Source organism: Streptomyces sp. NPDC059906 (assembly GCF_042730645.1).
Lineage (GTDB): Bacteria > Actinomycetota > Actinomycetes > Streptomycetales > Streptomycetaceae > Streptomyces > Streptomyces rubrogriseus.
This window is the reverse complement of record NZ_JBHWKU010000012.1, coordinates 1-57,671: the sequence shown is the minus strand read 5'-3', so window position 1 is coordinate 57,671 and position 57,671 is coordinate 1. Positions and strand designations below refer to the sequence as shown.

Sequence of the window (57,671 nt, the reverse complement as noted above, 5' to 3'; positions counted from 1 at the left end):
GGTCGCCACGTACACCCGGCCGTACACCCGCGGGTCGCCGGTGATGGCGGCGCCGGTCCAGCCCCACTGGTGGGTGTCGTCGTTGACGCGGATCCAGGTCGCGCCCTCGTCGGTGGAGCGGAAGATGCCGCGCACCCCGCCGATCTTCGCGCTGGTGAAGAGGGTCTGGTACGACGCGCCCGGGGCCGCCTTGCCGAAGCCGACGGTGTCCGCCGCGTCGACGCCCGGCAGCTTGGCGAAGCTCGCGCCGCCGTCCGTCGAGTGCCAAAGGCCGTACGGACCGTCCGTCGCCCCGCCGGCCAGCCAGACGTCGCCCTCCCCGCCCGGCAGCGCCTTGAAGCGGACGCTGTCACCGGCGGGCAGCCCGGTCGCCGCCGAGGCGGTGAAGGTCGCGCCGCCGTCCGTACTGACGTAGAACGTCCCGGACTTGAAGCCGTAGAAGGTCGTGGGGTTCACCCGGTCCGACTCGACGACCGCGCCCGCCGGGATGCCCGTCGACGCCTGCCAGGACGTGCCGAAGCCCGTCGTGTACTGCACATCCGTGCCCTCCGGGCTCCACACGAAGCGGCTGCCGTCCGCGCCCGCCGCGACCGTGCCGCCGCCGCTCACCCCGGACGGGTCGGTGCCGCCGAACCAGTTGGCGCCGTTGTCCGTGGAGAACGCGATGTGCGGACCGGAGTCGAGATTGCCCGCCCGGACCACGACGTCCGGCTTCGTCTCCGCGAAGTCCAGGCTCGTCGTGGAGGTGAAGTTCGGCGAGGTGTACATCATCGACGGGACCTCGGTCAGGCTGGTGTGCCGGAAGCCGCCGACGTCACCCAGCGCGCTGAGCAGCGGGGCGCCGGACGGGGGAGCGGCCAGGTCGTTGACGGCCGTCTCCTCCAGGCCGCGCACCATGGGCTCCACGGCGAACGTGCCGCTCTCGTCGTCCCAGTTCGTCAGGTTCTCGGTGCCGTAGATCGTGGCGCCCGTGCCGTACATCATCCGGTCCGAGTCGAACGGGTCGATCTCCAGCGCCTCCGTCATCCAGCCCAGCTTCGGGGTCTGCTCGGGCGGCGTCGGGTTCGCGCCCCAGGTGAGCCACGGAGACGAGGAGACGTCCATCGTGTAGCGGTTCTCGCGGTCCGGGTACGAGGTGTAGCTCCATGCCTGGGACCACGTCGCGCCGCTGTCCGTCGAGCGGAAGATCTGCGTGTCCGGCCACCACGAGCTGTACGCGGTCGCCATCACCGTCCCCGGGTGCTGCCGGTCGACGGTCAAGCCGCTGAAGCCGTAGTACGTGTCCGCCTCCGCGGCCGGGCTGATGTCCGTCCAGGTCCCGGTCGTCGTCGCGTACCGGTACAGCCGGCCCTTGCCGCCGTCGTACGGGCCGCCCGTGTCGCTGTAGGCGAGGTACAGGTAGCCGTTCTCCGCGTCCAGCACGCCCTTGTGGGCCAGGTAACCCGTGGGCTGGCCGGCGAGCCGCTCCCAGGTCGCGCCCGCGTCGGTGGAGCGGTAGACCGCGTTCTCCTTGTCGGCGACCCCGACGTAGACGGTCCGCGTGGCTGTACCCGCACCGCCCGTCGACTCGTCGAAGGTGACCCAGGTGATGCCCTGGTTGTCGGAGGCGTAGCCGGACGTGTCGCCCGGGTCCTGGGCGTAGTTGCCCGGGTTCGGGAAGGCCGTCACCTCGGACCAGGTGACGCCCGCGTCGGTGGACCGCCACAGTCCGTGGCCGCTGGGGGCGCCCAGGTACAGCACGTCGTTGTCGTGCGGATCCACGGCCAGGCGCTCGCCCATGCCGCGGCCGGGCATGTTGCCGCCCAGCTTGAACGGCAGGTCCGTCTTCTCCCAGGTCGCGCCCCGGTCGCCGGAGCGCAGCACCGCGCCGTTCGTCGGGTCCCAGTCGTTGGTGTACGTGCCGACCGCCGCGTAGACCCGGTCGGGGTCGACGGCGTCGGAGGCGACGCTGACCACGCTCGTGTGGCCCCAGTCGTCCCAGCCGACGTGGTCCAGGAGCGGCGTCCAGGTGTGGGACGACTCCTGCCAGCGGTAGGCGCCGCCGATGTCGGTGCGGGCGTAGGCCAGGTCCTTCTCGGTCCGGTTGAAGACGATGCCGGGGACGAAGCCGCCGCCGTCGATGCGGGCGTTCTTCCAGGTGTAGCCGTCGGCGGCGCCGGCCGCCCGCGGTACCGGCTCGGCGGCCGTCGCCGTGGGCGGACTGCCGGCGAGCAGGCCGGCCGCGAGGGCCAGCAGCACGGTGAGGATCCGGGTTCTTCGCACGGTGGGGAACCGTCCTTCCGTCAGGAACAGAACACATGCGAGGACCGGGCGGCCTCAGGCGTGGGCAGGGGCCGCCCGGTCGGTTGGTCCCGTCGTCCGGTGACGAGACCGATTACGCGGAGCCGTCAAGCGCTACCGGGAAAGAGACGGTGCCCACAGCGCCCCTGCAAGGGGCGCGGGGAACTGCGCGACCAGCCACACTCAGCCCGCAGCCAAAAACCGCTCAACCCGCGGAGCGCTCCGCGGGGGCTATTCCAGTAGCTCCGCGTACGAACCCATGGCGAGGGCTATGTCCGCCTGGGCCCAGAACCGGTGGTACGTGAACGTGGGCGCGGAGCCGCCCTGGAGATAGCTCTCGATCTTCGACCACGCCGGGTCGTCCTGGTAGAAGGAGCGGATCGAGGCGAAGGTCGACGACGCGTCGACCGTGTCGCCGTTCGGCATGGTGCCGCTCCAGCCGCTCGGGACGTAGATCCCGTCGTCGAACCGGTTGTAGTCGGCGCGGGTCTCCGGGACGGCGATGCCGAGCGCGTCCTGGTTGTTCTCCCACATGCCATCCAGCAGCGCCTTGGCGGTCGAGGCCGCCTCGGTGTCGCCCGAGCGGTCGGCGTAGTACGTCAGGGTCTTGGCGTACGCCGCCGCCACACCGACGTCGTTGGTGTAGTCCGCCACCTCGACGTGCAGGCCGCCGTTGTCACCCGGGGACGAGGCGTTCCAGGTGTCGGGCTGACCGGACCACTGGAGCGTTGAGGGGATCAGGAAGGTGCCGTCCGGGTTGACGGTCGTCTCCGACAGCGCCCAGTCGACCCACTTGTCCAGGACCGCCTTGGCGTCGGCGTCACCGCTCTGCTGGTAGTACTCGGCGACCCGCTCCATGGACCACGCCTGGAAGCCGAACCACTGGTTGGACGGCGGGTCGTGGTACACCGGCTTCTCGTCGTAGTACATGCCGTAGAAGGTCGGCGTACCGGCCGGCGGCGTCGCGTAGCGGCCCGCCCAGCTGTTGGTGGCGCCGCCCGCGATGGCACCCTCGTCGGACTGCAGCCAGCGGTAGAACTCCACCTGCCGGTCCAGGGACTTGGCCCAGTCGGACTGGCCCGTCGCCGACTTCGGCTTCAGGTCGGCGTCCGTGCTCAGCGCGTACGCGGCCAGCGGGTTCTGGTAGCCGCCGTGGGTGTGGCTGGAGCCGATGCGCCAGGCCCAGCCCGCCGAGGTGTCCACCGCGCCGCCCCAGGCGTAGTACCAGGACAGCAGGTAGTGCGAGGAGTCCTTGCCGGTACCGGCCGGGCAGGCCGTCGGCCCGACGCAGTCGCCGACCTTCTTGAAGTACTTGTCGAACATGGCGTAGCGCAGGTAGTCGCCCATCTTCGCGGCCTTGTCCAGAGTCGCGGAGATCTCGTCGCCCTTGCCCTGCTCCCCGGCCCAGATGTCCGCCCAGTACGCGGCCTGCACGGCGCGCGCGTCGGCGTCCGGGGCGTTGGTGAACTTCCACTGCTTGGCGTAGGAGGCGTCACCGGTGAACAGGTCCAGGTAGCCGTTCTTGCCGCCGTACTTGAAGGCGTCGCAGGTCGGCTGCGGCACCGTCTCCCACACCGACTCCTGCGCGCCGCGCTGGAAGGTGTTGATGTAGGAGGGCCCGGTGTCCGAGGGGCCGGCCTCGCAGTTGCCGGGCGAGTTGCCGTAGCCGTAGGTGTTGTCGACGTCCTGGAGCCAGTGCATGCCGTAGACGTCGTCCGTGCCGTACGCCGACTTCAGCTCACCGGCGATCGGGTCGGAGCCCACCGACACGGTGCCGTCCAGCGGCGCCGGGTACTCGTTCGGCGTGTCCAGCTCGGGCGCGTAGGTGGCCGGCTTGGCGGCGTTGTAGGAGGAGTTGGTCGGCTGGTCGGCGTGGGTGGGGATCATGTACGTCTCCATGATCTCCCAGGCGTTGTTGAACCGGGTCCAGTCGCCGGTCACCTTGCCGTACATGGCCTGGAGCCACAGCAGGTAGCTGTACGCCTCCGACGTGGTCTCGTGGCCGTGGTCGGGCGCCTCGACGATGAGGGTCTCCACCGAGTGGTAGGGGATGCCCTCGGGCGAGAAGTAGCCGTTCGCCGGGTCGGTGATCTTGCCGTACAGCTCCAGGAAGCGGGCGTCGTAGTCCTTCGCCGCCGCCAGCTGGGTCACGGTGACCGCGGCCTTGCCGTGGCCCGGGGCCGTCGACTCGAAGACCGCCGAGCCGCTGCCGGAGGCGTCCGCCGAGACGGTCACCCGCTGGGCGGTGTCCCAGTTGGACGGGGTGAAGGTGAGGCTCGCGCCGCCGGTCAGCGTCAGGCCCGTGTTGCCGCTCGCGCGGGAGGTCGCGACGGTCACGTTCGCCGTCGGCTGCTCCGAGAGCTTGACCTCGTACGTCCCCGACTCGCCCTGTTGGACGCCGAGTTGGCCCGGCGACGCGACCACGGTCGGCCCGGCGGCCACCGTGACGCCGACCGGGGTCGAGTCCGCGGAGGCACCCATGCTGTCGTAGGCCTTCGCCACCAGAGAATGACTGCCCACGGTCAAGCCGGAGGCGGAGTGCGTGTAGGGCGAGCTGGTGTCGGTGCCCAGCAGGGTGGCGTCGTCGTAGAACTCCACCTTGCTGATCGTGGCGCCGTCGGCGGCGGCCGCCGTGGCCGCCAGTGGCACCGCCTCGCCCCGCGAGTACACGGCGCCCGCCTCCGGGCTGGTCAGCACGGTGATCGGCGGCTGGTGCGCGCCGGTGCAGGAGGTGCCGTTGACCGCGAAGTCGGTGGGCGCGGCGTTGCTGCCGCTGTACGTGAACTGCCCGCCGGTGGAGACGGCGGCCCCGGCGGCGATCCGCGCGTTGTACGAGGCGCTCTTCACGGTGACGTTCCGGCCGGACTGGGACCAGGTGCCGTTCCAGCCGTTCGTGAGCTTCTGGTTGCCCGCGTAGGAGTAGGTCAGCGTCCAGCCGTCGATGGCGTCGGTGCCGTGGTTGGTCAGCGTCAGCTCCGCGGTGAAGCCGGCGCCCCAGTCGTTGGTCTTGTAGTCCACGCTGCACTGAAGTGCGGCCGCCTGGGCCGGAGTTGAACCTGTGCCCAGCATCGTGAGGGGGAGTGCGAGGGCCGCCAGCGCGGCGGTCCACCAGCGCCGCGCGGTGCGGCGTCTGAGTCTGTGTCCTGAGTGCATGGTGCTGGTTCCTCCTTGCGGCTCGGGGAGGGGTGGGGGAGGAGCAACAAGCCTTGAACCAGTGGGAGCGCTCCCATAGTGAGGAGGGTGCCTGGTGCGGTCAAGATGTGTGAACAGTCGAAAAGATTCGACAGGTTCGACGGGGAGAAAGTCGGTAACTCCTCTGTTCTTTGCCGTCACTTGGCGCTACCTTCGCTGCACCAGTGGGAGCGGTTCCACCAGTCGACGCGTCCGTCACGGCGCGCCCGAACTGCAAGGAGTCGCTCATGCGCCACCCCCCGTTCCACCCCCCGCGTTCAGGACTTTTAGCCGTTGCCGCAGCCGTGGCCGCTACGTGTCCGACGCCTCGCCGGCCCGTGTGCCGGATCGCTCACCCCTCGGGCCGTTCCACCGTGCCCGCGGGCCGTTCCTGACCTCCGATCACGACGGCACCCCCATGCCGATCGGCAGCGGGCCGCACCGGCACGGGCGCGGCCCGGGACGACAGCAGCACCCCCACGAAAGAAGGAACCCGCACTCATGACCCGTACCAGAACCGCGATGCTCGCCGCCCTCACCCTGGTCGCCGGCGCCTCGGGCACGGCACTGGCCGCCCACTCGGCGAGCGCCGGGGCCGCGGCCGCCGCCTGCACCGTCGACTACCAGGTGCAGAACGACTGGGGAAGCGGATTCACCGCTGCCGTGACCGTCACCAACAACGGTGCCGCCACGTCCAACTGGTCGCTGGGATGGACCTACGCAGGCAGCCAGAAGGTCACCAACAGCTGGAACGCGAAGGTCACTCAGAGCGGTGCCGCCGTCACCGCGGCCAACGAGTCCTACAACGGCACCCTGTCCACGGGCGGTTCGGCGAGCTTCGGCTTCCAGGGCACCTACAGCGGCAGCAACGCGATCCCGGCCACCTTCACCCTCAACGGCGTGACCTGCAACGTCGACGGCGGAACCGACCCCACGGACCCGCCCACCGATCCGACCGACCCGCCGACCGACCCCACCGGCCCGGGCGACCGGGTGGACAACCCCTACGACGGCGCCCAGGTCTACGTGAACCCCGAGTGGTCCGCCAACGCCGCCGCCGAACCCGGCGGTGACCGCATCGCCGACGAGCCGACCGGGGTGTGGCTCGACCGGATCGCCGCCATCGAGGGCGCGAACGGCGGCATGGGGCTGCGCGACCACCTGGACGCGGCGCTGGAGCAGAAGGGCTCCGGCGAGATGGTCGTCCAGCTGGTCATCTACAACCTGCCGGGGCGCGACTGTGCCGCCCTCGCCTCCAACGGCGAGCTGGGCCCGACCGAGATCGACCGGTACAAGACCGAGTACATCGACCCGATCGCCGAGATCCTCGCCGACTCGAAGTACGCAGACCTCCGGATCGTCACGACGGTCGAGATCGACTCGCTGCCCAACCTGATCACCAATGTCTCCGGGCGGCCGACCGTCACGGAGAACTGCGACATCATGAAGGCCAACGGCAACTACCAGAAGGGCGTCGGCTACGCCCTGAACAAGCTCGGCGACGCCGGCAACGTCTACAACTACGTCGACGCCGGCCACCACGGCTGGCTCGGCTGGGACAGCAACTTCGGCCCCTCCGCCGAGATGTTCAAGACCGCCGCCACCACCGAGGGCGCGACCCTCGACGACGTGCACGGCTTCATCGTCAACACCGCCAACTACAGCGCCCTGAAGGAGGAGAACTTCAAGATCACGGACTCGGTGAACGGGACCTCCGTGCGCCAGTCCGACTGGGTCGACTGGAACCAGTACACCGACGAGCTGTCCTACGCCCAGGCCATGCGCGACAAGCTGGTCTCGCTCGGCTTCGACCAGAACCTCGGCATGCTGATCGACACCTCCCGCAACGGCTGGGGCGGCGCCGACCGGCCCACCGGACCGGGCGCGACGACCGACGTGAACACCTACGTGAACGGCGGGCGCTACGACCGCCGCATCCACCTCGGCAACTGGTGCAACCAGTCCGGAGCGGGCCTCGGCGAGCGCCCGCAGGCCAGCCCCGCCGCCGGGATCGACGCGTACGTGTGGATGAAGCCCCCGGGCGAGTCCGACGGCTCCAGCAAGCTGATCGACAACCCGGACGGCAAGGGCTTCGACCGGATGTGCGACCCCACCTACACGGGCAACGAGCGCAACGGCAACAACATGTCGGGCGCCCTGCCCGACGCCCCGATCTCGGGGGCCTGGTTCTCCGCGCAGTTCCAGGAGCTGATGAAGAACGCCTACCCGCCCCTGTCGTGAGCGGGTTCCCGCGCGCGCGACGCGGGTGAACCGCCGGGGTCCGGTCCTTGCGGGCCGGGCCCCGGCGGCCGCCACTTTTTTGCGGGAGCGGCAACACCGGTTGCCCCCGGCCGGTGAGTCGTCGCACGCTGGCGGCACCGCGAACGGGAGGCTACCGGCATGGCGCACGACCACCACCACGACACACACGACCCCGCCCACCAGCAGGGACACGGACAGGGACACGGACACGGACACGGGCACGCGCACGACCACGCCGACATCGACTGGTCCGAGATGGCCCCGCACCTGGAGGCGCAGGCCGAGCTGTACACGCCGCTGTACCGGCAGGCCCTGTCCTGGCTGGCCGGCGAGGTCACGGAGCCCGGTCTGATCGTCGACGTCGGCAGCGGACCCGGCGTCGTCTCGTCCCTGTTCGCCGACACCTTCCCCGGCGCCCGCGTGGTCGCCGCGGACGGCGCCGGACCGCTCCTGGACCGGGCCCGCGCCCGCGCCGAGCGGCTCGGGTTCGGCGACCGCTTCGGCACCCTCGCCGGGGACCTGCCCGGCGCACTGGCCGAGCTGGACTACCCCGCCGACCTGATGTGGGCCAGCCAGAGCCTGCACCACCTCCCCGACCAGCGTGCCGCCCTCGCCGCGCTCGGCGGGCACCTCGCGCCCGGCGGCACCCTGGCGATCCTGGAGGGCGGACTGCCCGCCCGGTTCCTGCCCCGCGACATCGGGACCGGACGCCCCGGGCTCCAGGCCAGGATCCGCGCAGTGGAGGAGGACGCGTTCGCCGAGATGCGCGCGGACCTGCCGGACTCCGTGGACGAGGCCGAGGACTGGCCCGCGATGCTGACGGCCGCCGGACTGAAGCACACCGGCACCCGCAGCTTCCTGCTCGACCTGCCCGCGCCCCTCTCCGACGAGGCTCGCGACTACGTCACCACGTCACTGTCCCGGCTGCGCGAGCGGATCGGCGAGCGCCTGGACGCCGGGGACCGCGCCACCCTGGACCGGCTGCTCGACCCCGCCGACGAGGCGGGCGTGCACCGCCGCCAGGACCTGTTCGTACTGGTGGCGCACACCGTCTACACGGCGGTACGGCCGGTCTGAGGCCGCCGCCGGGGCTCGCGCTTGACTTCGAGAGCGCTCCAAGTGATGGACTCCCCGCTGTCCGTGAGAGAAGCAGGAACAGACACAGGGGGACTCATGACCGACACACCGGTCACGCTCATCACCGGCGGCGGCAGCGGCATCGGAGCCGCCGTCGCCCGGCGGCTGCTGGACGCGGGGCAGCGGGTGGCCGTCACCGGGCGCGGGGAGGCGAGGCTGCGGGCGTTCAGCGCGGAACTCGGTGACCCCGAGGGCCTGCTGACGATTCGGGGCAGTGCCGCCGAGCATGCACAGGTGGCCGCCGCGGTCGAGACCACGCTCAAGGAGTTCGGCCGTCTCGACACGGTCGTCGCCAACGCCGGTTTCGCCACCCACGACTCGGTCGCCGAGGGCGACCCCGCGGGCTGGACCGAGATGGTGCTGACCAACGTCCTGGGCCCGGCCCTGCTGATCAGGGCCTCCATCGACGCGCTCAAGGAGAGCCGCGGACGGATCGTGCTGGTGGGCAGCGTCGCCGGTTTCGTGAACACGCCGGGCAACATCTACGGCGCCACCAAGTGGGCCGTGACCGGTCTCGCCGAGAACACCCGGCGCGAGGTGACGCAGTGGGGCGTGGGCGTGACCCTGATCGCGCCCGGCCGGGTGGAGACGCCGTTCTGGGACGGCGCCGACGGCCTGCCGCCCGGCGAGCTGCTCACCGCCGGCCAGATCGCCGACTCGGTCGTCTGGGCCATGACCCAGCCCGCCGGGGTCGACGTCAACACCGTGGTCGTACGGCCGCTGGGGCAGCCCAACTGACACGGCGAGAGGGGCCCGGCCGCGCACGCGGCCCGGGCCCCTCTCCCCGTGTGTGCCACTCAGGAGTTGACGTCCGCCGGGTCCGAGCCCAGCCGGCGGTCCTCGTTGAGCGCGCTGATCGCCGCGAGGTCCTCGGTGTCCAGGCTGAAGCCGAACACGTCGAGGTTCTCCTTGATCCGGGACGGCGTCACGGACTTCGGAATCACCACGTTGCCCAGCTGGAGGTGCCAGCGCAGCACGACCTGGGCCGGGGTGCGCCCGTGCTTCTGGGCGATCGCGACGATCGCCGGGATGTCCAGGATGCCCTTGCCGGAGCCGAGCGGGGACCAGGCCTCGGTGGCGATGCCCTGCTCCGCGTGCACCTCGCGGGCGGCGTGCTGCTGCAGGTGCGGGTGCAGCTCGATCTGGTTGACGGCCGGGATCACCGACGTCTCGGCGGTCAGCCGCTCCAGGTGCTCCGGCAGGAAGTTGGACACGCCGATGGCGCGGACCCGGCCGTCGGCCAAGAGCTTCTCGAACGCCTTGTAGCTGTCGACGTACTTCTCCCTGGCCGGCATGGGCCAGTGGATCAGGTAGAGGTCGAGGTACTCCAGGCCGAGCTTCGCCATCGAGGTGTCGAAGGCGCGGAGGGTGGAGTCGTACCCCTGGTCGCTGTTCCAGAGCTTGGTGGTGACGAAGAGGTCCTCGCGGGCCAGACCGGAGGCGGCGATCGCCCGGCCGGTGCCCTCTTCATTGCCGTAGATCGCCGCTGTGTCGATGCTGCGGTACCCGGCCTCCAGGGCCAGGGCGACCGCGGTCTGCGCCTCGTCGTCCGGCACCTGCCAGACGCCGAAGCCCAGCTGGGGCATCTCGACGCCGTTGTTCAGGATGATCGGGGGGACCTTGCTGCTCACGAGCTCTTGATCCTTCGGTTGTGGTCAGGTGGTACTCATATCGTCAACGATCACGAGCCCGGACGCATTCCTGACCGTGGAACTCACGCTGTGTAAAGGGCCGCGACCTCGGTGCCGTAGGCGTTCTCGATGGCCTTGCGCTTCAGCTTCAGCGAGGGGGTGAGCAGCCCGTGCTCCTCGGTGAACGGCTGGGCGAGGATGCGAAAGGTGCGGATCGACTCGGCCTGGGACACCAGCGTGTTGGCCGCGACGACCGCGCGCCGCACCTCCGTCTCCAGGTCGGCGTCGTGCACCAGGTCGGCCGGCGCCATCTGCGGCTTGTTGCGCATCGTCAGCCAGTGCTCGACCGCCTCCTGGTCCAGCGTGATGAGGGCGGCGACGTAGGGCCGGTCGTTGCCGACGACGATGCACTGGTTGACCAGCGGATGGTCGCGCACCCGCTCCTCCAGCAGGCCCGGGGAGACGCTCTTGCCACCGGAGGTCACCAGGATCTCCTTCTTGCGGCCCGTGATGGTGAGGTAGCCGTCCTCGTCCAGCGAGCCCAGGTCGCCGGTGGCCAGCCAGCCGTCGTGCAGGGTCTCGTCGGTGGCCTTGGGGTTGTTCAGGTACCCCTCGAAGACGTTGTCGCCGTTGAGCCAGATCTCGCCGTCGTCCGCGATGTGCACGGTCATGCCCGGTATCGGCTGCCCGACGGTGCCGTAGCGGGTGCGCTCGGGCGGGTTGGCGGTGGCGGCGGCCGTGGACTCGGTCAGGCCGTAGCCCTCGTAGATCTGCACGCCCGCGCCCGCGAAGAACAGTCCCAGCCGCCGGTCCATCGCCGAGCCGCCCGACATGGCGTTGCGGATGCGCCCGCCCATCGCGGCCCGCACCTTGGCGTAGACGAGCTTGTCGAAGAGCTGGTGCTGCATCCGCAGCCCCGCCGAGGGTCCCGGTCCGGTGCCCCAGGCCTTCGCCTCCACCGCCTCCGCGTACTTCACGGCCACGTCCACGGCCTTCTCGAAGGGACCGGCCTTCCCCTCCTTCTCCGCCTTGCGCCGCGCCGCGTTGAACACCTTCTCGAAGATGTACGGCACCGCCAGGATGAAGGTCGGCCGGAAGGCGGCCAGGTCGGGCAGCAGCGCCGCGGCGTTGAGCTGCGGCTGGTGGCCGAAGCGGACCCGGCCGCGGATCGCCGCGACCTCCACCATCCGCCCGAAGACGTGCGCGAGCGGCAGGAAGAGCAGCGTCGCCGCCTCGTCGCCCCGCTTGGAGTGGAACACCGGCTCCCAGCGCGCGATGACGGTGTCCGCCTCGTACATGAAGTTGCCGTGGGTCAGGACGCAGCCCTTGGGGCGGCCGGTGGTGCCCGAGGTGTAGATGACGGTGGCGACCGACTCCGGTGTGACCGCCTTGCGGTGCCGGTGGACCACCTCGTCGTCGAGGTGCGCGCCCGCGTCGTACAGCTCCTGCACGACTCCGGAGTCCAGCTGCCACAGGCCGCGCAGGTGCGGCAGCCGGTCGATGACGGTGGCGATCGTCATGGCGTGGTCCTCGTGCTCCACGACCGCGGCCGTCACCTCGGCGTCGTAGAGCATCCACATGCACTGCTCGGCCGAGGAGGTCGGGTAGACCGGCACCACCTGGGCGCCGATCGTCCACAGGGCGAAGTCGAACAGGGTCCACTCGTAGCGGGTGCGGGACATGATGGCGACCCGGTCGCCGAAGCGGATGCCCTGGGCCAGCAGCCCCTTGGCGAGGGCCAGCACCTCGTCGCGGAAGGCACCGGCGGTGACGTCCCGCCACTGCCCGGCCTCGTCCTTGCGGCCGAGCGCGATGTGCCGCGGATCCTCCCGGGCATGCTCGAAGACGACGTCGGCCAGACCGCCCACCGGTGGTGCCAACGTCAACGGAGCACTGGTGAACTCGCGCAAACCCCGCTCCCCGCTTTTCGATCCCCGCTTTTCGATGACGCCCCCGCACAGCGCGGTGAAAGCTACCCCACCCGGCGCGGGGACGGGAGGGGCGCCAAAATCGAACAGGGCTCATGTTCGCGCTGGTCAGCGAGAGGAAATGCGCTCACATGGGGAAGGGTCGGACAGTTTCCTGACGGTTGAGCAAGGTTCGGTGCCGTAATCTCCACCGAATCTGTACGACCCGCTTACCGCCGGTACGGGGGTGCCGGAACGGCTTCCTCCTCTTTCAGTGCGGGCGGCGCGGAATCCGCCACACCGGCATTCCGGTCCCCGCGTTCGGCCCTGACCAGGACGAGCACCAGCACCCCGGCGACGGCCGCGACCGCGCCCGCGGCCACCGCGGCCGCGTTCAGTCCGGAGGCGAACGAGGCCCGCAGCGCGTGCTCGCCGAACACACCCCGCAGGGCGCCCGCCGCACCGCCCGCCAGACCGTGCGCCGCGTCGTGCGGAAGCGTGTCCTCCATGCGCGAGGTCAGCACCGTGCCGAACACGGCGATGCCGAGCGCGTACCCGAGCTGGCGGAAGGTGTTGACCGCGCCCCCGGCCATGCCGGACCGCTCCGCCGGGACCGCGGCCAGCGCCGCGCCCGCGATGCCCGGCGACACCAGGCCCGTTCCCACACCCACCAGGAGCAGCCCCGGCACCAGGGCGGACGCGCTGGAGCCCGCGTCCAGGAACGCCATGCAGAACTGCCCCGCCGCGATCAGCAGCAGCCCGCCCCCGATGGTCAGCCGCGCCGGCACCCCGTGCAGCAGCCGCCCGCCCGCCGCGGCCACCACGAACGACGCCAGCGACAGCCACACGAACACCAGACCGCCGCGCACCGGGCTCATCCCCAGCATCGTCTGCAGCCATATGGAGGTGTACGCCATCACACCGAACGCCGCCGCGTTGAAGGCCAGCCCGCCCAGCATCACGCCCGAGAACGCGGGCCGCAGGAACAGCCGCGGGTCGAGCAGCGGATCGGCGACCCGGCGCTCCACGGCGACGAACGCGCCCAGTGCCAGCACCGCGAGCACGAAGGAGACGAGGGTGCCGCCCTCCGTCCACCCGTGCGCCCCGGCCCGCACCGCCCCGTACGTCACCGCCCCGGCGAACGCCGCGAACGCGGCCGTGCCCGCCCAGTCCACGCGGCGCCCGGCCGCCCCGCGCGACTCCGGCACCACGCGCAGCGTCAGCCAGACCGCCGCCACGCTCACCGGCAGGTTCACCCAGAAGATCCAGCGCCAGCCCGGACCGTCGGTGAGCAGCCCGCCCAGCACCGGACCCACGGCCGCCGCCGCCCCGCTGACCGCGCCCCAGACCCCGAGCGCCATCGACCGCCGGCGCCCCTGGTAGACCGAGCCGAGCAGCGGCAGCGTGGTGGCGAACATCGCCGCCGCGCCCAGCCCCTGCAGCCCGCGCGCGGCGACCAGCATGCCCGGCCCGGTGGCCAGCCCGCACAGCAGCGACGCCACCGCGAACAGCACCACGCCCGCCACGTGCACCCGGCGCCGTCCCAGGACGTCGGCCGCCGCCCCCAGTCCCAGCAGCAGCGCGGCCAGCGCCAGCGCGTAGCCGTCCATCACCCATTGCAGATCGCTCAGCGAGGCGTGCAGCCCCCGGGCCATGTCCGGCAGCGCGACGACCGCGATCGTCACGTCCAGCAACAGCATGAACGTCCCCAGGCACACCGCCGTGAGCGGTCCCCATGTACGCATGTTCCGTCTTCTCTCCCGTGTCGTACGTCTTTGCGTGCCTCCGTACGATGGTTCGCGCTCGGCCGATCGCATCGGTTTACGGCCAGCATGTGACGGAAGCCGACAGGAAAGGCCGCCATGCGGATGGAATCCGACTCCTTCGACGAACTCGACCTGGGGCTGCTCGACGCGCTGGAGGTGAACGGCCGCGCCTCCTTCAGCCGCATCGGGGCGGTACTCGGCGTCTCCGCCCAGACCGTCGCCCGCCGCTACCGCAGGCTGTGCGCCGAGGGCGGGCTGCGAGTGGTCGCCGTCCGGGACGCCGAGCGGCTCGGCCAGGACCACTGGACGCTACGGCTGCGCTGCGTGCCCGACAGTTCCGCGGCCATCGCGGACGCCCTCGCGAAGCGGCCGGACACCAACTGGATCGGAGTGGCCAGCGGTGGCACGGAGGTCATCCTCGGAACCCGGCCGCGCAGCCCCGGTGCCCGCGACGACCTGCTCCTCGGCAAGTTGCCGCGCACACCGCGCGTGCTGGAGATCCACGCTCACCAGATGCTGCACCGCTTCTACGGCGGGCCGAGCGGCTGGCTGCGCAAGTTCGGCGTGCTCAGCGACGAGCAGGTGGCGGCACTGCGGATCGAGCCGGGTCCCACCCGGCAGGGACCGGCCCGCATCGACCCCGAGGACGAGTCGTTGCTCGCCGTCCTGGAACGGGACGGCCGGGCCACCTACCCGGAACTCCAACGAGCCACCGGTCGCTCCGAGTCCGGCGTCAAGCGCCGTCTCGCCGCGCTGCTCGCCTCCGGTGCCGTCTACATCGACGTCGAGTACGACCCCGACATCCTCGGCTACCGCACCGACGCCGCCCTGTGGATCACCACCAGCCCCGCCGCCCTGCACCGGGTCGGTGAGGCCCTCGCCGCCCACGACGAGATCGCGCACGTCGCCGCGACGGCCGGGCCGTCCAACATCATCGCCACCGCGGTCGTCCGCAGTACCGCCGACCTCTACACCTACCTCAGCGGACCGCTCGGGCACCTGGAGGGCGTCCAGCACCTGGAGGCGTCCCCGCTCCTGCGTCGCGTCAAGCGGCTGACCTATCCGAGGCCCGTGCGCTGAGGCCGGTGCAGCCGGTCGCCGCCCGCCAGGATCGCCGCCGCCAGCGCGTCGGCCGCGCCCTGCGCCGAGGGGCGGCGGCCGCCGTGCACCAGCACGAAGTCGACGCCGCCCAGCTCGGGCAGCCCGGCCCGGTCCGGCACCCGTACCAGACCGGGCGGGACGAGGCCGCGCGAGTGCGCCATCACGCCCAGGCCCGCTCGGGCGGCGGCGATCAGGCCGTTGAGGCTGCCGCTGGTGCACGCGATGTGCCACGCGCGGCCCTCCCGCTGCAGGGCGTCCAGGGCGAGCGCGCGGGTGATGCCGGGCGGCGGGTAGACGATGAGCGGCACCGGGCGGTCCGGTTCGAGGCGCAGCCGCTCCGCGCCGATCCAGACCAGCCGGTCGCTCCACACCGGCTCGCCGCGCGGGTCCTCGGGCCGCCGCTTGGCGAGCACCAGGTCCAGCTTCCCGGCCGCCAGCTGCTCGTGCAGCGTGCCCGACAGCTCCACCGTCAGCTCCAGGTCGACCTCGGGGTGGTCGTGCCGGAAGGCCTCCAGGATCTCCGGCAGCCGGGTCAGCACGAAGTCCTCGGACGCCCCGAACCGCAGCCGCCCGCGCAGCCGGGTGCCCGTGAAGAAGGCCGTCGCCTGCTCGTGCACCTCCAGGATCCGGCGCGCGAACCCGAGCATCGCCTCCCCGTCCTCGGTCAGCTCCACGGAGTGCGTGTCCCGGCTGAACAGCTGCCGCCCGGTGGCGTCCTCCAGCCGCCGCACGTGCTGGCTCACCGTCGACTGACGCAGCCCGAGCCGCCGGGCGGCCTGCGTGAAACTCAGCGTCTGGGCCACCGACAGGAACGTACGCAGGTGGGAGGGGTCGTACATGCCGCCAGCCTAGCGGTGGTCATCGGTGATTGTGATGACAGTCAGAGCGGTATGCCGGATTCCCGATCGCCGGACGGGGGAGCACGATGGAGCGGGGACCCGTGACCCCGTGGAATGAGCAGTACGGGCCGTACGGGCCGTACGAGCAAGCAGCGAGCAAGTGGAGCACCGTGAAACGCCTGCGTTGGCCGCGTTGGATGCCGATCGACCCGTACATCCTGCTGCTGCTCGGCACGGTGGGCCTCGCCGCGCTGCTGCCGGCCCGCGGCACGGGCGCGGACGTCGCCTCCGGCGCCTCCACCGGCGCGATCGCGTTCCTCTTCTTCCTCTACGGCGCCCGGCTCTCCACCCGTGAGGCGATGGACGGCGTACGGCACTGGCGGCTCCACGTCACCGTGCTGGCCTGCACCTTCGTCGTCTTCCCGCTGCTCGGCCTCGCCTCGCGCGGTCTGGTCCCGGTGTTCCTGACCGATCCCCTCTACCAGGGCCTGCTCTTCCTCACCCTGGTCCCGTCGACCATCCAGTCGTCAATCGCCTTCACCTCCATCGCCCGCGGCAACGTGCCCGCCGCCATCTGCGCCGGGTCCTTCTCCTCGCTGGTCGGCATCGTCGTCACACCGCTGCTGGCCGCCGCCCTGCTGGGCGGCAGCGGGGGCGGGTTCTCCGCCGACTCGGTGGTGAAGATCGTGCTGCAACTGCTGGTGCCGTTCGTGGCCGGGCAACTGCTGCGCCGGTGGATCGGCGGCTTCGTCGCCCGGCACAAGAAGGTGCTCGGGCTCGTCGACCGAGGCTCCATCCTCCTGGTCGTCTACACCGCGTTCAGTGAGGGCATGGTCGAGGGCATCTGGCACCAGGTGAGTCCGGCGCGGCTGGCCGGGCTGCTGGCCGTCCAGGCGGTGCTCCTGGCCGTGATGCTGGCCCTGACCTGGTACGGGGCGAAGGGCCTCGGCTTCGGGCGGGAGGACCGGATCGCGATCCAGTTCGCCGGGTCCAAGAAGTCCCTCGCCGCCGGACTGCCCATGGCGAGCGTCCTGTTCGGCGCCCAGGCCTCGCTGGCGGTGCTGCCGCTGATGCTCTTCCACCAGATGCAGCTGATGGTGTGCGCGGTGATCGCCAAACGCCGGTCGCGCGACCCGGAGGCGGTCGCGTCCGAGGAGCCGGCCGCCCCGGCGCGGACCGCGGCCGGCACCGGCAGCCGCTCCGGCTGAGGCCCCCGCGTTCCGGCGTTCCCGCGCGGTGACCGTCAGCCGCCCCTGGCCGCGCTCCCGCCCGTGTCCGCGGCCGCCGCGTCCACCCGGTCCAGGGGAAGGTGCAGGACGGTGCTCCCGGTGGCGGCGGGCGGGTCACCGGCGGCGATCTCCGAGTCCGTCAGGGCCCTGTTCCACACCTGTACGTCGTCGACGGCGCCGGTGAAGCGGGCCCGGCCGTCCATCCGTTCGCCGATGTGCACCCCGAAGGGGGAGTTCCGGCTGACCGAGCCCGGCACGTCCGCCGCGTCGGCCGCCGCCGAACCGTCGACGAACAGCGTGAGCCGTCCCCCGCCGCGGCGCAGCGTCAGACGGTGCCACCGCCCGTCGTCGTACGCGCGGTCCGTGCGCACCCACGCCGAGCGCGGGGCCGTCGCGCCGTCGCGCGCGGTGATCAGCCCCTGCACCCGCCCGGCGTCCGGTTCGGCGCGCAGCCACACCTGGGGCTGGGTGGTGCCGATGCCGCCCATCCACAGCAGCGGCTGCTCCCCGTCGGCCGCCGAGTACCGGAACCACAGCGACGCCGTGAAGTCCCCCTCCCCGAGCGCCAGCCGCCCGTCGTAGGGCAGCCGTACGGCGTCGTCCGCGCCGTCGAACGCGAGCGCGCCGCCCACCGCGCCGTCCGCGGCCGGCGCGGCGCCGCCGAGCACGGCCGCGGGGGCCGCTCCGGCGGCGAGGTCGGGGGTGGTGGGGTCGGGGCCCCGGGGTGGAGCGAGCCGGTCCGCGGCGAGGCGGGCGAAGCGGATCTCGTCGCGGGCGTCGGTCTTCCCGCCCTCGTACAGCAGGCCCACGGTGTCGTCGTCGACCCTCACCAGGTCCGAGTAGCCGGACCAGTCCCGGGTGACGACCGTGCCGCGGTCCGCGCTGTCCCAGGTCGCGCCGCCGTCCCGGGAGGAGCGGACCGTCATCGTCCGGCGGCGGTCGGGGTCGGCGGGCGCCGACAGCAGGATGCGGTCGCCGAGACGCAGCACCGCACCCTGCACCTGCGGGGCGTACAGGTCGGGCAGGGCCCGGAAGGGCGCCGCGAAACTGTCGCCGCCGTCCCGGCTGAGTGCCTGGGTGCGGTGGCCGAGGTCGGTGCCGTTCTCCTCCCGGCCGCTGACCAGGAGGGCGCCGTCGGCGCGTTCGGTGAGGGTCAGTTCGGAGGGCTTCTGCCGGAAGGTGCCGTCGGCGGCGACGGGCCAGGTGTCGGTGGCGCCGGTCCTCCAGTGCTCGCCGCCGTCGTCGCTGACCACGAGGGCCGCGTGGTTGGCGCTGACCCGGGTGCCGTCCCAGGTCTCGGCGTTGACGCCGACGACGAGCCGGCCGGGGTGGGCGCCGCCGGTGAGCTGGACGCCGTGCACGGGGCCGGTGGCGTACCAGGAGTTCCAGTCGGGCGGCAGGATCTCGGGGCTCAGGTCGCGGGGCGCGGACCAGGTGCGGCCGTCGTCGTCGCTGTGCTGGAGGTGCGGCGTGCGGGCGCAGGGCACCGCGCAGTTGGCGCCGTCCGTGCGGCCCGCGTTGTACGTCTCAAGGAGCAGGACGCGGCCGGTCGCGCGGTCGACGACCGGGGCCGGGTTGCCGTGGGTGTCGCCGTCGCCGTCGTTGACGACCCGCAGCGGGCCCCAAGTAAGTCCGCCGTCGGTGGAGCGTTTGAGGACGATGTCGATGTCACCGGCGTCCGCGCAGTCGAGGACGCGGCCCTCGGCGAAGGCGAGCAGCGTGCCCTCGGTCGTGCGCACGATCGCCGGGATGCGGAAGCAGGCGTATCCGCCGGGGTCGCGGGCCGCGTCGAAGAGCACCTGCTCCTCGAAACCGGGGGCTCGGTCGCCGGATTGGGCGTGCGCGGGGAGCGGGGACAGGGCCAGCGTGCACGACGCGGCGAGCGCGAGCCAGCAGGGACGGCGGGTTCGAGGGGGCATGGCGCGGTCTGCCCTTCGGGCGGCTGGTGGAGGGGACCCATTCGTCCGGACATCAGTACAAGAGACGTCCGGTGTCCGCGGGGACCGCGCCGTCCCCCGCGTGTCGGACACCGGCGTGGTCGAGGCGGGGCCCCCGGGGCGCAGGGGGCGCTCCCCGCCCGGCAGGAGCCCCGCCGCCGTGCCGCGGGGAGGGGGGTCAGCCCTGGGCGACCGCGGCCCGCAGGGCGACCCGGTCCTCACCCGCGTACACGTTCATGGAGCTGCCGCGCAGGAAGCCCACCAGTGTCAGACCGGTCTCGGCGGCCAGGTCCACGGCCAGCGAGGACGGCGCGGAGACCGCGGCCAGTACCGGGATGCCCGCCATCACGGCCTTCTGCGCCAGCTCGAAGGAGGCCCGGCCCGACACCAGCAGCACGGAACGGGACAGCGGCAGGTCCCCGTTCTGCAGGGCACGCCCGACCAGCTTGTCGACCGCGTTGTGCCGGCCCACGTCCTCCCGTACGTCCACCGGCTCGCCGTCCTCGGTGAACAGCGCCGCCGCGTGCAGCCCGCCCGTGCGGTCGAAGACCCGCTGGGAGGCGCGCAGCCGGTCGGGGAGGTCCGCGAGGAGTTCCGGGGTGACGCGGACCGGGGGTGTGTCGGCGATGGGCCAGCGGGCCGTCGTACGCACCGCGTCCAGGCTCGCCTTGCCGCACAGGCCGCAGGAGGAGGTGGTGTAGACGTTCCGCTCCAGCGTGATGTCGGGGACCCGCACACCGGGGGCGGTCTTCACGTCGACCACGTTGTAGGTGTTGGTGCCGTCGGCCGTCGCGCCCGCGCAGTACACGATGTTCTGCAGGTCGCCCTGCTCGGCCAGCACCCCCTCGCTCACCAGGAAGCCCGCCGCCAGCGCGAAGTCGTCGCCGGGGGTGCGCATCGTGATGGCGAGGGGCTTGCCGTTGAGCCGGATCTCCAGCGGTTCCTCGGCGACGAGCGTGTCCGGGCGGGTGGAGACCGCTCCGTCCCTGATGCGGATGACCTTGCGTCGTTCCGTGACTCGTCCCATGTTCGTGCCCCTTGCGCCGGTCGGTGTGCCGGTCAGTCCCGGTTCTGTACGTGCTGGTAGCCGAAGCGGCCCTTGATGCACAGGTTGCCGTGGGTCACCGGATTGTCGTGCGGAGAGGTGACCTTCACGATCTCATTGTCCTGTACGTGGAGCGTGAGGTTGCAGCCCACGCCGCAGTACGCGCACACCGTCGTCGTCCCGGTCTGCCGCTCCTCGTCCCAGGTGCCCGCCGCCCGCATGTCGAACTCGGACTTGAAGGACAGGGCGCCCGTGGGGCACACCTCGATGCAGTTGCCGCAGTACACGCACGCGGAATCGGTCAGCGGGCCGTCGTGCTCGACCGAGATCCGGGCGTCGAAGCCGCGGCCGGAGACGGAGATGGCGAAGCTGTTCTGCCACTGGTCGCCGCAGGCGTCCACGCACTTGTAGCAGAGGATGCACTTGCCGTAGTCGCGCACGTAGAGGTCGTTGTCGACACGTGGTTCCTCGTCGACGCGGGCCGTGTCCGGGCCGAAGCGGTCGGGCTTCGCCTCGTACTCCTTGATCCACTGGGCGACCGAGGGGGTCGTGGACAGGTCGACCGAGGAGGCGAGGAGTTCGAGGACGACCTTGCGGCTGTGCCGGGCCCGCTCGGTGTCCGTGCGCACCACCATGCCCGGTTCCGCCATGCGCGAGCAGGCCGGCGCGAGGGTCCTGGCGCCCTCCACGTCCACCACGCAGACCCGGCAGGCGTTCTTCGGCGTGAGCGTGTCGCCCTCGCACAGGGTCGGGACGTCCTTCCCGGCGGCCCGGCAGGCGTCGAGGATCGTGGACCCTTCGGGGACCCGGGCCTCCTGCCCGTCGAGGGTGAACTCCACCAGGCGGCGCGGCACTCCGAGCGGTATCGCGGTCATTCGTACGCCCCGAGACGGTCGATGGCGGATTCCACGGCGTTCCACGCGGTCTGCCCCAGACCGCAGATCGAGGCGTCCCGCATCGCGCGGCCGACCTCGCGGAGCAGGGCGATGTCGTCGGCCGCCGCGGCGCCCGTGCGGTCGGCGATCCGGTGCAGCGCCTCCTCCTGGCGCACGGTCCCGACCCGGCACGGCACGCACTGCCCGCACGACTCGTCGCGGAAGAACTCGGCGATCCGCAGCAGGAGGCGGGGCAGCGGGACGGTGTCGTCGAAGGCCATGACGACGCCGGAGCCCAGGGTGGTGCCCGCCTCGCGGGTGCCTTCGAAGGTGAGCGGGATGTCCAGTTCGTCGGGGCGGACGAAACCGCCCGCGGCGCCGCCGAGCAGGACCGCGCGGAGGTTGTCGCGGACCCCGGCGAGGGTGAGCAGCTCACCGAGCGTGGCGCCGAAGGGGAGTTCGTAGACGCCGGGGCGGGCCACCGTGCCGGACACGCAGAACAGCTTGGGGCCGGTGGACGTCGGAGTGCCGATCGCGGCGTACGCCTCGGCGCCCATCGTCAGGATGGGGAGGACGTTGACCAGGGTCTCGACGTTGTTCTCCACCGTGGGTTTGCCGAACAGGCCCTTCTCGACCGGGAACGGCGGCTTGGAGCGTGGCTCGCCGCGGTGGCCCTCGATGGAGTTGAACAGGGCCGTCTCCTCGCCGCAGATGTACGCGCCCGCGCCGCGCCGGATCTCGATGTCGAAGGCGTAGCCCTGGCCGAGGACGTCGTCGCCGAGCAGGCCGCGGGTGCGGGCCTGCTCGACGGCGTGGGTGAGGCGGGTCAGGGCGCGGGGGTACTCGCCGCGGAGGTAGAGGTAGCCCCGGTGGGCGCCGGTCGCGTAGGCCGCGATCGTCATGGCCTCGACCAGGGCGTACGGGTCGCCCTCCATCAGGACGCGGTCCTTGAAGGTGCCCGGTTCGGATTCGTCGGCGTTGCAGACGAGGTAGTGCGGGTGGTCGGGCTGGGCGGCCGTCGCCTGCCACTTGCGGCCGGTGGGGAAGGCGGCGCCGCCGCGGCCGACCAGGCCGGCGTCGGTGACCTCGCGGATGACGGCGGCGGGGCCGAGGGCGAAGGCGCGGCGGAGGGCGGTGTAGCCGCCGTGGGCGCGGTAGTCGTCGAGGGAGGTGGGGTCTGTGGTGCCGATGCGGTGGAGGAGGGTGAGGGTGGGGGTGGGGGTGCCGGTCTGGGGGACGGCGGTTTCGGGGGCGGGTTCGGTGGGGGCGGATTCGGGGGCGGTGGCCGCCGTGACCGCCCGGTCGGGGGTTGCGGGGGCGCATACCGCCGTCGCGTGGAGGGTGTTTCGCCCCCGCCGCCCCTTCCCTTTCCCGTCCCCGGGGGCTGCCGCCCCCGGACCCCCGCTTTCGGCCTGGACGGCCTCGTCCTCAAACGCCGGACGGGCTGGAGTGCCGGCCTGGATCACCAGAGTCGCCGGGGCCCGTTCGCACAGGCCCAGGCAGGGAGACCGCTCGACCTTCACGCCGCTCTGCGGGCCCAGGCGTTTCTCCACGGTCGCGCACAGCTCACTCGCGCCCGCCGCCGTGCACGCCAGGTCCGTGCAGACGTGCAGGACCGTGGCCGGGCGGGGGCGGACGGAGAACATGGCGTAGAAGGTGGCCACCCCGTACGCCTCCGCCGGGGGGACCGTCAGGCGGCGGCACACGTAGTCCAGGGCGCCCTCGCTGATCCAGCCGACGCGGTCGTTGAGCGCGTGCAGGGCCGGGAGGAGCTGGTCGCGGCGGTCCCGGGCCTCCCGGCCGCCGCGGGCCCATCTGAGGTCCGCGTCGGAGCGGTCCGCGCCCTCCCAGGAGGACTCGGGCGGGCCCAGCAGGGCGTCCACGGCCGCGCGTTCCTCGTCCGTGGGCTTGCTGTCACCGAAGCGCAGGTCCACTGGCGCTCACCTTCTCGATCCGGATCGCCGAGGCCTTGAACTCCGCCGTCCCGGCGATGGGACAGTTCGCCTCGATGGTCAGCTGGTTGGTGTCCACCTCGTCGGGGAAGTGGAAGCTCATGAAGGCAAGTCCCGGGCGCAGGGCCGTGTCGACCCGGACGGGCGCGAGCAGTGAACCGCGCCGGGAGGTGACCCGGACCTCCTCGCCGACCACCACCCCGTAGCGTTCGGCGTCCTCCGGGCAGAGTTCGACGGACTCGCCGCGGCGCAGCGGTGAGGCGTAACCGCCGCTCTGCACGCCCGTGTTGTACGAGTCGAGGCGGCGTCCAGTGGTCAGCCGGATCGGGTACTGCTCGTCGGTGAGGTCTACGGGCGGGTCGTGCCGGACGATGCCGAAGGGGGCGAGACGGCCGCGGGAGGCCGGGTCCTGGGCCCACAACCTGCCGTGCAGGTACGTCGGTTCCAGCTCCTGGGTGCTCGGGCACGGCCACTGGATGCCCTGGTGCTCCTCCAGGCGGGCGTAGGTCATGCCGTGGTGGTCGGGGGAGAGGGAGCGCAGTTCGTTCCAGACCGCCTCGGCGTCGGCGTACTTCCAGTCGTGGCCCAGGCGGGCGGCGAGGTCGCAGAGGATGTCGATGTCCTCGCGGGCCTCGCCCGGCGGGGTCACCGCCCTGCGGACGCGTTGTACGCGCCGTTCGCTGTTGGTGGTGGTGCCCTCCGTCTCCGCCCAGCCGGCCGTGGCCGGGAGGACCACGTCGGCCAGTTCGGCGGTTTTGGTGAGGAAGATGTCCTGGACCACCAGGAAGTCCAGGGCGCGCAGGCGGCGTACCGCCTGTTCGGCGTCCGCCTCCGACTGGGCCGGGTTCTCACCGATGCAGTAGACGGCGCGGAGCGCGCCCTCGTCCATCGCCTCGAACATCTCCGTCAGCGTGAGGCCGTGGCACGGCTCGACCACCGTGTCCCACGCCGTCTCGAATTTCCGGCGGACCTCCGGGTCGAGGACGTCCTGGAAGCCGGGGAGGCGGTTGGGGATGGCGCCCATGTCGCCGCCGCCCTGCACGTTGTTCTGGCCGCGCAGGGGCTGCAGACCGGAGCCGTAGCGGCCGACGTGGCCGGTGAGCAGGGAGAGGTTGATCAGGGCGCGGACGTTGTCCGTGCCGTTGTGGTGTTCGGTGATGCCGAGGGTCCAGCACAGCTGGGCGCGCTCGGCACGGGCGTAGGCGTGCGCCAGCTCGCGGATGGCGGCGGCCGGTACGCCGGTCACCTTCTCGGCGAGGGAGAGGGTCCAGGGTTCGACCAGGGCCTTGTAGTCGTCGTAGCCCGTCGTCGCGCGTTCGACGAACGCCTCGTTGGCCAGGCCCGCGTGGATGATCTCCCGGCCGACCGCGTGCGCCAGCGCGATGTCCGTGCCGACGTTCGGTCCGAGCCAGCCCTCCGCCCACTCGGCGGTGGAGGTGCGGCGCGGGTCCACCGCGTACATGCGGGCGCCGCCCCGGATGCCCTTCAGCACGTGCTGGAAGAAGATGGGGTGCGCGAAACGGGCGTTGGAGCCCCACATGACGATGACGTCGGTGTGCTCGATCTCCTCGTAGGAGGAGGTGCCGCCGCCCGAGCCGAAGGCGGCCGACAGGCCCGCGACGCTCGGCGCGTGGCAGGTGCGGTTGCAGGAGTCCACGTTGTGGGTGCCCATGACCACCCGGGTGAACTTCTGCGCCACGTAGTTCATCTCGTTGGTCGCCCGCGCGCAGGAGAACATCCCGAACGCGCCGCGCGCCGCCGTCAGGCCCCGGGCCGTGCGGTCCAGGGCCTCCTCCCAGGTCGCCCGGCGGAAGGGTGCTTCGCGCGAGTCCCGGACCAGGGGGTGGGTGAGGCGGGTGTAGGTCTTGGGGGTTCGGTCGCGTTTCGTCATGCGGCGCTCCTCAGCGCGAGCAGGTCCGACAGGGCGTGCACGGTGCGCAGGGTGGGGACCGGGACCCCGGTGATCTCCGCCAGCTCGACGACGGCGGCGAGCAGGACGTCGAGTTCGAGCGGCTTGCCGCGCTCCAGGTCCTGGAGCGTGGAGGTGCGGTGGTCGCCGACCCGTTCGGCGCCCGCGAGCCGGCGTTCGATGGAGACGCCGACCTCGCAGCCGAGGGCCGCGGCGACCGCCAGCGTCTCGGTCATCATGGTTTCGATGACCTCGCGGGTGCCGCCGTGCAGGCACATCTGCCGCATGGTGGCCCGGACCAGGGCGCTGATCGGGTTGAAGGAGATGTTGCCCAGCAGCTTCAGCCAGATGTCGCCCCGCAGGTCCGGCTCGACCGGGCACTTCAGGCCGCCCGAGCGCATCGCCTCGCTGAACGCCGTGCACCGCGGCGAGACCTCCCGGCCGGGCTCGCCGATCGAGAACCGGGTGCCTTCCACATGGCGTACGACGCCCGGCTGTTCCAGTTCGGTGGCCGCGTACACGACGCAGCCGACGGCCCGTTCGGGCGCGAGCACCGCACTGACCGCGCCGGCCGGGTCCACGCTTTCGAGGCGGCGCCCGTCGTGGGGGCCGCCGTGACGGTGGAAGTACCACCAGGGGATGCCGTTCTGGGCGGCCACGACCGCCGTGGAGTCGTGCAGCAGCGGCTCGATCAGCGGCCCGCACGCCGCGTACGAGTTGGCCTTCAGACCCAGGAACACGTAGTCGACCGGGCCGACTTCGGCCGGGTCGCCGGTGGCGTGCGGATGCGCGGTGAAGTCGCCGCGCGGGCTGCGTACCCGGACTCCGTACTGCCTCATGGCCGCCAGATGCGGTCCACGGGCGATGAGATGCACGTCGGCGCCCGCACGGTGGAGCGCGGCGCCGACGTAGGCGCCGATCGCCCCGGCGCCGAGTACTGCGACTTTCATGGCGGGGGAGCTCCGTTCGGTCGAGGGATACCGAGGAGGAACCGAGAATGTCTGTCGACGAAATATTGTCTACAGTATGGAGGTTGGGGCGGCAAGGCCTTGCGCAGCAGTGGTGGTGGTCTGTAGTCGGGTGATCGGCTTCTGTAGTTGTCCGCTCAACAGTCTTCTCAAGCGCTTTCCGGATGCCTACGGTTGGGGACCCATGAGTCCCCCCGTCGCACCCCCGGGCTGGAGCCGCTGGCTCGTTCCCCCGGCCGCTCTCTCGGTCCACCTCTCCATCGGCCAGGCCTACGCCTGGTCCGTGTTCAAACCGCCCCTGGAGTCCGCGCTCGGCCTCAGCGGCACGCAGAGTGCGCTGCCCTTCCAGCTCGGCATCGTCATGCTCGGGCTCTCGGCCGCCTTCGGCGGCACGCTCGTGGAACGGCACGGGCCGCGCTGGGCGATGACCGTCGCCCTGATCTGCTTCTCGTCCGGCTTCCTGCTCTCCGCGCTCGGCGCGGCGGCCGAGCAGTACTGGCTGATCGTCCTCGGTTACGGCTTCGTCGGCGGCATCGGCCTGGGCATCGGCTACATCTCGCCCGTCTCGACGCTGATCAAGTGGTTCCCCGACCGGCCGGGCATGGCCACCGGCATCGCCATCATGGGCTTCGGCGGCGGCGCCCTCATCGCCTCGCCCTGGTCGGCGCAGATGCTCAAGTCCTTCGGCTCCGACAACTCGGGGATCGCCCTCGCCTTCCTCGTCCACGGACTGACGTACGCCGTCTTCATGCTGCTCGGCGTGCTGCTGGTACGGGTGCCGCGGCCCAGGGAACGGGCCGACGGCCGCCCCGCCCCGCTCGAAGGGGTCCAGGTCTCGGCGCGCTCCGCGATGCGCACCCCGCAGTTCTGGCTGCTGTGGATCGTGCTGTGCATGAACGTCACCGCCGGCATCGGCATCCTGGAGAAGGCCGCGCCGATGATCACGGACTTCTTCTCCGACACCTCCACGCCGGTGTCCGTGACCGCCGCGGCCGGCTTCGTGGCCCTGCTGTCGGCGGCCAACATGGCGGGCCGGTTCGGCTGGTCCTCCGCCTCCGACCTGATCGGGCGCAAGAACATCTACCGCGTGTACCTCGGTGCCGGCGCGCTCATGTACACCCTGATCGCGCTGTTCGGCGACTCCTCCAAACCGCTGTTCGTGCTGTGCGCCCTGGTCGTCGTGTCCTTCTACGGCGGCGGCTTCGCCACGGCCCCCGCCTACCTCAAGGACCTCTTCGGCACCTACCAGGTCGGCGCGATCCACGGGCGGCTGCTCACCGCCTGGTCGCTGGCCGGCGTCCTCGGGCCGCTGATCGTGAACTGGATCGCCGATCACCAGGAGGAGGCCGGACGGCACGGCTCGGCCCTGTACGGCACGTCCTTCCTCATCATGATCGGGCTGCTGGTCGTCGGCTTCGTGGCCAACGAACTCGTCCGCCCCGTCCACGCCCGGCACCACCGGCCCGCCACCCCGACGCAACAGGAGGGCAACGATGTCACCCGACCGCAGCCAGAGTCCGCCTGACGCCACCGGGACGCCCGGCCGGCGGCCGCTGATCGCCTTCACCTGGCTGTGGGTGGGCGTGCCGCTCGCCTACGGTCTCTACGAACTCGTGCGGAAGGCGACCCAGCTCTTCACCGGGTGAGGGCCCGGGCCGGTGACCGGCGGACGGCCCGGGGCGGCCGAGGATGCTGACCGAAGCCGACAAGCCGGGCGCCGGTTTCCTGTCGTATCACCTGCCGTCGTACCCGTCGGTCACTGATCACACTGGTGGATCCCGTACCCCGAGGCAGCGAGGACTCCACCCATGCACCAAGGCTCCCGCATCACCGCCGTCGGCCACTACCAGCCCGCCCGGATCCTCACCAACGAGGACCTGGCGGGCATGGTCGACACCAGCGACGAGTGGATCCGGAGCCGGGTGGGCATTCGTACGCGCCGGATCGCCGGACCGGACGAGCCGGTCGACGAGCTGGCCGGCCACGCCGCCGCGAAGGCGCTCGCGGCGGCCGGGCTGACCCCCGCCGACGTGGACCTGATCGTGGTCGCCACCTCCACCGCGATCGACCGCTCCCCGAACACCGCCGCCCGCGTCGCCGCCCGCCTCGGCATCCCCGGCCCGGCCGCGCTGGACCTCAACGTCGTGTGCGCGGGCTTCACCCACGCCCTGGCCACCGCCGACCACGCCGTACGGGCCGGTTCCGCGAGCCGGGCGCTGGTCGTCGGCGCGGACAAGATGTCCGAGGTCGTCGACTGGACCGACCGCACCACCTGCGTGCTGGTCGGCGACGGGGCGGGGGCCGCCGTCGTCGAGGCCTGCGCTCCGGGCGAGGAGCCGGGGATCGGTCCCGTGCTGTGGGGGTCGGTGCCCGAGATGGGCAACGCGGTCCGCATCGAGGGGACGCCGCCGCGGTTCGCACAGGAGGGGCAGAGCGTCTACCGCTGGGCGACCACCCGGCTGCCCGCCATCGCACGCCAGGCCTGCGAGCGGTCCGGTCTCGAGCCGGCCGACCTCGCCGCGGTCGTCCTGCACCAGGCCAACCTGCGCATCGTCGAACCCCTCGCCGCGAAGATCGGCGCCGTCAACGCCGTGGTCGCCCGCGACGTCGTCGAGTCCGGCAACACCTCCGCGGCGAGCATCCCGCTGGCGCTCTCCAAGCTCGTGGAGCGGGGCGAGATCACCACCGGCGACCCGGCCCTGCTCTTCGGCTTCGGCGGCAACCTCTCCTACGCCGGACAGGTCGTCCGCTGCCCCTGAACGTCCCGGACCGTCCCCGATGTGACGTGGCCTACACCCACGGCGCCCTGGCCCGGGCGCGCCGTAGACTGTAGACGAAAGACAATCAATACTTCGCGTACTGATTGTGTTCCGGCCGTCGAGGGGGGACCGATGTTGTCCGCAGGACTGCCGCAGGGCGCGGTGCCCAGGCTCGAACGGCCCGGCCCGCTGCGGGACCGTGTCTACGAGGCGCTGCTCGAACTCATCACCACCCGGGCCCTCCAGCCCGGCCAGCACCTCGTCGAGAGCGAACTCGCCGGTCACCTCGGGGTGTCGAGGCAGCCCGTGCGCGAGGCGCTGCAGCGGCTCAACACCGAGGGCTGGGTCGATCTGCGCCCCGCACAGGGCGCCTTCGTGCACGAGCCGACGGAGGAGGAGGCGGACCAGCTCCTGACGGTGCGTACGCTCCTGGAGGCCGAGGCGGCCCGGCTCGCCGCGGCCAACGCCTCCAGTGCCGGCATCGCGGCCCTGGAGGCGCTGTGCGAGGAGGGGGAGCGGGCCGTCGCCGCCGAGGACGTGGACGCCGCCGTCGCCTGCAACGCCCGGTTCCACGGCAAGGTCATGGAGCTGGCGGGCAACGCCGTCCTCGCCGAACTCGCCGCACAGGTCGACCGCCGGGTCCGCTGGTACTACACGCCGGTCGCCCGCCAGCGCGGCCGTCAGTCCTGGATCGAGCACCGCAGGCTGATCGCGGCCGTCACCGAACGGGACGAGCAGGCGGCGACCCGGCTGATGCGCGAGCACACCGAGCACACCCGCCGCTCGTATCACGCCCGCGGAGAATCGTAAGGTCACAGCCCCGTTCGCAGCGGGTTCACAGGCCGTCCGGCGCATGGTCCGGACGGCCTCTTCGTGTCCGGGGCCGTGCCGTGCCGCACCCTTCTTTGTCCACTCAGTGGAGAAAGTTCGCAGCAATTCGTGCGCAACTTCTTCCCACGCCCGGCGCCCACTGCTACGTTCCCTCCGAAAGCAAGCCACGCCGACAAGTCAGGGACGTGGCCGAAAACCGGCGGACCCAAGGCCGATCGAGGCGGGGAGGGGCTCGTGAGACGCATGACCGCACGACCCGCTAACGCTCACCAAGCGCGACTGCTCCAGCTGTTGCGCGACGGAGGGCCCAACTCCCGCGCCCAGCTGGGCGACCAGGTCGACCTCTCCAGGTCCAAGCTGGCCGTCGAGGTGGACCGGCTGCTGGAGACGGGACTCGTGGTGGCCGACGGACTCGCCGCCTCGCGCGGCGGGCGCCGCAGCCACAACGTCCGCCTCAACCCCGAACTCCGCTTCCTCGGCGTCGACATCGGCGCGACCTCGGTCGACGTCGCCGTCACCAACGCCGAGCTGGAGATCCTCGGGCACATCAACCAGCCACTGGACGTGCGCGAGGGCCCGGTCGCGGTCTTCGAGCAGGTGCTCGCCATGGCCGCGAAGCTGCGCGCCTCCGGGCTCGCGGAGGGCTTCGACGGCGCCGGCATCGGCGTCCCGGGGCCGGTCCGCTTTCCCGAGGGCGTGCCGGTGGCTCCGCCGATCATGCCGGGCTGGGACGGCTTCCCCGTACGGGAGGCGCTCAGCCAGGAGCTCGGCTGCCCGGTCATGGTCGACAACGACGTGAACCTGATGGCGCTGGGGGAGCAGCACGCGGGCGTCGCCCGTACCCAGCACGACTTCCTCGTCGTCAAGATCGGTACCGGCATCGGCTGCGGCATCGTCGTCGGCGGGGAGGTCTACCGCGGTACGACCGGCAGCGCGGGCGACATCGGGCACATCCAGGCCGTGCCCGACGGGCGTCAGTGCGCCTGCGGCAACCGGGGCTGCCTGGAGGCCCACTTCAGCGGCGCGGCCCTGGCCCGCGACGCCACGGAGGCCGCCGAGCAGGGGCAGTCGGTCGAGCTGGCGAACCGGCTGGAGGCGAACGGAGGCCTCAGCGCCGCCGACGTCGCCGCCGCGGCGGCCGCGGGCGACGCCACCGCACTGGACCTGATCAGGGAGGGCGGCCGCAGCACCGGCCAGGTCATCGCCGGCCTGGTCAGCTTCTTCAACCCGGGCCTGGTGGTGATCGGCGGCGGGGTGACCGGCCTCGGCCACAACCTGCTTGCCGCGATCCGCACCCAGGTCTACCGCCAGTCGCTGCCCCTGGCGACCGGCAACCTGCCCATCGTACTGGGGGAGTTGGGCCCCACCGCCGGAGTCATCGGCGCGGCCCGGCTGATCAGCGACCACCTGTTCTCACCCGCGTAGCCACCGTTCGGTTCACGAGCCCCACCCAGCACAGCGCTCTACTCAGCCCTGCCCTGCTCCGTACCGTCAGGCCCCGTTCCGCCACGCCCTGCTCTGCTCTGCCCTGACACCGGCCCGCACGCCCGCCGAGGGGACCTCACATGGCACCAGAACCACCGCTGCTCAGCATGTCCGGCATCACCAAGTCGTTCCCCGGAGTCCGGGCCCTCGACGGCGTCGACCTCGACGTCCAGGCCGGCGAGGTGCACTGCCTCCTCGGCCAGAACGGCGCCGGGAAGTCCACCCTCATCAAGGTGCTGGCCGGCGCCCACCAGCCCGACACCGGCACCATCCGCTGGCGCGGCGAGGAGGTCACCCTGCGCTCGCCCATCGCGGCCATGCGACTGGGCATCGCCACCATCTACCAGGAACTCGACCTGGTCGAGCACCTGTCGGTCGCCGAGAACGTCCATCTCGGTCACGAGCCGACCGCCGCCGGCTTCGTCGTACGGGGGAGGGCGGCCAAGGCGTCGACGGCCGCGCTGCTCAAGCGGCTCGGGCATCCCGAGGTCGACCCGGGGCGGCTGGTCGGGGAGCTGTCGGCGGCGCAGCAGCAGATCGTGTCCATGGCACGGGCGTTGTCGCACGACGTACGGCTGATCGTGATGGACGAGCCGTCCGCCGCGCTCGACCCGGACGAGGTCGACAACCTCTTCCGCATCGTCGCCGACCTCACCGCCGACGGAGTCGCCGTCGTCTACATCTCGCACCGCCTGGAGGAGATCCGCCGCATCGGCGACCGGGTCACCGTCCTCAAGGACGGCCGCGCGGTGGCCGGCGGGCTGCCCGCCGAGTCGACGCCGACCAGCGAGGTGGTGGCGCTGATGACCGGTCGCAACGTCGAGTACGTCTTCCCGGACCGGCCCACCGCACCGCCCGCGGGCGAACCCGTGCTGAGCGTCAAGGGGCTGTCCCGGGACGGGGAGTTCGCCCACCTCGACCTGGAGCTGCACCCCGGCGAGATCGTCGGCCTCGCGGGACTGGTCGGCTCCGGCCGCTCCGAGATCCTGGAGACGGTCTACGGCGCCCGCAAGGCGAGCACCGGCCAGGTCCTCGTCGACGGGCGGGTGCTCAGGCCCGGCAGCGTGCGGGCCGCGGTCCGCGCCGGGCTGGGTCTGGCCCCCGAGGAGCGCAAGGCCCAGGCCCTGCTGATGCTGGAGTCCGTCACCCGCAACGTGTCGGTCTCCGCCATGTCCCGCTTCTCGCGCGGCGGCTGGATCGACCGCGGCGCCGAACTCGGCGCGGCGCACAAGGCGACCCGCGAGCTGTCGCTGCGGCCCGACAACCCGGCGGTGCCCGTGCGCACCCTGTCCGGCGGCAACCAGCAGAAGGCGGTGCTCGCCCGCTGGCTGCTGCGCGGCTGCCGGGTCCTGCTGCTCGACGAACCCACCCGCGGCGTCGACGTCGGCGCCCGCGCCGAGCTGTACGCCGTCATCCGGCGCCTCGCCGACGAGGGCCTCGCCGTCCTGCTGGTCTCCAGCGAGGTGCCCGAGGTGCTGGGCCTCGCCGACCGCGTACTGGTGCTGCGCGAGGGCCGCGTCGTGCACGAGGCCCCCGCCCGCGAACTCGACGAACACCGCGTACTCGACCTCGTGATGGAAGGAAGCCCGGCGTCATGACGCAGCACGTGTCCCCGCCACGGGGCGGCATCGACAAGGCGGCACCCGTGGAGGGTCCGCCCGCCTGGCGGGTCCGGCTGGGCCGCGCCGACGTCCGCACCCTCACCCTGCTCGGTGTGCTCGCCGCACTGGTCCTCATCGGCGGCATCACCCAGCCCGACGCGTTCCTCGACACCCGCAACCTGCAACTGGTGCTCACCCAGGCGTCCGTGATCGGCATCGTCACCGTCGGCGTCACCTTCGTGATCATCTCCGGCGGCATCGACCTGTCGGTCGGCGCCATCGTCGCCCTCTCCTCGGTGTGGGCGACCACGGTGGCCACCCAGGAGTACGGGTTCGCCGGCATCCTCTTCACGGCCGTCGTGGTCGGCGTCGGCTGCGGCCTGGTCAACGGCCTGCTCATCTCCTTCGGCGGGATGGTCCCCTTCATCGCCACCCTCGCCATGCTGGCCTCGGCGCGCGGACTCGCGCTCCAGATCACCGACGGCCGCACCCAGGTCGTCACCGTCCCGAGCGTCCTCGACCTCGCCGAGCGCGACTCGTACGTGCTCGGCATACCGCCGCTGGTGCTGGTCTTCGCGGCCGTCACCGTCGTCGGCTGGCTGGTCCTGAACCGGACCACCTTCGGCCGCCGCACCGTCGCCGTCGGCGGCAATGCCGAGGCCGCCCGGCTGGCCGGCATCGACGTCCGCCGCCAGCGGCTCTACCTCTACCTGCTGTCCGGGCTGTGCTGCGGCATCGCCGCCTTCCTGCTGGTGGCCCTCGCCGGCTCCGGCCAGAACACCAACGGCAACCTCTACGAACTCGACGCCATCGCCGCCGCGATCATCGGCGGCACGCTGCTGACCGGCGGCCGGGGCCACATCATCGGCTCCGTGCTCGGCGTCCTGATCTTCACCACGATCACCAACATCTTCGCCCTGAACAACCTGCAGAGCGACGTCCAGCAGATCGCCAAGGGCGCGATCATCGTCGCCGCCGTGCTGGTCCAGCGCCGTACCGCAAGCACGCATTGAGGAAAGGGTTCACCGTCATGACGAAGCTCACGAGTCGCAGAGGGATGCTCTTCGGGGCCGCCGCCGTGTCCGCCGGTGCCGTCCTCGCCGGGTGCACCAGCAACGACCCCGACGGCGGCGACGACAAGGCCGCCGCGGACACCCAGCCGGCCGCCGACGACAAGCCCGGCAAGCCGGTCACCATCGGCTACGCCGGCCCGCAGGCCGACCACGGCTGGCTCAACGCCGTCAACGACCAGGCCAAGAAGCGCGCCGAGAAGTACTCCGAGATCACCATGGAGATCACCGAGGGCTCCAACGACACCGCGCAGCAGATCGGCCAGATCGAGACCCTCATCAACAAGAAGGTCGACGTCCTGGTCATCCTGCCGGCCGACGGCAAGGCCCTCACCCAGGTCGGCCTCAAGGCGATGCGGGCGGGCATCCCGGTCATCAACCTCGACCGGATCTTCAACAGCCCCCAGGCCTACCGCTGCTGGGTCGGCGGCGACAACTACGGCATGGGTCTCAACGCCGCCCACTACATCGGCGAGAAGCTCAAGGACAAGTCGGACGCCAAGGTCATCGAACTGGCCGGCATCGACAACCTGGAACTGACCCAGCAGCGCACTCAGGGCTTCGACGACGGCCTGAAGAACTACCCGAACATCAAGAAGGTGGCCCGCCAGGCCGCCGAGTTCACCGTCGAGTCCGGCCAGGCCAAGATGGCCCAGCTGCTCCAGGCCCAGTCGGACTTCGACGCCCTGTGGAACCACGACGACGACCAGGGCGTGGGCGCGCTGCGCGCCATCGAGCAGGCCGGCCGCGACGACTTCCTGATGGTCGGCGGCGCGGGCGCGCTCTCCGCCTTCGAGGCCATCAAGGCGGACAGCGGTGTCCTCAAGGCGACGGTGCTCTACCCGCCGACCATGGCCGCCTCCGCGATCGACCTGGCCCGCGCTCTTGGCCAGGGCAAGGGCGTCAGCGGTCTCGCCGAGTTCGAGATCCCCTCGACCGTCACCTGCTACTCGGCCGTCGTCGACAAGGACAACGTCGACCAGTACATGTCCACGGGCTTCAAGTGAGGGCTGCCGCCCCGGCAGCGGCCTGACCAGCCGCCGCCGGGGCGGGGCCCACCCCACCGCGCCACCACGACGAGGAGGACATCCGCATGGGACAGCCGCAGCAGCCCGAGGGGGCCGGCGCCGAGGAGGCAGCCGCCGGGACCGACAGCGGGACCGATACCGGGACCGGTGCCGGGGCCGGGGCGGCGACGGGGGCGTCCGCGACCAGACCGCCCCTGCGGGTCGGCATGGTCGGCTACGCCTTCATGGGCGCCGCCCACTCCCAGGGCTGGCGCACCGCCGGCCGGGTCTTCGACCTGCCGCTGAACCCGGTACTGGCCGCGATCTGCGGGCGGGACGCCGACGCCGTCCGCCTGGCGGCCGACCGGCACGGCTGGGCGAGCACCGAGACCGACTGGCGGACCCTGGTCGAACGGGACGACATCGACCTCGTCGACATCTGCACCCCCGGCGACAGCCACGCCGAGATCGCGCTGGCCGCGCTCGCCGCCGGAAAACACGTGCTGTGCGAGAAGCCGCTGGCCAACACCGTCGAGGAGGCGCAGGCGATGACCCGCGCCGCCGACGAGGCCGCGGCCCGGGGCCGGCTGGCGATGGTCGGCTTCAACTACCGCCGGGTTCCCGCCACCGCGCTGGCCCGGCGGATGGTCGCCGAGGGCCGCGTGGGCCGGCTGCGGCACCTGCGGGTGACCTACCTCCAGGACTGGCTGGTCGACCCGAAGTCACCGCTCACCTGGCGGCTGCGCAAGGAGCTGGCCGGATCGGGGGCGCTCGGCGACCTGGGCGCCCACATCGTCGACCTCGCCCAGTACCTGTCGGGCGAGCGGATCGCGGGCGTCTCCGCCCTCACCGAGACCTTCGTACGGGAACGCCCGCTGCCCGCCGGCGCCCCCCGGGGCTTGTCCGCGGGCTCGGCCGACGGGGTGACGGGACAGGTCACCGTCGACGACGCGGCCGTGTTCACCGGCCGCCTCACCTCCGGGGCCCTGGTCTCCTTCGAGGCCACCCGCTACGCCACCGGCCGCAAGAACGCCCTGCGCATCGAACTCAACGGCGAGCGCGGCTCACTCGCCTTCGACCTGGAACGGCTCAACGAGCTGTCGTACCACGACGGCACCGAGCCCGGGGCGCACGCGGGCTTCCGCCGGATCCTGGTCACCGAACCCGGACACCCCTACCTGGACGCCTGGTGGCCGCCGGGCCACGGACTCGGCTACGAGCACACCTTCGTGCACCAGGCGCGCGACCTCGTGCACGCCGTCGCCGAAGGCCGGAGCCCCGAACCCTCCTTCGCGGACGGGCTGCAGGTGCAGCGCGTGCTCGCCGCCGTGGAGGAGAGCGCCGAGAAGAACTCCGTCTACACCCCGATCACCCCCTGAGGAGGCCGGCAGCGCCATGCCACGCAACTTCACGCTCTTCACCGGACAGTGGGCGGACCTGCCGCTGGAGGAGGTCTGCCGCCTCGCCCGCGACTTCGGCTACGACGGTCTGGAACTCGCCTGCTGGGGCGACCACTTCGAGGTCGACAAGGCCCTCGCGGACCCCTCCTACGTGGACTCCCGGCACCAGCTGCTCGACAAGTACGGCCTCAAGTGCTGGGCCATCTCCAACCACCTGGTCGGCCAGGCCGTCTGCGACGCCATCATCGACGAGCGCCACGAGGCCATCCTGCCCGCCCGCATCTGGGGCGACGGCGACGCGGAGGGCGTACGGCAGCGCGCCGCCGCCGAGATCAAGGACACCGCACGCGCCGCCGCCCGGCTCGGCGTCGACACCGTCATCGGCTTCACCGGCTCGGCGATCTGGCATCTGGTCGCCATGTTCCCACCGGCGCCCGAGTCCATGATCGAGCGCGGCTACCAGGACTTCGCGGACCGCTGGAACCCGATCCTGGACGTCTTCGACGCGGAGGGCGTGCGGTTCGCCCACGAGGTGCACCCCAGCGAGATCGCCTACGACTACTGGACCACGCAGCGGGCCCTGGAGGCGGTCGGCCACCGGCCCGCCTTCGGCCTCAACTTCGATCCCTCCCACTTCGTGTGGCAGGACCTCGACCCCGTCGGCTTCCTGTGGGACTTCCGCGACCGCATCTACCACGTCGACTGCAAGGAGGCCCGCAAGCGCCTGGACGGCCGCAACGGGCGGCTCGGCTCCCACCTGCCGTGGGGCGACCCCCGGCGCGGCTGGGACTTCGTGTCGGCCGGGCACGGCGACGTCCCCTGGGAGGACGTCTTCCGCATGCTGCGCTCCATCGACTACCAGGGGCCCGTCTCCGTCGAGTGGGAGGACGCCGGTATGGACCGCCTGCAGGGCGCGCCCGAGGCCCTCACCCGGCTCAAGGCCTTCGACTTCGAGCCGCCCACCGCGTCCTTCGACGCCGCGTTCAACAGCTGATCCGCGCGCCCGGCGCAGGTCGGGACGGGGACCGGAGGAAACCGCCGGTCCCCGGTCGGGGCTGCCCGAATCCCGCTTTGTCCTGAGTTGGGTAAAAGTTCAACGAGACCTGACCCAAGGGGTGTTGGCCCCGGAAGAACGCGGTTACCGTCCCTGAAGTGTTCAGGACATTCACGCCTCCGGGGTGACGGCGCACCCCGGCGCCCGCATCGCACGTCTTCGCACCCATCCCGTACGGCCCACCCGTTCCCGGAGGGACTTCGTGCACAGAACCAGACTCAAAGGCACCAGCACCGCGAGGCGCCCCAGGCTTCGCACCACCCTCGCCCTGTTCACCGGCCTGCTGCTGGCCGTGGGCACCCCGGCGACCGTCGCCGGCGCCCACCCGGGCCACCCGGAGCACGACGAGACACCGGTCGCCGCCGAGGGGCAGTTCCAGCAGGTACCCCTCGCCAAGGGCGAGCCCGAGATGGGCGAGCCGATGTCGCTCGCGGTGCTCCCGGACCGCAGCGTCCTGCACACCGCCCGCGACGGCACACTGCGCCTGACCGACCAGGGCGGCGTCACCAAGGTCGCCGGCAAGATCCCCGTCTACAACCACGACGAGGAGGGCCTGCAGGGCGTAGGCATCGACCCGGACTTCGAGAACAACCGGGCGATCTACCTCTACTACGCCCCGCCGCTCGACACCCCCGCGGGCGACGCCCCGGAGAACGGCACCGCCGAGGACTTCAAGCCGTTCGACGGCGTCAACCGCCTCTCCCGCTTCGTCCTGAACGCCAACGGCACGCTGGACATGGCCAGCGAGAAGAAGGTCCTGGACGTCGCGGCCTCCCGCGGCACCTGCTGCCACGTCGGCGGCGACATCGCCTTCGACGCCGAGGGCAACCTCTACCTCTCCACCGGCGACGACACCAACCCGTTCGCCTCCGACGGCTACACGCCGATCGACGAGCGCGCCGACCGCAACCCGGCCTTCGACGCCCGCCGCAGCGCCGGCAACACCAACGACCTGCGCGGCAAGCTGCTGCGCATCAAGGTCGCCGAGGACGGCTCGTACACCATCCCGGAGGGCAACCTCTTCGAGCCGGGGACCGAGAAGACCCGGCCCGAGATCTACGCGATGGGCTTCCGCAACCCGTTCAGGATCAGCGTCGACAAGAAGACCGGCACGGTCTACGTCGGCGACTACGGCCCCGACGCCGGCGCCGCCGACCCGAAGCGCGGCCCCGCCGGACAGGTCGAGTTCGCCAAGGTCACCAAGGCCGCCAACTTCGGCTGGCCCTTCTGCACCGGCGACAACGACCCGTACGTCGACTACGACTTCGCCACCAAGACCTCCGGCGAGACCTTCGACTGCGCGGCCCCGAAGAACACCTCGCCGCACAACACCGGTCTCACCGACCTGCCGCCCGCGCAGGCCGCCTGGATCCCGTACGACGACGACTCGGTGCCCGAGTTCGGCAGCGGCTCCGAGTCCCCGATGGGCGGCCCGGTCTACCGCTACGACCCCGACCTCGACTCCAGCGTGAAGTTCCCCGAGGAGTACGACGGGGACTTCTTCGCCGGGGAGTTCGGCCGGCGCTGGATCAAGCGGATCGAGCAGACCGAGGACGGCGCGGTCTCGAAGATCAACGACTTCCCGTGGACCGGCACCCAGATCATGGACATGGAGTTCGGCCCCGACGGCGCGCTCTACGTCCTGGACTACGGCCTGTCCTGGTTCCAGGGCGACAAGGACTCCGCCCTGTACCGGATCGAGAACGCCGCGGACGGCTTCTCGCCGATCGCCGAGGTGAGCGCCAACAAGACGTCGGGCGCGGCCGGACTGAAGGTGAAGTTCACCGCCACGGCCAAGGACGCGGACTCCCCGGACCTGACCTACGGCTGGGACTTCGGCGACGGCACCAAGGGCGAGGGCCTGACCCCCACCCACAAGTACAAGAAGGTCGGCACCTACACCGCGACCTTCACCGCGAAGGACCCCGAGGGCAACACCGGCAACGCCAGTGTCCGGATCGTGGTCGGCAACACCGAGCCCAAGGTGGTCATCGAGACCCCCGGCAACGGCACCCTGCTCCCCATGGGTGAGCCCATCCCGTTCAAGGTGAAGGTCACCGACCCCGAGGAGACGATCGACTGCTCCAAGGTCAAGGTCGCCTACAGCCTCGGTCACGACTCCCACGCCCACGAGCTGACCAGCGAGATCGGCTGTGAGGGCACCCTCAACCCGCCGCCGGGCGACGGCGGCCACGACCCCAACGCCAACATCTACGGCGTCGTCGGCGCCAGCTACACCGACGGCGGGGCGAACGGCCAGGAGGCCCTGACCGGCACCGCCCGCACCGTGATCCAGCCCCCGCACCGCCAGGCCGAGCACTTCACCGCCCAGCAGGGCGTGTCGCCCATCGACAAGACCGGCGCCAACGGCGGCAAGACGGTCGGCGACATCAACGACGGCGACTGGATCTCCTTCAGCCCCTACAAGTTCGACGGGCAGAAGAAGCTGACCGTACGGGCTTCCTCCGGCGGCGCCGGCGGCTACGTCGAGGTCCGCACCGGCTCGCCCACCGGCAAGCTGCACGGCTCGGCGTACATCCCGCCGACCGGCAGCTGGGAGACCTTCCAGAACGTCGACGTGCCGCTGCGGGCCCTGCCCAGGAAGACCACCGACGTCTACCTGGTCTTCAAGGGCGGCGAGGGCGCGCTGTTCGACATCGACGACTTCGAGTTCTCCACGGAGCCGTTCAAGGCCGGCAAGAAGGTCCTGGTCTTCTCCAAGACCGCGGGCTTCCGCCACGACTCCATCCCGGCGGGCATCGCCGCCCTGAAGGAGCTGGGCACCCCGGCCGGCATCTCGGTCACCGCGACCGAGGAGGCCGGGCAGTTCACCACGGCCAACCTCGCCAAGTACGACGCGGTCGCCTTCCTGTCCACCACCGGTGACGTACTCAACGCCGATCAGCAGAAGGCGTTCGAGAACTACGTCAAGAACGGCGGCGGCTACATGGGCATCCACGCCGCCGCCGACACCGAGTACGACTGGGAGTTCTACGGCGGCCTCGTCGGCGCCTACTTCGACTCGCACCCGGCCATCCAGAAGGCCACCGTCCGCGTCGAGGACCACGACCACCCGGCCACCGCGCACCTCGACGACACCTGGGAGCACACCGACGAGCTGTACAACTACCGCACCAACCCGCGCGAGCAGGCCAAGGTCCTCGCCACCCTCGACGAGACCACCTACGACGGCGGGAACATGAAGGGCGACCACCCGATCGCCTGGTGCCAGAACTACGGCGGCGGCCGCTCCTTCTACACCGGCCTCGGCCACACCAAGGAGTCCTACGCCGACGAGGCCTTCCGCGGCCACCTGCTCGGCGGCATGCAGTACGCCACCGGCCAGGTCAAGGCCAACTGCAAGCCCAGCAAGGGCTACCGGGACATCTTCAACGGCCAGACCCTGGACGGCTGGAAGCAGGCCGGCCCCGGCAAGTTCAACGTCAAGGACGGCGTCCTGGAGTCCGAGGGCGGCATGGGCCTGCTCTGGTACCAGGCCAAGGAGCTGAAGTCGTACTCCCTCAAGCTCGACTGGAAGATGCGCGGCGACGACAACTCCGGTGTCTTCGTGGGCTTCCCGGCCTCCGACGACCCCTGGTCCGCCGTCAACAAGGGCTACGAGATCCAGATCGACGCCACGGACGCCGTGGACCGCACCACCGGTGCGATCTACACCTTCAAGGCGGCGAACATCAAGGCCCGCGACCAGGTTCTGCGGCCGCCCGGCCAGTGGAACTCCTACGAGATCAAGGTCCGCGGCGAACGCCTCCAGGTGTTCCTCAACGGAGTCAAGATCAACGACTTCACCAACAAGGACCCCGAGCGGAGCCTGACCGACGGCTACATCGGCCTGCAGAACCACGGCGCCGACGACCAGGTCTCCTTCCGCAACATCCAGCTCAAGGAACTGCCCTCCTAGGGCGAACCCGCCCCTGAGGGGTGACCTCCCGCGGGAGGCGCCCCCCAGGGGCGACCGGAACGGCGGCGGGCGGAGGACGCCGGACCTCCGCCCGCCGTCACCCCGAACGGAACCCCCCGGCCGTACCACCACGGGCTCTACCACGCCCGGCCGTACCACCGCTCGTGTGTGCTCGACGCGCTCGACAAGGAGGCTGCCCATGTCCGCGTCCCCCTCTGCTTCCTCCCGTGGCTCCCGTACCGGTGTCTGGCTGATCGGAGCCCGCGGCTCCGTCGCCACCACGGTGGTGGCGGGCTGCGCCGCCGTGACCGCGGGACTGCACCCCCCGACCGGCATGGTCACCGAGACCCCCGACTTCGCCGACGCGGGACTCCCCGCCCTGCCGGCCCTCGTCTTCGGCGGTCACGACACCGTGGACTGCCCCCTGCCCAAGCGGGCCGAGGCCCTGGCCGCCGGTGGCGTGCTGCCGCACGGACTGCCCTCGGCCGTGCACGCCGAACTCGCCGCGGCCGACCGCGAGATCCGCCCCGGCGGGCCCCTGCCCGGCGACACCCGCGACGAGGAGGAGCTGATCGCCGCGTTCGCCGCGGACATCACCGACTTCGCGCGCCGCTCGGGTGCGGAGCGGACGGTGGTGGTGAACGTGGCCTCCACCGAACCCGCGCCCGCCGGGGGCACGCTTCCCGCCAGCTCGCTGTACGCGGCCGCCGCCCTGCGGGCCGGCTGCCCGTACGTCAACTTCACCCCGTCGACCGGCCTGCACCACCCGGCGCTGTCCGCACCGGCGGAGGCGAGCGGCCTGCCCTACGCGGGCCGCGACGGCAAGACCGGGCAGACCCTGCTGCGCTCGGTGCTCGGCCCGATGTTCGCGCAGCGGGCGCTGGCGGTGCGCGCCTGGTCCGGCACCAACCTCCTGGGCGGGGGCGACGGAGCCGCCCTCGCCGACCCGGCGGCCGCCGCGGCGAAGAACGCGGGCAAGGAACGCGTGCTGGCCGACACCCTCGGCGCCCCCGTCGAGGGCGAGGTCCACATCGACGACGTGCCCGCGCTCGGCGACTGGAAGACCGCCTGGGACCACATCGCCTTCGACGGCTTCCTCGGCGCCCGCATGTTCCTCCAGACCACCTGGCAGGGCTGCGACTCCTCCCTCGCCGCGCCACTCGTCCTGGACCTGGCCCGCCTGGTCGCCCGCGCCCACCAGCGGGGCCTGTCCGGCCCCCTGGGTGAACTGGGCTTCTTCTTCAAGGACCCGGTGGGGGACGGCCCGTCGGCCCTGGCCGAGCAGTACGGGGAGCTGAAACGCTTCGCCGGGCGGCTGCGGGACGACGCGGACCGCGCCCCCGTCGACGGGGACGGCGGCGAAGGCTGGGAGAACGGTGCCGCCGGGGAGAACGGTGCCGCCGGGGAGAGCGGTGACGCCGTTGCCGTCCGGTCCGGCGGCCGCGGCGTCGAAGGCGGGGCCGGGCGATGAGCCGCGCCGTCGCCGCCGCGCGGGACACGGCCGGGCCGTCGGGAGCCCCGGCCGCGTCGTCGCGGACGCCGGCCGGAGCGTCCGGGGTGCCGGGAGCGGCCTCCGGGACCATTGGGCCGCCGCTCGCGACCGCCGAAGCGTCCCCGCGCTCCGCCCGCGTCGGCGCCTGGGCCGAACTGCTGCGGCTGCCCGCCCTGTTCACCGTCCCCGGCGACGCCTTGGCGGGCGCGGCGGCGGCCGGTGCGCGCCCCGGTCCGCGCACCCTGCTCGCCATCGGCTCCTCCCTGTGCCTGTACGAGGCCGGCATGGCCCTCAACGACTGGGCCGACCGGGCGGAGGACGCCGCGGAACGCCCGCACCGCCCCCTCCCCTCCGGCCGCATCCGCCCCGCCGCCGCCCTCACCGCCGCCGGGGTGCTCACCGGCGCCGGCCTTGCGCTGGCGGCAGGTGCGGGACGTCCCGTCCTCGCGGTCGCGGCCCCGCTGGCGGCCACCGTCTGGGCCTACGACCTCGCGCTGAAGCACACCCCGGCCGGCCCCGCGGCCATGGCGGCCGCCCGCGGACTGGACCTGCTCCTGGGCGCGGCCGCCACCGGCGGCGGCACCCGTGCCGCGCTGCCCTCGGCCGCCCTGCTCGGCAGCCACACCCTCGCGGTCACCGCGGTCTCCCGCCGGGAGACCACCGGCGGTTCCGTCCTGGCCCCGCTCGCCGCCCTCGCGACGACGGGGGCACTGACCGGCCTGGTCGCCCGGCGCCGCACCCGACTCCCGGCAGGCCGGCGGGCAGCAGCCGCCCCCGGCCTGCCGGGCTCCACCCCGGCACCCACCGTCACCGACGCCCTCGCGGCCGCCCTGGGCGCCGCCTACGCCGCGACGGCCGCCCGCCCCTACTTCCACGCCGCGCTCAACCCCTCACCCCCGCTCACCCAACGCGCCGTGGGCGGCGGCATCCGGGCCACGATCCCGCTCCAGGCGGCGCTCGCCGCCCGCTCCGGTGCGAGCGCCACGTCCCTCCTGGTGGCGGCCCTCGCGCCGGCCGGCCGACGGTTCGCGAGGAGGTCCGCCATGAGGAAGGTGAGCATCACGTGAGCCGGAACCCGAACCAGGGACGGGGCCGGGGGGCGAACCATGCTCCGGACGGGAAGCAGGCCGACGGCGGCCGTTCGTCGGCCGGCAACCACGGACCGGGCCAGGAGCAGGACCGCCGGCCGGGCCGGGGCCCGAATCGCGGACGGGGTCAGGAGCCGGATCACGGGCCGGGCCGGAGGCCCGACCGCGGACCGGACCAGACCGTGGACGGCACCGCCGGGTCCCCGCTCCGCTTCGGCTACGGCACCAACGGCCTCGCCGACCTCCGCCTCGACGACGCCCTCGCCCTCCTCGCCGACCTCGGCTACGACGGCGTCGGCCTGACCCTCGACCACATGCACCTCGACCCCCTCGCCGACGACCTCGCCGCCCGCACCCGGCGCCTCGCCCGGCGGCTGGACACGCTCGGTCTGGGCGTCACCGTGGAGACCGGCGCCCGCTACGTACTCGACCCGCGCCGCAAGCACGGCCCCTCCCTGCTCGACCCCGACCCGCAGGACCGCGCCCGCCGCACCGGCCTCCTGCTGCGCGCCGTCGACGTGGCCGCCGAACTCGGGGCCCACGCCGTGCACTGCTTCAGCGGCATCACGCCGGGCGGCACGGACGAGGACACGGCCTGGAAGCGGCTGGCCGAGGCCCTCGCGCCGGTCCTGGACGCCGCCGCCACCGCGGGCGTCCCCCTCGCGGTGGAGCCCGAACCGGGGCACCTGCTCGCCACCCTCGACGACTTCCACACGCTGCGCCGCGCCCTCGGCGATCCCGGACACCTCGGGCTCACCCTGGACATCGGCCACTGCCAGTGCCTCGAACCGCTCCCTCCCGCCGACTGCGTGCGCGCCGCCGCCCCCTGGCTGCGCCACGTGCAGATCGAGGACATGCGCCGCGGCGTCCACGAACACCTCCCCTTCGGTGACGGCGAGATCGACTTCCCGCCCGTCCTCGAGGCCCTCGCCGCCACCGGCTACCAGGGCCTGACCGTCGTCGAACTGCCCCGCCACTCGCACGCGGGTCCCCACTTCGCCGAACGCTCCCTCCCGTTCCTGCGCCGGGCCGCACCGGCAGCACCCCGCACCGACCGCTCGGGCGAGCCCTCCGCCACCCACTGAAGGGAGCCACCCCATGACGCAGCCGCACACCGCCCACGTCACCCCCGACACCCAGGACGCGGACGGTACCCCCGACGGGCAGGGCTCCCAGGGCACCACCCCCGCCCACGTCCCGCCCGCCGACCTGCGCGCCGCCCTCGCCACCCGGCTCGGCGCAGCCGCCCGGGCCTGGCTGGACCAGGCCCTCGACGAGGCCGCCGCCCACCCCGGCACCCACGGCCCCATCTCGGTGTGGGAACTGCGCCTCGCCGAGGCCGGCCGCCGCTGCGGGCCCGCCCACGCGGATGCCGCACGCGTCCTCGTCCTGCACGCGGCCCGCGCCGACACCGGCGCCCTGACCCGGGTGTACTCCCAGGGCACCGCCGACGAACGCCGCGCCGTCCTGCACGCCCTGCCCCACCTGGTGCCGGGACCGGACGCCCTCCCGCTCGTCGAGGACGCCCTGCGCACCAACGACACCCGGCTCGTCGCCGCCGCCCTCGGCCCGTACGCCGCCCGGCACCTCGACGCCCACCAGTGGCGGCACGCCGTGCTCAAGTGCCTGTTCACGGGCGTCCCCGTCGCCGCCGTGGCGGACCTCGCCCGCCGGGCCCACGCCGACGACGAACTCGCCCGGATGCTCGCCGACTACGCCGCCGAACGTACCGCCGCGGACCGCGCCGTCCCCGAAGACCTGCACCGCGTCCTGGCCCTGACCGAGTCCGGACGCCCCGCGCCCGGTACGGCCGACCCCCACGGCAAGGAGTCCTGATGCGCATCTTCGACCCCCACATCCACATGACCTCCCGGACCACCGACGACTACGAGGCCATGTACGCGGCCGGCGTCCGCGCCCTCGTCGAGCCGTCCTTCTGGCTGGGCCAGCCCCGCACCTCGCCCGACTCCTTCCGCGACTACTTCGACGCCCTGCTCGGCTGGGAACCCTTCCGCGCCGCCCAGTACGGCATCGCCCACCACTGCACCATCGCGCTGAACCCGAAGGAGGCGAACGACCCCCGGTGCCTGCCCGTCCTCGACGAGCTGCCCCGCTACCTCGTCAAGGACCGGGTGGTGGCGGTCGGCGAGATCGGCTACGACTCGATGACGCCCGCCGAGGACACCGCCCTCGCCACCCAGCTCCAGCTCGCCGCCGACCACGGCCTGCCCGCCCTCGTGCACACCCCGCACCGCGACAAGCTCGCCGGCCTGCGCCGCACCCTGGACGCGGTCCGGGAGTCCGCGCTGCCGACCGAGCGGGTCCTGGTCGACCACCTCAACGAGACCACCGTGAAGGAGGCCAAGGACAGCGGCGCCTGGCTCGGCTTCTCCGTCTATCCGGACACCAAGATGGACGAGGCCCGGATGGTCGCCCTGCTGCGCGAGTACGGTCCGGAGCAGGTCCTGGTGAACTCCGCCGCCGACTGGGGCAGGAGCGACCCGCTCAAGACCCGCAAGGTCGGCGACCTGATGCTCGCCGAGGGCTTCACCGAGGACGACGTGGACCGGGTGCTGTGGCGCAACCCCGTCGCCTTCTACGGGCTCAGCGGGCGCCTGGAACTCGACGTCGCCGCCGGGGACGCCACGCACGAGGGCAACTCCATCCTGCGCGGCGGGGAGTGAGCCATGCGCTTCAGGCACCCCGACGGCTCCACCGTCCACCTCGCCTACTGCACCAACGTGCACCCCGCCGAAACCCTGGACGGCGTCCTCGCCCAGCTCCGCGACCACTGCGAGCCGGTCCGCAAACGCCTGGGCCGCGACCGCCTCGGCATCGGCCTGTGGCTCGCCCGCGACGCCGCCCACGCCCTGGTCACCGACCCCGCCGCCCTGCGCGGCCTGCGCACCGAACTCGACCGGCGCGGCCTGGAGGTCGTCACCCTCAACGGCTTCCCCTATGAGGGCTTCGGCGCCGAAGAGGTCAAGTACCGCGTCTACAAGCCGGACTGGGCCGACCCCGAACGCCTCGAACACACCACCTCCCTGGCCCGTCTCCTCGCCGGACTGCTGCCCGACGACGTCACGGACGGCACCATCTCCACCCTGCCGCTCGCCTGGCGCACCGCCTACGACGAAACCCGCGCCGACAAGGCCCGCGCCGCACTCGTCACCCTCGCCGAACGCCTCGACGCGCTCCAGGAACTCACCGGCCGCTCCATCCGCGTCGGCCTGGAACCGGAACCCGGCTGCGTCGTGGAGACCACCCACGACGCCATCGCCCCGCTGACCGCGATCGCCCACGACCGCATCGGCGTCTGTGTCGACACCTGCCACCTCGCCACCTCCTTCGAAGACCCGGACACCGCCCTGGACGCGCTCACGGCCGCCCGCGTGCCCGTCGTCAAGTCCCAGCTGTCCGCCGCACTGCACGCCGAACACCCCGCCGACCCCGCCGTCCGCGAGGCGCTCGCCGCCTTCGCCGAGCCGCGCTTCCTGCACCAGACCCGCACCACCACCCTTTCCGGCGGCCTGCACGGCACCGACGACCTCGACGAGGCCCTCGCGGACGGCGGCCCACTGCCCGGCACCGCACCCTGGCGCGCCCACTTCCACGTCCCCCTGCACGCGGCCCCCGCCGCGCCCCTCACCTCCACCCTTCCGGTGCTCAAGGCCGCGCTGACCCGGCTCGTCGGCGGCCCGCACCCCCTCACCCGCAACCTGGAGGTCGAGACCTACACCTGGCAGGCCCTCCCGCCCGAGCTGCGGCCCCGCGCTCGCGCCCAGCTCACCGACGGCATCGCCGCCGAGCTGACCCTCGCCCGCGACCTGTTGACGGACCTCGGCCTGAAGGAACTGCCATGACCCGACCCACCCCCTCCGACGGACCGACCCCCCTCCTCGTCCTGGACGTCGTCGGCCTCACCCCCCGTCTCCTCGACCACATGCCCCACCTCAAGCAGCTCGGCCAGTCCGGCTCCCGGGCGCCGCTCGGCACCGTGCTGCCCGCCGTCACCTGCGCCGCCCAGTCCACCTTCCTGACCGGCACCATGCCCTCCGAGCACGGCATCGTCGGCAACGGCTGGTACTTCCGCGAACTCGGCGACGTCCTCCTGTGGCGCCAGCACAACGGGCTCGTCACCGGCGACCGACTCTGGGACGCCGCCCGCCGCGCCCACCCCGGCTACACCGTCGCCAACATCTGCTGGTGGTACGCCATGGGCGCCGACACCGACTTCACCGTCACCCCCCGTCCCGTCTACTACGCCGACGGCCGCAAGGAACCCGACTGCTACACCAGGCCCCCGGCCCTGCACGACGAACTCACCGTCAAACTCGGCACCTTCCCCCTCTTCCACTTCTGGGGGCCCGGCGCCGACCTGGTCTCCAGCCAGTGGATCATCGACGCCACCCGGCACATCATGGCCACCCGGCATCCCGACCTGACCCTCTGCTACCTCCCTCACCTCGACTACGACCTGCAGCGCTTCGGCCCCGACGACCCGCGCTCCCTGAAGGCCGCCGCCGACCTCGACGCGGCGCTGGCCCCGCTGCTCGACGACGCCCGCGCCGAGGGCCGCACCGTCGTCGCGCTGTCCGAGTACGGCATCACCCCCGTCAGCCGGCCCGTGGACATCAACCGCGCCCTGCGCCGCGCCGGACTGCTCGAGGTGCACACCCAGGACGGCATGGAGTACCTCGACCCGATGGCCTCCCGCGCCTTCGCCGTCGCCGACCACCAGGTGGCCCACGTGTACGTCCGCCGCCCCGAGGACCTCGACGCCACCCGCGCCGCCCTGGACGGGCTGCCCGGCATCGAGCAGCTCCTCGACGACGAGGGCAAGAAGGCCCAGCACCTCGACCACCCGCGCGCCGGCGAGCTGGTCGCCGTGGCGGAGCCGGACGCCTGGTTCACGTACTACTACTGGCTCGACGACGACCGCGCGCCCGACTTCGCGCAGCTCGTCGAGATCCACCGCAAACCCGGCTACGACCCGGTCGAGCTGTTCATGGACCCCCTCGACCCCTACGTCAAGGTCAAGGCGGCCGGCGCGCTGGCCCGCAAGAAACTCGGCATGCGCTACCGCATGGCGGTCGTGCCCCTGGACGCCTCACCTATTCGAGGCAGCCACGGCCGCCTCCCCGCGAGCGACGACGACGGTCCGCTCCTCATCTGCTCCACCCCCCGCGCTGTCGGAGACCGCGTCGCGGCCACCGACGTGAAACAACTCCTGCTCCGGCTGGCCGGACTCGGCTGACGCACCACCCGGTACGCCCGCCGAAATCCGACTACTGAGAGTGAAACACACGGCACTGACAACGGCCCGCCCGAACCGCATCGGTGCAGGCCACGACCCAGAAGGCAGGCATCCGTGACCCCGTTCACCGACTCCTCCCGCACCGACGCCGGCACCGACCCGTCCGCCGACGGCCCGGGCGAGAGCCTGCGCCGCGCCCTCGGCGTGAACCGGCGCCGCTTCCTCAGCACCTGCACCGCGGTGGCGGCCGGAGCCGTCGCCGCCCCCGTCTTCGGCGCCTCCCCGGCGCTCGCCCACGACCGGGGCAGAGACCACGACCACGACCACGACCACGGACACGGACACGGCCACGGCCACGGGCAGATCCTCGTCCCGGCGGACAAGCGCGGCATCATCCTCTACACCGTCCGCGACGCCACCGCCCGCGACCCCCTCGCCTCCGACCTGCCCTCCGGCTTCCGCGAGGTCTTCAAGCAGCTGTCCCGCCACGGCTACCGCCAGGTGGAGTTCGCCGGATACAACCAGCACGCCAACGCACCGGGCGGCGCCAGTCTGGAGTCCGTCAAGGGCGCCCGGCTGCTGCGCTCCTGGCTCGACGACTACGGGCTGCGCGCCCAGGGCAACCACGGCTTCATCCCGTCCTCCTGGCCGCTGACCCAGGCGGACAAGGACACCTTCAAGAAGCACCTGGAGATCGCCAACATCCTCGGCATGGACCACATGGGCACCGGCGGCGACCCCACCGGCAGCTCCTACCGCGCCGACTGGGACGTCGCCGCCGACAAGTGGAACGCCCTCGGCGCGATCGCCCACCGGGAGGGCATCAAGCTCTACACCCACAACCACGACAGCGCCTACGGCTTCCTGCTCGACGACGGCCCGCTGGACGACCAGGGCCGGCCGACCCGCAGTTCGGGCATCCGGAAACTGGAGTACTTCCTCAAGATCACCGACCCGCGGGTGGTCTGGCTGGAGATGGACATCTTCTGGGCGCACGTCGCCCAGTACAAGTTCCACGAGTACACCGCCCACGACGGCTCCACCCGGAAGAACGTCTTCGACCCGGCCGGCCTGGTCGCCTGCAACAACCGGCGCTACCCGCTCTTCCACGCCAAGGACGGCGTGGTCAGCACGACCAACGGCATGGGCTACGACATGGTGCCGTTCGGGACCGGCGTCATCGACTACACGACGTTCTTCTCCCGGGTCGGACAGCGCAACTACCACAACCCGATGGTCGAGGACGACAACTCCCCGAGCGCCACCGACCCCGCGCAGTCACTGCGCGAGGCGAAGATCAGCTACGACGGCCTGGCGGCCCTGCGCAAGCGCCGCCGCTGACCCGCGACACGGACCGGGCGGCCCTTCCCGCGTGCTGGGGGAGGGGCCGCCCGGTCCGTGCGAAGAAGCCTCCGTCAGGTCATCCCTCGCCGAGCGGCTGGGGATTCGGGGTGACGCGCTTGCTCTTCGGGCGCCCCGGAGGCCTCAGGGACAGCGCCACGAACCCGGCGAAGATCGAGATGCTGCCCGCCAGGCTGAAGGCGCCGTTGTAGCCCCAGACGCCGACGACCACGGAACCCATGCCCGCACCGAGGCCGGAGACGAGCTTGGAGCTGTAGACCATCCCGTAGTTGGTGGCGTTGTTGTTCTCGCCGAAGTAGTCCGCCGTCAGCGCCGCGAACATCGGGAAGATGGCGCCACCGCCGAAACCCCGGAGATGGCGGAGAAGACCAGGAACAGCGGCAGGTTCTTGATCTCGGCCGACCAGATGATGCCGAACTGGGCGAGGCCGTCCTCGACATCGGCGGGGGCGCCTCCGCCCGGGTCATGGCCGACGGGCTGTCCGTCGTCCTCTCCGACCCCGGCGTAAGGTCCGTCCTCGTCAACGTCTTCGGCGGCATCACCGCCTGCGACGCGGTCGCCGACGGCATCGTCCGCGCCCTCGACGAGGTCCGGCTCACCAAACCGCTCGTCGTACGCCTCGACGGCAACAACGCCGCGCGGGGCCGGGCCCTGCTCGACGCCCGCGCGCATCCCCTGGTCGAACAGGCCACCACCATGGACGGCGCCGCCCGCCGCGCCGCCGGGCTCGCCACCGCTGCGTCCACCGCCGGACAAGCCGGATATGCAGGACGAGCAGGACGAGCAGGACGAGCCGGATAAGGAGACAGGACGACATGACGATCTACCTCACCAAGGAGAGCAAGGTCCTCGTCCAGGGCATGACCGGTGCCGAGGGCATGAAGCACACCCGCTGTATTGATCACGAGCGTTGTTAGCGCTGGGCGGGCTTGATCATGGCGAAGGCCTCCGTGGTGGTGGAGGTGTCGAATCTTCACCGCACGGAGGCCTTCGTGTTCCACCGTAATGCCCGCCTGACCGTTCGTGGCAGGCGGCTGCTGATCGCCCGTGTCTGCTCGGGCCGTCCTGTCGCGCAAAGTCGCCGCGGAAATGGGCATCTCCCGTCCCACGGCCCACAAGTGGGTCCGCCGCTGGAGGTTCGAGGGTGAGCAAGGGCTGCACGACCGCTCCAGCCGGCCCCTGACGACACCGCACCGTACCCCGGCGGCGACCGAGGCCCAGGTGTGCCGTCTGCGCCAGGACCGAAAGCTCGGCCCCGCCCGCATCGGCCCGATCCTGGGCCTGCCCGCCTCCACCGTGCACCGGATCCTGACCCGCCACGGCCTGCACCGTCTGGCCTTCCTGGACCGGCCCACCGGCCAGATCATCCGCCGCTACGAACGCGAGAGGCCCGGCGAACTCGTCCACGTCGACGTCAAGAAACTCGGCCGGATCCCCGACGGCGGCGGCCACAAGGTCCTGGGCCGCCAAGCAGGCCGCGCCACCCGCAGCAATATGGGCTTCGACTACATCCACTCCGCCGTCGACGACCACACCCGCCTCGCCTACAGCGAGATCCACGACGACGAGAAGGCCGCCACCTGCGCCGCCTTCCTGCGCCGGGCCGCAGCCTTCTTCACCGCCCACGGCATCGACCACATCGAGAGGGTCCTGACCGACAACGCCTGGCCCTACCGCAAAAGCTTCGCCTGGCACGACGCCCTGGCCGACCTCGGCGCGACCGGCAAGCTCACCCGCGCCTACCGGCCGCAGACCAACGGCAAGGTCGAACGCTTCAACCGGACCCTGCTCGACGAATGGGCCTACCTGCGGCCCTACACCAGCAACACCGAACGAACGGCAGCCCTGGCAGACTTCCTGCACACCTACAACCACCACCGCTGCCACACCGCACTCGACGGCCACCCACCGATCAGCCGCGTCAACAACCCTGCGGGTCAATACACCTAGCCCAGCACCGCGAACTGCTCGCGCTGCTGCTGGTCTGGGAGATCGGCAAACCCTGGCGGTCGGCGCGGGCCGACGTCGACCGGGCCGTCGACGGCGTGCGCTGGTACCTCGACGGCATCGAGGACATGCTCGACGGGCGCGCTCCGCTGGACGGCCCGGTGTCCAACATCGCCAGCTGGAACTACCCGATGAGCGTCCTCGTTCACGCCCTGCTGGTCCAGGCACTGGCGGGCAACGCGGTGATCGCCAAGACCCCGACCGACGGCGGAGTCGCCTGCCTGACCCTGGCCTGCGCACTCGCCGCCCGCGAAGGACTTCCCGTCACCCTCCTCAGCGGCAGCGGCCGAGAGCTGTCCCAGGCACTGGTCCGGGCGCCCGAGATCGGCTGTGTCTCCTTCGTCGGCGGCCGGGACACGGGCACGGACGTCGCCACCGCCCTCGCCGACCTCGGCAAGCGGCACATCCTCGAACAGGAAGGACTCAACACCTGGGGCATCTGGAACTTCACGGACTGGGACGCGCTCACCCGGATCGTCCCGAAGCTCTTCGACTACGCCAAGCAACGCTGCACCGCCTACCCGCGCTTCGTCGTCCAGCGGCAGCGGTTCGACGCGTTCCTCGCGGCGTACCTCCCGGCCGTCCGCACCCTGCGCGTCGGCCACCCGCTCGCCGTGGCCGCACCGGACGACCCGTACCCGGCGCTCGACTTCGGCCCGGTGATCAACGCGGCGAAGGCCAAGGAACTCCACGACCAGGTCGCCGAGGCCGTCGACCGGGGCGCCGTCCCGCTGCACCGCGGCAGCGCCGCCGATGCCCGGTTCCTGTCCGGCCAGGACACCTCGGCCTACGTCCAGCCGGTCACCCTGCTCAACCCGCCCCGCTCCTCACCCCTGCACCACGCCGAGCCCTTCGGCCCGGTCGACACCATCGTCCTGGTCGACACCGAGGCCGAGCTGCTCGCCGCGATGAACGCCTCCAACGGCGCCCTGGTGGCCACGCTGTCCACGGACGACCCGGCGACGTACGACAGGCTGGCGCCGCAGATCCGCGCGTTCAAGGTCGGCCACGGCGTACCGCGCTCCCGCGGGGACCGCGACGAGCTGTTCGGCGGACACGGGGCGTCCTGGCGCGGCGCCTTCGTGGGCGGCGAGCTGCTGGTGCGCGCCGTGACCCGCGGACCGGCGGGGGAGCGGCTGCCGGGGAACTTCCCGGACCACCACCTCATGCCGTAAGGGGCGTCGGCCTCATGCCACAACGGGTGTCGGCGGGCGTCCCGGGTCAGCCGATGCCCTGGCGGTCCGGCCGCAGCGCGAAGGCCCGGTCCGCCGCGGTCGGCGCGGTCCGCTCGACGGCCTGCCGCAGCAGCTCGCGGTGGCGCAGCAGCGGGGCGCGCCGCTCCGGCGGCACCAGCAGCAGCAGGTCGTCGAGACCGGCCATCAGGCGCCGGGTGACCTGCGGCGACGCGGGGGCGCAGGCGCGGACCTCGGCGAACCCGAGGTCCACCAGCTCCGCCCAGCCGGGCACGGGCTGCACCAGCCGGAGCGCGCCGCGGCGGTCCCGGTGCAGCGCGGCGTCCAGCGGCCGCCGGGACAGCGTGGCCAGGATCTGCACGACCCGGTCCAGCGCCTGCACGGCGGTCGTCGGATCGTTGACCGCGGGCGACAGGGCGCGCAGCCCGATGTCGGACAGCTGGCGCAGCCCGAACGCCAGGTCCTGGTGGAAGGTGCGCTCCACCCCGACGGACAGGGCGTAGCGCAGCGCCCGGCGCGGCGGAGCCGCCCCGCCGTGCACCGCCAGGACCGGTGTGCCCGGCACCAGGAAGTCACCGATCCGCGGGACCAGCCGCAGCACCACCCCGTGCCCCCGGGCCACCCGCACCAGCCGGGCGATGTGCACGTCCCGCAGTACGCCGCCCTGCCCGTCGTGGGCGACCCACGCCGTCACGGGCCCGAGTCCGGGCGCCCCGCCGCCGTCCGCCGGCACCGGCATCAGCGCCGCCACCCGGAAGGACTCGGCGGCGATGCGGGCGATCACATGGCTGACCCGCATCAGGCGCAGGGTGGCGTTCACGTACATCACGAAGAGCAGCAGGCTCAACGCGACCATGACCAGGGTGAGTACCGACTGCACCAGCGGGACGGACGTGGCGGCGCGGGGGTCGGGATTGCTGTCGTAGCTGGTCAGCACCAGCAGCGTCAGGACGAAGGTGGCGAGGAAGACGGCGAAGGTCGCCTTGGTGATCCGGCTGCGGACGAAGAGCCGCACCACCCGCGGGGTGAACTGTCCGCTCGCCATCTGCACCGCGACCAGGGAGATGCTGAACACCACACCGATGAAGGTCATCATCGCCGAGCCGACCGCCGACACCACCGTCTTCGCGTCGTCCGCGAAACGCAGCAGTTCGGCGAGCGTGTCGTAGTCCCCGTCGTCCTGCAGCGAACGGACGAGGGCCGCGTCGAGCTCCTGGGCCACGAGCCAGACCACGAAGACACCCGCCATCGCCGCGGTGGGCGCGAACCAGAACGTGTCCCGCAGATGCTCCCTGAGCGGCGACAACGCCCGCGGCCGACGGCGCGGAAGCGGACCCTGCGTAACCATCCAGTCACTCATGATGCGACCCTAGGCGCAGCGGAGCCGCCGGTCCCGGACCGCCGCTCAGGGGAGGAGCGGGGAAGGAAACGCAGGTGAAAGGCACCGCGAAACCTTGGTATGGTTGTCCACGTCGCCGCGGGGAGCACCCCCGCACCGCGACAGACACCTGGTCCGGGTGGCGGAATGGCAGACGCGCTAGCTTGAGGTGCTAGTGCCCTTTATCGGGCGTGGGGGTTCAAGTCCCCCCTCGGACACACAAGCGACACAAGCGACAAACATCAGATCAAACAGAGATGCCGGCCGGGAGATCTCCCGGTCGGCATCTCTCGTTTCGAGCGGTTTCGTGGCCCGCCGAAAATACGGTGCGGCTCTGATCCCGGCCTCCCTACACTCACCGTGACACCGAGACCGAGTGAGGGGAGCAGGGCCGTGCGCAGCCGCACCGCACCCGTCGTTCCCCCGTCCCGGCACGAGGTGATCCTGGTGTCTTCGGCCGTCCGGTGCCCGCTGCGCGGCCGGCACCGGATGCCCGCGACGCACATCTGACCGCCGACGCCCCTCGCCGGGAGCGTCCGGCGCCTGCGTCGGGAGAAATCGCGCTGCCCTTCTCCGGTTCCTCCGAAAGGCTTCGGGCCATGCGCACCAACCCGCTCACCACCGTCCGCAACCTGGGCATCCTCGCCCACGTCGACGCGGGTAAGACCACCGTCACCGAGCGGATCCTCTACCTCACCGGCACCACCCACAAGCGCGGCGAGGTCCACGACGGCACCACCGTCACCGACTTCGACCCGCAGGAACGCGACCGCGGCATCACCATCTTCGCCGCTGCCGTCAGCTGCGCCTGGGCGGGCCACCGGATCAACCTCATCGACACCCCGGGGCACGTCGACTTCGCCGACGAGGTCGAACGCTCCCTGCGCGTGCTGGACGGCGCGGTCGCCGTCTTCGACGCGGTCGCGGGCGTGGAGCCGCAGAGCGAGTCCGTGTGGCGGCAGGCCGACCGGCACGGCGTGCCCAGGATCGCGTTCGTCAACAAGATGGACCGGGCGGGCGCCGACCTCGACACCGCCGTCGACTCGATCCGCGAGCGGCTGCACCCCGTCCCCCTGGTCGTGCAGCTGCCCATCGGCACGGAGGACGGCTTCACCGGCGTCGTCGACCTGCCGCGCAGGCGCGCCCTCGTATGGGCCGACGGCGCGGACACGGCCGAGGAGGGTCCGGTGCCCGACGCGCTGCGCGAGGAGGCCGCCCGCAGGCGGCGGCTGCTGGAGGAGGCGGTCGCCGAACGCCACCCGGGCGCGCTGGAGGAGTTCTGCGACCGGGAGACGCTCACCGCGGCCACCCTCACCGGCGCCCTGCGCGACCTGACGCGCACCGGCGACGGCGTGGTCGTGCTGTGCGGCTCCGCCTACCGCAACCGCGGCGTCGAACCGCTGCTGGACGCCGTGGTGGCGTACCTGCCGTCCCCGCTGGACGTGCCCCCGGTGCGCGGCACGCACGACGGCGCGGAGCGGGAGCGGCCCGCCGATCCGGCGGCGCCGATGGCGGCTCTGGCGTTCAAGGTGAACGCCACCCCGACGGGACGGCTGACGTACCTGAGGGTGTACTCGGGCACGATCGAGAAGGGAGACACCGTGCGGGACGCGGGCACGCGCCGCACCGAGCGCATCGGCCGCATCCTGCGGGTACGGGCCGACCGGCACGACCCGCTGGAGCGCGCGGTCGCCGGGGACATCGTCGCCGTGGTCGGGCTGAAGACGGCCCGCGCCGGCTCGACCCTGTGCGCACCGGAAGCCCCACTGCTCCTGGAACCCCCGGGCGTGGCCGAACCGGTGGTGCACGTGGCCGTGGAGGCCCGGCGTTCCACCGAGACCGACCGGCTGGCCGCCGCGCTCGCCCGGCTGACCGAGGAGGACCCCTCACTGGCCGTGCGGACCGACCCGGAGACCGGGCAGACCGTGCTGTCCGGCATGGGCGAACTGCACCTGGAGGTCGCGGTGGAGCGCGTCCGGCGCGAACACGGGCTGGAGGTCACGGTCGGGCGTCCCGGCGTGGCGTACCGCGAGACGGTCGGCGAAGGCGTCACCGGCTTCGTCCACCGGCACGTCAAACAGGACGGCGGCGCCGGGCAGTTCGCGCACGTCGTGCTCGACGTCGAGCCCTGGGAGCAGGACGCGGACGAGGACGGCGCGGGCGGCGGTTTCGTGTTCCGTTCGACGGTCGTCGGCGGACGCGTGCCGCAGGAGTACGTCCGGGCCGTCGAGGCGGGCTGCCGGGACGCCCTCGCCGAGGGTCCGCTGGGCGGCCACCCGGTGACCGGCCTGCGGGTCACGCTGACCGACGGCCAGACGCACGTGAAGGACTCCTCGGACACGGCCTTCCGCACCGCCGGCCGGTTCGGTCTCCGCGACGCCCTGCGCGCCTCGGGGATGATCCTTCTCGAACCGGTCGTGGAGGTCACGGTCACCGTCCCCGAGGACGGTGTCGGCGGCGTGCTCGGTGACCTCGCCGCGCGCCGCGGCCGGGTCACCGGTTCCGACACGCGGGGCGGCGCGGCGGTCGTCACGGCCACGGTCCCGCTGGCCGAGCTGTTCGGCTACGCGACCCGGCTGCGCAGCCGCACCCAGGGCCGGGGCACCTTCACCGCCCGGCCCACCGGTTACGCGCCGGCACCCGCGGCGGTCGCGCGGTAGGCGTGCGGGACGGCCCCGCCCAGCCGGGACGCCGTCGGCGGGCCCGGCGGCAGGTTCCTCTCGGCCCCGCCGGGCTTCGGCCCGGCGGGGCCGAGTGCT

General features: G+C 72.2%; 38 protein-coding genes, 1 tRNA gene and 4 pseudogenes (1 of these 43 running past the window's edge). 29 read left to right on the top strand and 14 right to left on the bottom strand.

From position 1 onward, the window contains the following. Together ACFV9J_RS19755 and ACFV9J_RS19750 are read right to left on the bottom strand one after the other, a co-directional pair. Positions 1-2,262, bottom strand: partial view of a cellulose binding domain-containing protein gene (locus ACFV9J_RS19755; RefSeq protein WP_385355943.1) — the 5' portion only. It extends 405 nt beyond the left edge of the window; the window shows 2,262 of its 2,667 coding nt (coding positions 1-2,262); it begins with the start codon at positions 2,260-2,262; its stop codon lies off the left edge, out of view. A 249-nt stretch (positions 2,263-2,511) separates the two neighbouring features. Beyond that, a complete protein-coding gene (locus ACFV9J_RS19750) occupies positions 2,512-5,433 on the bottom strand; it encodes a glycoside hydrolase family 48 protein (protein ID WP_385355941.1) in 2,922 nt (973 codons plus the stop codon). Between the two features lie 519 nt (positions 5,434-5,952). Between ACFV9J_RS19750 and ACFV9J_RS19745 the strand changes: the two genes are divergently transcribed. The 3 genes from ACFV9J_RS19745 (at position 5,953) to ACFV9J_RS19735 (ending at position 9,588) form a co-directional block, all read left to right on the top strand. Beyond that, positions 5,953-7,692: a cellulose 1,4-beta-cellobiosidase gene (locus ACFV9J_RS19745; protein WP_385355940.1), complete on the top strand. Its 1,740-nt coding sequence runs from the start codon at positions 5,953-5,955 to the stop codon at positions 7,690-7,692. 159 nt (positions 7,693-7,851) lie between these two features. Beyond that, positions 7,852-8,790, top strand: coding sequence for a methyltransferase (locus tag ACFV9J_RS19740; protein WP_385355938.1), 939 nt, complete (start codon positions 7,852-7,854; stop codon positions 8,788-8,790). Positions 8,791-8,886: 96 nt separating this feature from the next. Continuing rightward, positions 8,887-9,588 (top strand): SDR family oxidoreductase, encoded by a 702-nt coding sequence (locus tag ACFV9J_RS19735; RefSeq protein ID WP_385355936.1) that lies wholly within the window; start codon positions 8,887-8,889, stop codon positions 9,586-9,588. A gap of 59 nt (positions 9,589-9,647) precedes the next feature. Here the strand turns inward: ACFV9J_RS19735 and ACFV9J_RS19730 are convergent, their stop codons facing one another. The 3 genes from ACFV9J_RS19730 to ACFV9J_RS19720 form a co-directional block, all read right to left on the bottom strand. Further along, positions 9,648-10,481 (bottom strand): aldo/keto reductase, encoded by an 834-nt coding sequence (locus ACFV9J_RS19730; RefSeq protein WP_385355934.1) that lies wholly within the window; start codon positions 10,479-10,481, stop codon positions 9,648-9,650. 83 nt (positions 10,482-10,564) lie between these two features. Next, complete coding sequence (locus ACFV9J_RS19725) at positions 10,565-12,391, bottom strand: AMP-dependent synthetase/ligase (RefSeq protein ID WP_385355933.1); 1,827 nt, start codon at positions 12,389-12,391, stop codon at positions 10,565-10,567. 227 nt (positions 12,392-12,618) lie between these two features. Then, positions 12,619-14,133 carry an MFS transporter gene (locus ACFV9J_RS19720; protein ID WP_385355931.1) on the bottom strand — a complete coding sequence of 505 codons (1,515 nt, stop codon included), beginning with the start codon at positions 14,131-14,133 and terminating at the stop codon, positions 12,619-12,621. A 117-nt stretch (positions 14,134-14,250) separates the two neighbouring features. Between ACFV9J_RS19720 and ACFV9J_RS19715 the strand changes: the two genes are divergently transcribed. Further along, positions 14,251-15,234 (top strand): Lrp/AsnC family transcriptional regulator, encoded by a 984-nt coding sequence (locus ACFV9J_RS19715; RefSeq protein WP_385355930.1) that lies wholly within the window; start codon positions 14,251-14,253, stop codon positions 15,232-15,234. On the opposite strand, the gene ACFV9J_RS19710 is transcribed toward ACFV9J_RS19715, so the two are convergent. After that, positions 15,213-16,094, bottom strand: a complete 882-nt coding sequence (locus ACFV9J_RS19710) for a LysR substrate-binding domain-containing protein (RefSeq protein ID WP_109028535.1) — start codon at positions 16,092-16,094, stop codon at positions 15,213-15,215. The genes ACFV9J_RS19715 and ACFV9J_RS19710 overlap by 22 nt on opposite strands. Positions 16,095-16,291: 197 nt before the next feature. Here ACFV9J_RS19710 and ACFV9J_RS19705 point away from each other — a divergent pair, with 197 nt between their 5' ends. Continuing rightward, positions 16,292-17,302, top strand: a complete 1,011-nt coding sequence (locus ACFV9J_RS19705; RefSeq protein WP_385356121.1) for a bile acid:sodium symporter family protein — start codon at positions 16,292-16,294, stop codon at positions 17,300-17,302. Positions 17,303-17,337: 35 nt separating this feature from the next. Here the strand turns inward: ACFV9J_RS19705 and ACFV9J_RS19700 are convergent, their stop codons facing one another. From ACFV9J_RS19700 to ACFV9J_RS19675, 6 genes are all read right to left on the bottom strand, one after another. Then, positions 17,338-19,242 (bottom strand): exo-alpha-sialidase, encoded by a 1,905-nt coding sequence (locus tag ACFV9J_RS19700; RefSeq protein ID WP_385355929.1) that lies wholly within the window; start codon positions 19,240-19,242, stop codon positions 17,338-17,340. 196 nt (positions 19,243-19,438) lie between these two features. Beyond that, positions 19,439-20,287, bottom strand: a complete 849-nt coding sequence (fdhD, locus tag ACFV9J_RS19695; RefSeq protein ID WP_385355928.1) for a formate dehydrogenase accessory sulfurtransferase FdhD — start codon at positions 20,285-20,287, stop codon at positions 19,439-19,441. Between the two features lie 32 nt (positions 20,288-20,319). Then, positions 20,320-21,180 carry a 2Fe-2S iron-sulfur cluster-binding protein gene (locus ACFV9J_RS19690; RefSeq protein ID WP_385355927.1) on the bottom strand — a complete coding sequence of 287 codons (861 nt, stop codon included), beginning with the start codon at positions 21,178-21,180 and terminating at the stop codon, positions 20,320-20,322. Beyond that, positions 21,177-23,114, bottom strand: coding sequence for an NAD(P)H-dependent oxidoreductase subunit E (locus tag ACFV9J_RS19685; protein WP_385355925.1), 1,938 nt, complete (start codon positions 23,112-23,114; stop codon positions 21,177-21,179). Before ACFV9J_RS19685 ends, ACFV9J_RS19690 begins: the two co-directional genes overlap by 4 nt. Next, positions 23,095-25,023, bottom strand: coding sequence for a molybdopterin oxidoreductase family protein (locus tag ACFV9J_RS19680; protein WP_385355924.1), 1,929 nt, complete (start codon positions 25,021-25,023; stop codon positions 23,095-23,097). Before ACFV9J_RS19680 ends, ACFV9J_RS19685 begins: the two co-directional genes overlap by 20 nt. Further along, the gene (locus ACFV9J_RS19675) at positions 25,020-25,991 is read right to left on the bottom strand and encodes a 2-dehydropantoate 2-reductase (RefSeq protein WP_385355922.1); all 972 of its coding nucleotides are present in this window, start codon (positions 25,989-25,991) and stop codon (positions 25,020-25,022) included. Before ACFV9J_RS19675 ends, ACFV9J_RS19680 begins: the two co-directional genes overlap by 4 nt. A 202-nt stretch (positions 25,992-26,193) precedes the next feature. Here ACFV9J_RS19675 and ACFV9J_RS19670 point away from each other — a divergent pair, with 202 nt between their 5' ends. The 19 genes from ACFV9J_RS19670 to ACFV9J_RS19580 all read left to right on the top strand — a co-directional run bounded on the left by ACFV9J_RS19670 (position 26,194) and on the right by ACFV9J_RS19580 (position 50,313). Continuing rightward, a complete protein-coding gene (locus ACFV9J_RS19670; RefSeq protein WP_385355921.1) occupies positions 26,194-27,534 on the top strand; it encodes an OFA family MFS transporter in 1,341 nt (446 codons plus the stop codon). Beyond that, positions 27,503-27,655 carry a hypothetical protein gene (locus ACFV9J_RS19665; protein WP_385355920.1) on the top strand — a complete coding sequence of 51 codons (153 nt, stop codon included), beginning with the start codon at positions 27,503-27,505 and terminating at the stop codon, positions 27,653-27,655. The genes ACFV9J_RS19670 and ACFV9J_RS19665 overlap by 32 nt, the downstream gene beginning before the upstream one ends. Positions 27,656-27,817: 162 nt before the next feature. Next, positions 27,818-28,768, top strand: a complete 951-nt coding sequence (locus ACFV9J_RS19660) for a beta-ketoacyl-ACP synthase III (protein WP_385355918.1) — start codon at positions 27,818-27,820, stop codon at positions 28,766-28,768. A 132-nt stretch (positions 28,769-28,900) separates the two neighbouring features. Further along, positions 28,901-29,578, top strand: coding sequence for a GntR family transcriptional regulator (locus ACFV9J_RS19655; protein WP_003972414.1), 678 nt, complete (start codon positions 28,901-28,903; stop codon positions 29,576-29,578). A gap of 264 nt (positions 29,579-29,842) precedes the next feature. Beyond that, positions 29,843-31,024, top strand: a complete 1,182-nt coding sequence (locus ACFV9J_RS19650) for an ROK family transcriptional regulator (RefSeq protein ID WP_356861767.1) — start codon at positions 29,843-29,845, stop codon at positions 31,022-31,024. Positions 31,025-31,164: 140 nt separating this feature from the next. Further along, the gene (locus ACFV9J_RS19645) at positions 31,165-32,682 is read left to right on the top strand and encodes a sugar ABC transporter ATP-binding protein (protein ID WP_385355917.1); all 1,518 of its coding nucleotides are present in this window, start codon (positions 31,165-31,167) and stop codon (positions 32,680-32,682) included. After that, positions 32,679-33,698, top strand: a complete 1,020-nt coding sequence (locus ACFV9J_RS19640; RefSeq protein ID WP_385355916.1) for an ABC transporter permease — start codon at positions 32,679-32,681, stop codon at positions 33,696-33,698. Before ACFV9J_RS19645 ends, ACFV9J_RS19640 begins: the two co-directional genes overlap by 4 nt. 17 nt (positions 33,699-33,715) lie before the next feature. Next, complete coding sequence (locus ACFV9J_RS19635) at positions 33,716-34,762, top strand: substrate-binding domain-containing protein (protein ID WP_385355915.1); 1,047 nt, start codon at positions 33,716-33,718, stop codon at positions 34,760-34,762. An 86-nt stretch (positions 34,763-34,848) separates the two neighbouring features. After that, positions 34,849-36,141, top strand: a complete 1,293-nt coding sequence (locus ACFV9J_RS19630) for a Gfo/Idh/MocA family protein (protein WP_385355914.1) — start codon at positions 34,849-34,851, stop codon at positions 36,139-36,141. 16 nt (positions 36,142-36,157) lie between these two features. After that, the gene (locus ACFV9J_RS19625; protein ID WP_385355912.1) at positions 36,158-37,156 is read left to right on the top strand and encodes a sugar phosphate isomerase/epimerase family protein; all 999 of its coding nucleotides are present in this window, start codon (positions 36,158-36,160) and stop codon (positions 37,154-37,156) included. A 262-nt stretch (positions 37,157-37,418) separates the two neighbouring features. Further along, positions 37,419-41,135, top strand: a complete 3,717-nt coding sequence (locus ACFV9J_RS19620; protein ID WP_385355911.1) for a ThuA domain-containing protein — start codon at positions 37,419-37,421, stop codon at positions 41,133-41,135. Between the two features lie 199 nt (positions 41,136-41,334). Further along, a complete protein-coding gene (locus tag ACFV9J_RS19615; RefSeq protein ID WP_385355909.1) occupies positions 41,335-42,606 on the top strand; it encodes an inositol-3-phosphate synthase in 1,272 nt (423 codons plus the stop codon). Beyond that, entirely contained in the window at positions 42,603-43,694 is a 1,092-nt protein-coding gene (locus ACFV9J_RS19610; protein WP_385355907.1) for an SCO3242 family prenyltransferase, read from the top strand. The genes ACFV9J_RS19615 and ACFV9J_RS19610 overlap by 4 nt, the downstream gene beginning before the upstream one ends. A gap of 203 nt (positions 43,695-43,897) precedes the next feature. Further along, the gene (locus ACFV9J_RS19605) at positions 43,898-44,800 is read left to right on the top strand and encodes a sugar phosphate isomerase/epimerase family protein (protein WP_385355906.1); all 903 of its coding nucleotides are present in this window, start codon (positions 43,898-43,900) and stop codon (positions 44,798-44,800) included. Positions 44,801-44,813: 13 nt separating this feature from the next. Beyond that, a complete protein-coding gene (locus ACFV9J_RS19600; RefSeq protein WP_385355904.1) occupies positions 44,814-45,551 on the top strand; it encodes an EboA domain-containing protein in 738 nt (245 codons plus the stop codon). After that, positions 45,551-46,399, top strand: a complete 849-nt coding sequence (locus ACFV9J_RS19595) for a TatD family hydrolase (RefSeq protein WP_016327783.1) — start codon at positions 45,551-45,553, stop codon at positions 46,397-46,399. The genes ACFV9J_RS19600 and ACFV9J_RS19595 overlap by 1 nt, the downstream gene beginning before the upstream one ends. 3 nt (positions 46,400-46,402) lie before the next feature. Continuing rightward, positions 46,403-47,578, top strand: coding sequence for a metabolite traffic protein EboE (gene eboE / locus ACFV9J_RS19590; protein WP_385355903.1), 1,176 nt, complete (start codon positions 46,403-46,405; stop codon positions 47,576-47,578). Continuing rightward, positions 47,575-48,972 (top strand): alkaline phosphatase family protein, encoded by a 1,398-nt coding sequence (locus ACFV9J_RS19585; protein WP_385355901.1) that lies wholly within the window; start codon positions 47,575-47,577, stop codon positions 48,970-48,972. The genes eboE and ACFV9J_RS19585 overlap by 4 nt, the downstream gene beginning before the upstream one ends. A gap of 114 nt (positions 48,973-49,086) precedes the next feature. Continuing rightward, entirely contained in the window at positions 49,087-50,313 is a 1,227-nt protein-coding gene (locus tag ACFV9J_RS19580) for a sugar phosphate isomerase/epimerase family protein (protein ID WP_385355899.1), read from the top strand. A 79-nt stretch (positions 50,314-50,392) separates the two neighbouring features. Here the strand turns inward: ACFV9J_RS19580 and ACFV9J_RS19575 are convergent. Further along, positions 50,393-50,763: pseudogene (locus ACFV9J_RS19575) on the bottom strand (MFS transporter); the annotation flags it as partial. Positions 50,764-50,766: 3 nt separating this feature from the next. Between ACFV9J_RS19575 and ACFV9J_RS19570 the strand changes: the two are divergent. The 3 pseudogenes from ACFV9J_RS19570 to ACFV9J_RS19560 all read left to right on the top strand — a co-directional run. Next, positions 50,767-51,135: pseudogene (locus ACFV9J_RS19570) on the top strand (succinate--CoA ligase subunit beta); the annotation flags it as partial. A gap of 191 nt (positions 51,136-51,326) precedes the next feature. After that, a pseudogene (locus tag ACFV9J_RS19565) lies at positions 51,327-52,284 on the top strand (IS481 family transposase). Next, a pseudogene (locus ACFV9J_RS19560) lies at positions 52,281-53,516 on the top strand (aldehyde dehydrogenase family protein); the annotation flags it as partial. The pseudogenes ACFV9J_RS19565 and ACFV9J_RS19560, both read left to right, overlap by 4 nt. A gap of 46 nt (positions 53,517-53,562) precedes the next feature. Here ACFV9J_RS19560 and ACFV9J_RS19555 read toward each other — a convergent pair. Further along, positions 53,563-54,894, bottom strand: coding sequence for a DUF2254 domain-containing protein (locus ACFV9J_RS19555; RefSeq protein ID WP_385355898.1), 1,332 nt, complete (start codon positions 54,892-54,894; stop codon positions 53,563-53,565). A gap of 151 nt (positions 54,895-55,045) precedes the next feature. On the opposite strand from ACFV9J_RS19555, the gene ACFV9J_RS19550 reads away from it, so the two are divergent. Together ACFV9J_RS19550 and fusA are read left to right on the top strand one after the other, a co-directional pair. Next, a tRNA-Leu gene (locus ACFV9J_RS19550) sits at positions 55,046-55,130 on the top strand. A gap of 381 nt (positions 55,131-55,511) precedes the next feature. Next, positions 55,512-57,572: an elongation factor G gene (gene fusA / locus ACFV9J_RS19545; protein ID WP_385355897.1), complete on the top strand. Its 2,061-nt coding sequence runs from the start codon at positions 55,512-55,514 to the stop codon at positions 57,570-57,572. Positions 57,573-57,671 lie beyond the last annotated feature (99 nt).

Excerpts from the sequence above, each read along its gene's own strand:
- ACFV9J_RS19600 (WP_385355904.1), top strand. The coding sequence starts at position 44,814 with ATGACGCAGCCGCACACCGCCCACGTCACCCCCGACACCCAGGACGCG.
- fusA (WP_385355897.1), top strand. The coding sequence starts at position 55,512 with ATGCGCACCAACCCGCTCACCACCGTCCGCAACCTGGGCATCCTCGCC.
- ACFV9J_RS19715 (WP_385355930.1), top strand. The coding sequence starts at position 14,251 with ATGCGGATGGAATCCGACTCCTTCGACGAACTCGACCTGGGGCTGCTC.
- ACFV9J_RS19595 (WP_016327783.1), top strand. The coding sequence starts at position 45,551 with ATGCGCATCTTCGACCCCCACATCCACATGACCTCCCGGACCACCGAC.
- ACFV9J_RS19720 (WP_385355931.1), bottom strand. The coding sequence starts at position 14,133 with ATGCGTACATGGGGACCGCTCACGGCGGTGTGCCTGGGGACGTTCATG.
- ACFV9J_RS19680 (WP_385355924.1), bottom strand. The coding sequence starts at position 25,023 with ATGACGAAACGCGACCGAACCCCCAAGACCTACACCCGCCTCACCCAC.
- ACFV9J_RS19555 (WP_385355898.1), bottom strand. The coding sequence starts at position 54,894 with ATGAGTGACTGGATGGTTACGCAGGGTCCGCTTCCGCGCCGTCGGCCG.
- ACFV9J_RS19735 (WP_385355936.1), top strand. The coding sequence starts at position 8,887 with ATGACCGACACACCGGTCACGCTCATCACCGGCGGCGGCAGCGGCATC.
- eboE (WP_385355903.1), top strand. The coding sequence starts at position 46,403 with ATGCGCTTCAGGCACCCCGACGGCTCCACCGTCCACCTCGCCTACTGC.
- ACFV9J_RS19675 (WP_385355922.1), bottom strand. The coding sequence starts at position 25,991 with ATGAAAGTCGCAGTACTCGGCGCCGGGGCGATCGGCGCCTACGTCGGC.
- ACFV9J_RS19615 (WP_385355909.1), top strand. The coding sequence starts at position 41,335 with ATGTCCGCGTCCCCCTCTGCTTCCTCCCGTGGCTCCCGTACCGGTGTC.
- ACFV9J_RS19640 (WP_385355916.1), top strand. The coding sequence starts at position 32,679 with ATGACGCAGCACGTGTCCCCGCCACGGGGCGGCATCGACAAGGCGGCA.
- ACFV9J_RS19655 (WP_003972414.1), top strand. The coding sequence starts at position 28,901 with ATGTTGTCCGCAGGACTGCCGCAGGGCGCGGTGCCCAGGCTCGAACGG.
- ACFV9J_RS19745 (WP_385355940.1), top strand. The coding sequence starts at position 5,953 with ATGACCCGTACCAGAACCGCGATGCTCGCCGCCCTCACCCTGGTCGCC.
- ACFV9J_RS19630 (WP_385355914.1), top strand. The coding sequence starts at position 34,849 with ATGGGACAGCCGCAGCAGCCCGAGGGGGCCGGCGCCGAGGAGGCAGCC.
- ACFV9J_RS19740 (WP_385355938.1), top strand. The coding sequence starts at position 7,852 with ATGGCGCACGACCACCACCACGACACACACGACCCCGCCCACCAGCAG.
- ACFV9J_RS19665 (WP_385355920.1), top strand. The coding sequence starts at position 27,503 with ATGTCACCCGACCGCAGCCAGAGTCCGCCTGACGCCACCGGGACGCCC.
- ACFV9J_RS19660 (WP_385355918.1), top strand. The coding sequence starts at position 27,818 with ATGCACCAAGGCTCCCGCATCACCGCCGTCGGCCACTACCAGCCCGCC.
- ACFV9J_RS19750 (WP_385355941.1), bottom strand. The coding sequence starts at position 5,433 with ATGCACTCAGGACACAGACTCAGACGCCGCACCGCGCGGCGCTGGTGG.
- fdhD (WP_385355928.1), bottom strand. The coding sequence starts at position 20,287 with ATGGGACGAGTCACGGAACGACGCAAGGTCATCCGCATCAGGGACGGA.
- ACFV9J_RS19635 (WP_385355915.1), top strand. The coding sequence starts at position 33,716 with ATGACGAAGCTCACGAGTCGCAGAGGGATGCTCTTCGGGGCCGCCGCC.
- ACFV9J_RS19625 (WP_385355912.1), top strand. The coding sequence starts at position 36,158 with ATGCCACGCAACTTCACGCTCTTCACCGGACAGTGGGCGGACCTGCCG.
- ACFV9J_RS19710 (WP_109028535.1), bottom strand. The coding sequence starts at position 16,094 with ATGTACGACCCCTCCCACCTGCGTACGTTCCTGTCGGTGGCCCAGACG.
- ACFV9J_RS19705 (WP_385356121.1), top strand. The coding sequence starts at position 16,292 with ATGCCGATCGACCCGTACATCCTGCTGCTGCTCGGCACGGTGGGCCTC.
- ACFV9J_RS19690 (WP_385355927.1), bottom strand. The coding sequence starts at position 21,180 with ATGACCGCGATACCGCTCGGAGTGCCGCGCCGCCTGGTGGAGTTCACC.
- ACFV9J_RS19650 (WP_356861767.1), top strand. The coding sequence starts at position 29,843 with ATGACCGCACGACCCGCTAACGCTCACCAAGCGCGACTGCTCCAGCTG.
- ACFV9J_RS19610 (WP_385355907.1), top strand. The coding sequence starts at position 42,603 with ATGAGCCGCGCCGTCGCCGCCGCGCGGGACACGGCCGGGCCGTCGGGA.
- ACFV9J_RS19670 (WP_385355921.1), top strand. The coding sequence starts at position 26,194 with ATGAGTCCCCCCGTCGCACCCCCGGGCTGGAGCCGCTGGCTCGTTCCC.
- ACFV9J_RS19700 (WP_385355929.1), bottom strand. The coding sequence starts at position 19,242 with ATGCCCCCTCGAACCCGCCGTCCCTGCTGGCTCGCGCTCGCCGCGTCG.
- ACFV9J_RS19585 (WP_385355901.1), top strand. The coding sequence starts at position 47,575 with ATGACCCGACCCACCCCCTCCGACGGACCGACCCCCCTCCTCGTCCTG.
- ACFV9J_RS19645 (WP_385355917.1), top strand. The coding sequence starts at position 31,165 with ATGGCACCAGAACCACCGCTGCTCAGCATGTCCGGCATCACCAAGTCG.